59 protein-coding genes, 3 tRNA genes and 2 pseudogenes (1 of these 64 cut by a window edge) are annotated in these 55,615 nt (G+C 62.3%); 39 read left to right on the top strand and 25 right to left on the bottom strand.

All coding sequences use genetic code 11. The annotated features are described in order from the left end of the window. Nucleotides 1-1,268: the 5' portion of a GH1 family beta-glucosidase gene (locus tag E3T35_RS18190; RefSeq protein ID WP_134380524.1), read on the bottom strand. The gene continues 133 nt to the left of window position 1, outside the view; the window shows 1,268 of its 1,401 coding nt (coding positions 1-1,268); it begins with the start codon at nt 1,266-1,268; the stop codon falls past the left edge of the window. A gap of 172 nt (nt 1,269-1,440) precedes the next feature. On the opposite strand from E3T35_RS18190, the gene E3T35_RS19425 reads away from it, so the two are divergent. Together E3T35_RS19425 and E3T35_RS18185 are read left to right on the top strand one after the other, a co-directional pair. After that, nucleotides 1,441-1,578, top strand: a complete 138-nt coding sequence (locus E3T35_RS19425) for a hypothetical protein (protein ID WP_158252782.1) — start codon at nt 1,441-1,443, stop codon at nt 1,576-1,578. A gap of 27 nt (nt 1,579-1,605) precedes the next feature. Next, nucleotides 1,606-2,310, top strand: a complete 705-nt coding sequence (locus tag E3T35_RS18185) for an amidase domain-containing protein (RefSeq protein WP_166790008.1) — start codon at nt 1,606-1,608, stop codon at nt 2,308-2,310. On the opposite strand, the gene pgm is transcribed toward E3T35_RS18185, so the two are convergent. Beyond that, a complete protein-coding gene (gene pgm / locus E3T35_RS18180; protein ID WP_134380518.1) occupies nt 2,307-3,923 on the bottom strand; it encodes a phosphoglucomutase (alpha-D-glucose-1,6-bisphosphate-dependent) in 1,617 nt (538 codons plus the stop codon). The genes E3T35_RS18185 and pgm overlap by 4 nt on opposite strands. A 35-nt stretch (nt 3,924-3,958) precedes the next feature. On the opposite strand from pgm, the gene pheA reads away from it, so the two are divergent. Continuing rightward, a complete protein-coding gene (gene pheA, locus E3T35_RS18175; protein WP_092338680.1) occupies nt 3,959-4,915 on the top strand; it encodes a prephenate dehydratase in 957 nt (318 codons plus the stop codon). A 24-nt stretch (nt 4,916-4,939) separates the two neighbouring features. Continuing rightward, nucleotides 4,940-5,401 carry a hypothetical protein gene (locus E3T35_RS18170; RefSeq protein WP_134380515.1) on the top strand — a complete coding sequence of 154 codons (462 nt, stop codon included), beginning with the start codon at nt 4,940-4,942 and terminating at the stop codon, nt 5,399-5,401. Here E3T35_RS18170 and E3T35_RS18165 read toward each other — a convergent pair. Further along, complete coding sequence (locus tag E3T35_RS18165) at nt 5,390-6,385, bottom strand: diacylglycerol kinase family protein (RefSeq protein ID WP_092338684.1); 996 nt, start codon at nt 6,383-6,385, stop codon at nt 5,390-5,392. The genes E3T35_RS18170 and E3T35_RS18165 overlap by 12 nt on opposite strands. A gap of 62 nt (nt 6,386-6,447) precedes the next feature. Here E3T35_RS18165 and serS point away from each other — a divergent pair, with 62 nt between their 5' ends. From serS to E3T35_RS18140, 5 genes are all read left to right on the top strand, one after another. Next, a complete protein-coding gene (gene serS, locus E3T35_RS18160) occupies nt 6,448-7,728 on the top strand; it encodes a serine--tRNA ligase (RefSeq protein ID WP_134380512.1) in 1,281 nt (426 codons plus the stop codon). Beyond that, complete coding sequence (locus E3T35_RS18155; protein ID WP_255578044.1) at nt 7,725-8,540, top strand: HAD family hydrolase; 816 nt, start codon at nt 7,725-7,727, stop codon at nt 8,538-8,540. The genes serS and E3T35_RS18155 overlap by 4 nt, the downstream gene beginning before the upstream one ends. Before the next feature lie 120 nt (nt 8,541-8,660). Then, nucleotides 8,661-8,745 (top strand) — tRNA-Ser (locus tag E3T35_RS18150). Between the two features lie 83 nt (nt 8,746-8,828). Next, on the top strand, nt 8,829-10,112 hold the full coding sequence (locus tag E3T35_RS18145) for an LCP family protein (protein ID WP_134380509.1): 1,284 nt from the start codon (nt 8,829-8,831) through the stop codon (nt 10,110-10,112). A gap of 102 nt (nt 10,113-10,214) precedes the next feature. Then, nucleotides 10,215-10,305 (top strand) — tRNA-Ser (locus E3T35_RS18140). A 230-nt stretch (nt 10,306-10,535) separates the two neighbouring features. Here the strand turns inward: E3T35_RS18140 and E3T35_RS18135 are convergent. Beyond that, nucleotides 10,536-11,417 (bottom strand): hypothetical protein, encoded by an 882-nt coding sequence (locus E3T35_RS18135; RefSeq protein WP_134380507.1) that lies wholly within the window; start codon nt 11,415-11,417, stop codon nt 10,536-10,538. On the opposite strand from E3T35_RS18135, the gene E3T35_RS18130 reads away from it, so the two are divergent. Continuing rightward, nucleotides 11,410-12,768, top strand: coding sequence for an IS256 family transposase (locus E3T35_RS18130; RefSeq protein ID WP_370449354.1), 1,359 nt, complete (start codon nt 11,410-11,412; stop codon nt 12,766-12,768). The two genes, E3T35_RS18135 and E3T35_RS18130, sit on opposite strands and share 8 nt — an antisense overlap. 60 nt (nt 12,769-12,828) lie before the next feature. Continuing rightward, on the top strand, nt 12,829-13,122 hold the full coding sequence (locus tag E3T35_RS20340; protein ID WP_134380734.1) for an integrase core domain-containing protein: 294 nt from the start codon (nt 12,829-12,831) through the stop codon (nt 13,120-13,122). Nucleotides 13,123-13,140: 18 nt separating this feature from the next. Here the strand turns inward: E3T35_RS20340 and E3T35_RS18120 are convergent, their stop codons facing one another. The 3 genes from E3T35_RS18120 to E3T35_RS18110 form a co-directional block, all read right to left on the bottom strand. Beyond that, nucleotides 13,141-13,368 (bottom strand): transposase, encoded by a 228-nt coding sequence (locus E3T35_RS18120; protein ID WP_166787567.1) that lies wholly within the window; start codon nt 13,366-13,368, stop codon nt 13,141-13,143. A gap of 193 nt (nt 13,369-13,561) precedes the next feature. Beyond that, the gene (gene cynS / locus E3T35_RS18115) at nt 13,562-14,032 is read right to left on the bottom strand and encodes a cyanase (RefSeq protein WP_092452497.1); all 471 of its coding nucleotides are present in this window, start codon (nt 14,030-14,032) and stop codon (nt 13,562-13,564) included. A gap of 34 nt (nt 14,033-14,066) precedes the next feature. Then, nucleotides 14,067-14,726: a carbonic anhydrase gene (locus E3T35_RS18110; protein WP_134344953.1), complete on the bottom strand. Its 660-nt coding sequence runs from the start codon at nt 14,724-14,726 to the stop codon at nt 14,067-14,069. A 115-nt stretch (nt 14,727-14,841) separates the two neighbouring features. Between E3T35_RS18110 and cynR the strand changes: the two genes are divergently transcribed. Beyond that, nucleotides 14,842-15,714, top strand: a complete 873-nt coding sequence (gene cynR / locus E3T35_RS18105; RefSeq protein WP_206750606.1) for a transcriptional regulator CynR — start codon at nt 14,842-14,844, stop codon at nt 15,712-15,714. 957 nt (nt 15,715-16,671) lie between these two features. On the opposite strand, the gene E3T35_RS18095 is transcribed toward cynR, so the two are convergent. Then, complete coding sequence (locus E3T35_RS18095) at nt 16,672-17,367, bottom strand: hypothetical protein (RefSeq protein WP_134380503.1); 696 nt, start codon at nt 17,365-17,367, stop codon at nt 16,672-16,674. 91 nt (nt 17,368-17,458) lie between these two features. Then, nucleotides 17,459-17,941: a DUF2243 domain-containing protein gene (locus E3T35_RS20335; RefSeq protein WP_198421048.1), complete on the bottom strand. Its 483-nt coding sequence runs from the start codon at nt 17,939-17,941 to the stop codon at nt 17,459-17,461. Between the two features lie 461 nt (nt 17,942-18,402). Between E3T35_RS20335 and E3T35_RS18080 the strand changes: the two genes are divergently transcribed. Beyond that, the gene (locus tag E3T35_RS18080; protein ID WP_134380501.1) at nt 18,403-19,917 is read left to right on the top strand and encodes a multicopper oxidase family protein; all 1,515 of its coding nucleotides are present in this window, start codon (nt 18,403-18,405) and stop codon (nt 19,915-19,917) included. Between the two features lie 47 nt (nt 19,918-19,964). After that, nucleotides 19,965-20,387, top strand: coding sequence for a DUF302 domain-containing protein (locus E3T35_RS18075; protein WP_104131199.1), 423 nt, complete (start codon nt 19,965-19,967; stop codon nt 20,385-20,387). A 407-nt stretch (nt 20,388-20,794) separates the two neighbouring features. Here the strand turns inward: E3T35_RS18075 and trxA are convergent, their stop codons facing one another. After that, complete coding sequence (trxA, locus tag E3T35_RS18070; protein WP_134344959.1) at nt 20,795-21,151, bottom strand: thioredoxin; 357 nt, start codon at nt 21,149-21,151, stop codon at nt 20,795-20,797. A gap of 125 nt (nt 21,152-21,276) precedes the next feature. Here trxA and E3T35_RS18065 point away from each other — a divergent pair, with 125 nt between their 5' ends. From E3T35_RS18065 to E3T35_RS18055, 3 genes are all read left to right on the top strand, one after another. Further along, entirely contained in the window at nt 21,277-22,653 is a 1,377-nt protein-coding gene (locus E3T35_RS18065; RefSeq protein WP_134344960.1) for a rhodanese-like domain-containing protein, read from the top strand. 138 nt (nt 22,654-22,791) lie between these two features. Continuing rightward, nucleotides 22,792-23,394: a rhodanese-like domain-containing protein gene (locus E3T35_RS18060; RefSeq protein WP_370449357.1), complete on the top strand. Its 603-nt coding sequence runs from the start codon at nt 22,792-22,794 to the stop codon at nt 23,392-23,394. Next, nucleotides 23,391-24,155, top strand: coding sequence for a sulfite exporter TauE/SafE family protein (locus E3T35_RS18055; RefSeq protein WP_092338706.1), 765 nt, complete (start codon nt 23,391-23,393; stop codon nt 24,153-24,155). The genes E3T35_RS18060 and E3T35_RS18055 overlap by 4 nt, the downstream gene beginning before the upstream one ends. A 15-nt stretch (nt 24,156-24,170) precedes the next feature. Here E3T35_RS18055 and E3T35_RS18050 read toward each other — a convergent pair whose 3' ends face one another. After that, nucleotides 24,171-24,461, bottom strand: a complete 291-nt coding sequence (locus E3T35_RS18050) for a metal-sensitive transcriptional regulator (protein ID WP_104088176.1) — start codon at nt 24,459-24,461, stop codon at nt 24,171-24,173. A gap of 116 nt (nt 24,462-24,577) precedes the next feature. Here E3T35_RS18050 and E3T35_RS18045 point away from each other — a divergent pair, with 116 nt between their 5' ends. The 6 genes from E3T35_RS18045 (at nt 24,578) to E3T35_RS18020 (ending at nt 28,293) form a co-directional block, all read left to right on the top strand. Next, entirely contained in the window at nt 24,578-25,153 is a 576-nt protein-coding gene (locus E3T35_RS18045) for a hypothetical protein (RefSeq protein ID WP_241987701.1), read from the top strand. Nucleotides 25,154-25,214: 61 nt separating this feature from the next. Continuing rightward, nucleotides 25,215-25,676 (top strand): hypothetical protein, encoded by a 462-nt coding sequence (locus E3T35_RS18040; RefSeq protein WP_134344962.1) that lies wholly within the window; start codon nt 25,215-25,217, stop codon nt 25,674-25,676. Continuing rightward, nucleotides 25,673-26,047: a rhodanese-like domain-containing protein gene (locus E3T35_RS18035; RefSeq protein ID WP_134344963.1), complete on the top strand. Its 375-nt coding sequence runs from the start codon at nt 25,673-25,675 to the stop codon at nt 26,045-26,047. The genes E3T35_RS18040 and E3T35_RS18035 overlap by 4 nt, the downstream gene beginning before the upstream one ends. 274 nt (nt 26,048-26,321) lie before the next feature. Beyond that, nucleotides 26,322-27,257 carry a DsbA family protein gene (locus E3T35_RS18030; protein ID WP_241988905.1) on the top strand — a complete coding sequence of 312 codons (936 nt, stop codon included), beginning with the start codon at nt 26,322-26,324 and terminating at the stop codon, nt 27,255-27,257. A 2-nt stretch (nt 27,258-27,259) separates the two neighbouring features. Next, the gene (locus E3T35_RS18025) at nt 27,260-28,099 is read left to right on the top strand and encodes a cytochrome c biogenesis CcdA family protein (RefSeq protein WP_134344964.1); all 840 of its coding nucleotides are present in this window, start codon (nt 27,260-27,262) and stop codon (nt 28,097-28,099) included. After that, on the top strand, nt 28,096-28,293 hold the full coding sequence (locus E3T35_RS18020; protein ID WP_134380500.1) for a hypothetical protein: 198 nt from the start codon (nt 28,096-28,098) through the stop codon (nt 28,291-28,293). Before E3T35_RS18025 ends, E3T35_RS18020 begins: the two co-directional genes overlap by 4 nt. 620 nt (nt 28,294-28,913) lie before the next feature. Here E3T35_RS18020 and E3T35_RS18015 read toward each other — a convergent pair. After that, nucleotides 28,914-29,663: a GntR family transcriptional regulator gene (locus tag E3T35_RS18015; protein ID WP_092338716.1), complete on the bottom strand. Its 750-nt coding sequence runs from the start codon at nt 29,661-29,663 to the stop codon at nt 28,914-28,916. Nucleotides 29,664-30,321: 658 nt separating this feature from the next. On the opposite strand from E3T35_RS18015, the gene E3T35_RS18010 reads away from it, so the two are divergent. From E3T35_RS18010 to E3T35_RS18000, 3 genes are all read left to right on the top strand, one after another. After that, entirely contained in the window at nt 30,322-31,329 is a 1,008-nt protein-coding gene (locus E3T35_RS18010; protein WP_134344967.1) for a TerC/Alx family metal homeostasis membrane protein, read from the top strand. A gap of 312 nt (nt 31,330-31,641) precedes the next feature. Beyond that, nucleotides 31,642-32,286, top strand: coding sequence for a TetR/AcrR family transcriptional regulator (locus tag E3T35_RS18005; protein ID WP_104088132.1), 645 nt, complete (start codon nt 31,642-31,644; stop codon nt 32,284-32,286). Nucleotides 32,287-32,395: 109 nt separating this feature from the next. Further along, complete coding sequence (locus E3T35_RS18000; protein ID WP_134380496.1) at nt 32,396-34,924, top strand: MMPL family transporter; 2,529 nt, start codon at nt 32,396-32,398, stop codon at nt 34,922-34,924. Nucleotides 34,925-34,975: 51 nt separating this feature from the next. Here the strand turns inward: E3T35_RS18000 and E3T35_RS17995 are convergent, their stop codons facing one another. Next, nucleotides 34,976-35,458, bottom strand: coding sequence for a pyridoxamine 5'-phosphate oxidase family protein (locus E3T35_RS17995; RefSeq protein WP_134380493.1), 483 nt, complete (start codon nt 35,456-35,458; stop codon nt 34,976-34,978). A 235-nt stretch (nt 35,459-35,693) separates the two neighbouring features. Between E3T35_RS17995 and E3T35_RS17990 the strand changes: the two genes are divergently transcribed. After that, nucleotides 35,694-36,263, top strand: a complete 570-nt coding sequence (locus tag E3T35_RS17990) for a hypothetical protein (RefSeq protein WP_105035441.1) — start codon at nt 35,694-35,696, stop codon at nt 36,261-36,263. Here E3T35_RS17990 and E3T35_RS17985 read toward each other — a convergent pair. After that, on the bottom strand, nt 36,260-36,658 hold the full coding sequence (locus E3T35_RS17985) for a DUF1294 domain-containing protein (protein WP_134344970.1): 399 nt from the start codon (nt 36,656-36,658) through the stop codon (nt 36,260-36,262). The genes E3T35_RS17990 and E3T35_RS17985 overlap by 4 nt on opposite strands. 16 nt (nt 36,659-36,674) lie before the next feature. Then, entirely contained in the window at nt 36,675-36,950 is a 276-nt protein-coding gene (locus E3T35_RS19975) for a hypothetical protein (protein WP_241988923.1), read from the bottom strand. Between the two features lie 23 nt (nt 36,951-36,973). On the opposite strand from E3T35_RS19975, the gene E3T35_RS19970 reads away from it, so the two are divergent. Further along, on the top strand, nt 36,974-37,144 hold the full coding sequence (locus E3T35_RS19970; protein WP_241988922.1) for a hypothetical protein: 171 nt from the start codon (nt 36,974-36,976) through the stop codon (nt 37,142-37,144). Nucleotides 37,145-37,192: 48 nt separating this feature from the next. On the opposite strand, the pseudogene E3T35_RS19965 reads toward E3T35_RS19970, so the two are convergent. From E3T35_RS19965 to E3T35_RS17970, 3 genes and pseudogenes are all read right to left on the bottom strand, one after another. Continuing rightward, nucleotides 37,193-37,480: pseudogene (locus E3T35_RS19965) on the bottom strand (carboxylesterase family protein); the annotation flags it as partial. A gap of 123 nt (nt 37,481-37,603) precedes the next feature. Further along, on the bottom strand, nt 37,604-38,341 hold the full coding sequence (locus tag E3T35_RS17975) for a flavodoxin family protein (RefSeq protein ID WP_134344971.1): 738 nt from the start codon (nt 38,339-38,341) through the stop codon (nt 37,604-37,606). Nucleotides 38,342-38,468: 127 nt separating this feature from the next. Further along, nucleotides 38,469-38,711 carry a hypothetical protein gene (locus E3T35_RS17970; RefSeq protein ID WP_134344972.1) on the bottom strand — a complete coding sequence of 81 codons (243 nt, stop codon included), beginning with the start codon at nt 38,709-38,711 and terminating at the stop codon, nt 38,469-38,471. Nucleotides 38,712-39,164: 453 nt separating this feature from the next. Here E3T35_RS17970 and E3T35_RS17965 point away from each other — a divergent pair. From E3T35_RS17965 to E3T35_RS17955, 3 genes are all read left to right on the top strand, one after another. Next, nucleotides 39,165-39,237, top strand: a tRNA-Arg gene (locus E3T35_RS17965). Nucleotides 39,238-40,177: 940 nt separating this feature from the next. Next, nucleotides 40,178-41,521, top strand: coding sequence for an SNF2-related protein (locus tag E3T35_RS17960; protein ID WP_370449356.1), 1,344 nt, complete (start codon nt 40,178-40,180; stop codon nt 41,519-41,521). A 229-nt stretch (nt 41,522-41,750) separates the two neighbouring features. Beyond that, nucleotides 41,751-42,509, top strand: a complete 759-nt coding sequence (locus E3T35_RS17955) for a GNAT family N-acetyltransferase (protein WP_134380487.1) — start codon at nt 41,751-41,753, stop codon at nt 42,507-42,509. Between the two features lie 517 nt (nt 42,510-43,026). Here the strand turns inward: E3T35_RS17955 and E3T35_RS17950 are convergent. Beyond that, a complete protein-coding gene (locus E3T35_RS17950) occupies nt 43,027-43,770 on the bottom strand; it encodes a DUF5677 domain-containing protein (RefSeq protein WP_134344975.1) in 744 nt (247 codons plus the stop codon). 196 nt (nt 43,771-43,966) lie between these two features. Between E3T35_RS17950 and E3T35_RS17945 the strand changes: the two genes are divergently transcribed. Continuing rightward, nucleotides 43,967-44,527, top strand: a complete 561-nt coding sequence (locus E3T35_RS17945) for a recombinase family protein (RefSeq protein ID WP_134380484.1) — start codon at nt 43,967-43,969, stop codon at nt 44,525-44,527. A 246-nt stretch (nt 44,528-44,773) separates the two neighbouring features. Here the strand turns inward: E3T35_RS17945 and E3T35_RS17940 are convergent, their stop codons facing one another. The 5 genes from E3T35_RS17940 to E3T35_RS17925 are packed head-to-tail and all read right to left on the bottom strand — an operon-like array spanning nt 44,774 to nt 49,079. Next, nucleotides 44,774-45,772: a Gfo/Idh/MocA family protein gene (locus E3T35_RS17940; protein ID WP_134380481.1), complete on the bottom strand. Its 999-nt coding sequence runs from the start codon at nt 45,770-45,772 to the stop codon at nt 44,774-44,776. 23 nt (nt 45,773-45,795) lie between these two features. Then, the gene (locus tag E3T35_RS19420; RefSeq protein ID WP_166790007.1) at nt 45,796-45,966 is read right to left on the bottom strand and encodes a hypothetical protein; all 171 of its coding nucleotides are present in this window, start codon (nt 45,964-45,966) and stop codon (nt 45,796-45,798) included. Nucleotides 45,967-45,987: 21 nt separating this feature from the next. Then, nucleotides 45,988-46,857: a carbohydrate ABC transporter permease gene (locus E3T35_RS17935; RefSeq protein ID WP_134344978.1), complete on the bottom strand. Its 870-nt coding sequence runs from the start codon at nt 46,855-46,857 to the stop codon at nt 45,988-45,990. Then, entirely contained in the window at nt 46,857-47,687 is an 831-nt protein-coding gene (locus tag E3T35_RS17930) for a carbohydrate ABC transporter permease (protein WP_166790006.1), read from the bottom strand. Before E3T35_RS17930 ends, E3T35_RS17935 begins: the two co-directional genes overlap by 1 nt. 60 nt (nt 47,688-47,747) lie before the next feature. After that, on the bottom strand, nt 47,748-49,079 hold the full coding sequence (locus tag E3T35_RS17925; RefSeq protein WP_134380478.1) for an ABC transporter substrate-binding protein: 1,332 nt from the start codon (nt 49,077-49,079) through the stop codon (nt 47,748-47,750). Between the two features lie 150 nt (nt 49,080-49,229). Between E3T35_RS17925 and E3T35_RS17920 the strand changes: the two genes are divergently transcribed. The 7 genes and pseudogenes from E3T35_RS17920 to E3T35_RS17890 all read left to right on the top strand — a co-directional run bounded on the left by E3T35_RS17920 (nt 49,230) and on the right by E3T35_RS17890 (nt 54,890). Beyond that, nucleotides 49,230-50,159: an N-acetylglucosamine kinase gene (locus E3T35_RS17920; protein ID WP_134380475.1), complete on the top strand. Its 930-nt coding sequence runs from the start codon at nt 49,230-49,232 to the stop codon at nt 50,157-50,159. 2 nt (nt 50,160-50,161) lie between these two features. Next, nucleotides 50,162-50,854, top strand: coding sequence for an N-acetylmannosamine-6-phosphate 2-epimerase (locus E3T35_RS17915; RefSeq protein WP_134345026.1), 693 nt, complete (start codon nt 50,162-50,164; stop codon nt 50,852-50,854). Between the two features lie 33 nt (nt 50,855-50,887). Beyond that, entirely contained in the window at nt 50,888-51,583 is a 696-nt protein-coding gene (locus tag E3T35_RS17910; protein WP_134344982.1) for a GntR family transcriptional regulator, read from the top strand. Between the two features lie 589 nt (nt 51,584-52,172). Beyond that, nucleotides 52,173-52,763, top strand: a complete 591-nt coding sequence (locus tag E3T35_RS17905) for a recombinase family protein (protein WP_134380472.1) — start codon at nt 52,173-52,175, stop codon at nt 52,761-52,763. A gap of 270 nt (nt 52,764-53,033) precedes the next feature. Continuing rightward, nucleotides 53,034-53,477: pseudogene (locus E3T35_RS20330) on the top strand (DUF1016 N-terminal domain-containing protein); the annotation flags it as partial. Next, nucleotides 53,454-54,068: a PDDEXK nuclease domain-containing protein gene (locus E3T35_RS20325; RefSeq protein WP_370449355.1), complete on the top strand. Its 615-nt coding sequence runs from the start codon at nt 53,454-53,456 to the stop codon at nt 54,066-54,068. The pseudogene E3T35_RS20330 and the gene E3T35_RS20325, both read left to right, overlap by 24 nt. A 171-nt stretch (nt 54,069-54,239) precedes the next feature. Next, nucleotides 54,240-54,890: a recombinase family protein gene (locus E3T35_RS17890; protein ID WP_134380469.1), complete on the top strand. Its 651-nt coding sequence runs from the start codon at nt 54,240-54,242 to the stop codon at nt 54,888-54,890. A gap of 218 nt (nt 54,891-55,108) precedes the next feature. Here the strand turns inward: E3T35_RS17890 and E3T35_RS17885 are convergent. After that, nucleotides 55,109-55,615 (bottom strand): ATP-binding protein (locus E3T35_RS17885; RefSeq protein WP_134380466.1); only part of this gene is annotated, 507 nt, incomplete at its 5' end.

The raw sequence follows: 55,615 nt of genomic DNA, 5'->3' as shown, positions 1-55,615 counted from the left end.
ACGAAGTACCCGCGCACGTCGGCGCCGGCCGCGATCGCCTCACCCACCTTGTTGATGTGCGCCACGATGTACTCGGCGCGGTCCGCGTCGTGCACGGCGCCGTCGGCGCTCACGGTGTCGTCGTAGGCGGCACCGTTCTCGGTCACGTAAAGCGGCGGCAGGCGGTCGTACTCCTCGCCGAGGCGCACCAATAGCAGGCGCAGGCCGTCGGGGTTGACCTCCCAGTCCATCGCGGTGCGCGGCAGTCCGCGACTGGGGAAGGTGATGTACTCCGATCCGACCCACGGCGAACCGACGGGCCGGTCGGCGCCACCGGCGTGACCATCGCTTGCCGAGGCATCCGCATGGCCGCTCACGAGGTCGTCGTGGTAGTGGTTGACCCCGAGAAAATCGAGTGGGGCCGCGATGATCTCAAGATCGTCGGCGTGGATGACCTCGGCGAGTCCAAACGGCTCAAGGTCGTGCAGGGTGTCCTCCGGGTAGGAACCACGCAGCAGCGGGTCCAGAAAGACACGGTTAGCGAGCGAATCGAGCCGCCGGGCAGCCTCGAGGTCGACCGGGTCGGCGGCGTCGCGCGGCACGGCGTTGGTGAGATTAAGGGTGATGCCGAGGTTCTGAGCACCCGCAGAGCGCAGCGCGTTCACCACGAGGCCGTGCGCGAGGTGCTGGTGATGCACCGCAGCGACCGCGGCCCGGCCATCTTGCCGGCCCGGCGCGTGTGCTCCCGACGCGTAGCCGAGCAGCGAGGAGCAGAACGGTTCGTTGAAGGTGGTCCAGTGGGTGACCCGATCGCCCAGCGCGGCGTAGACATCGCTCGCGTAGTCGACGAAACGGTAAGCCGTGTCACGGTTGGCCCAGCCGCCCTTCTCCTCAAGCGCCTGCGGCAGGTCCCAGTGATACACGGTCAACCAGGGCAAAATACCGGCCCCGAGCAGCTCGTCGACCAACCGTGAATAGAAGTCCAGCCCCACCGGGTTCACTGCCCGATCGCCAGGGCGCACCCGGGCCCAGCTGGTCGAGAACCGGTACGCGTCGAGGCCGAGCGAGGCCATGAGCTGCACATCGGCGGGCATCCGGTGGTAGTGGTCGACCGCCGTTTCGAGGTCGTCGCCGCCCGCGATGGCGCCGGGAACCCGCGCGAAGGCGTCCCAGATGGAGTCTTCCTTGCCGCCAGCGTGGCCGGCACCCTCGATCTGCGCGGCGGCCGTTGCCGACCCCCAGAGAAATCCGCGCGGCCAGGTGAACGGTGTGGGCAGGGTCTGCGACATGACGTCACGCTACCCTGCGGCGAGGAATTCGACCAGTGACGAGGGCGTAACCGCGGACATCCGGTCGAACCGTCCCCGCAATCGGCTGCGTACCGGCCATCGTGTCGGAGATCTCCGCAGTTATGCACGCGGCATTCGGAGCTCTCAGATTCGTCGCGGCTAAGCTCGAATCATGCTGCAGAACAACGAACCCAGCGAGGCCGACCAGCGGCGCACCCGGCGCCGGTTTCTGATCGGGGTCCTCATCGTTGGAGTGGTCGTCGCTCTCGCGGCGATTGGCCTCTATCTGAGCGCCGCGCTCAGCGTTTAATCAATCAGAAATGAGTACACAGTGCAGTTGACTAGGTGGCAGCGGCTTGGCCTGACGACGGCCATCGGTGCCGTTCTCGCGGTCGGCGCAACCGCGCTCGTTGTGCAGGCGCTTGATGGTCCCGCCACCCCCACCCAAACGGCGCAGACGACGGATGCCGACGCCTCAGCTGCGACGGAGGAACCAGCTCGCGCCACCCCCACCGACACACCCGCTGCGGCCCCGGTCGAAGTGGAGCCCGCCCTCAGCGCCCCAGTCGCCGCGCAGATCGACTACCTCCTCGCGCACTGGAAGCTCGAAACCTACAACTCCGCCGAGTGGGGCGTTCTCGGCGAGAACGACTGCGTCAACTTCGCCAGCCAGGCCATGATCGCCCGCGGCTGGACCATGGACGGAGTCTGGTCGAGCCCGAAAAACGGCAACGCCTACGATGCGTCGGCCGCCTGGCGCAGTTCCACCGCGTTCATGAACTACATCGCGCAGGCCGGCAAGGCCACCGCCCTGACCGATCAGCAGCGCGACCAGGTCAAGGTCGGCGACATCGTGCAGTTCGACTGGGACAACACCGGCGATCGCGACCACACCGGCATTGTCACCAGGGTCGAGAAGGTCGGCGACACTGTTGCCATCTCGTTCTCCGGGCACACCCTCGATTCCGACTACCGCTCGGTCGACACGGCAATCACCGTGGATCACCCGGGCGGAACGGCCTACTACTGGAGTGTTCCCTAGGCGATCGCGGCGTCGACGATCGCCTTGGCCTCCAGCTGAACCTGGGCGAGGTGTTCGTCGCCGAGAAACGACTCGGCGTAGATCTTGTAGACGTCTTCGGTGCCGCTCGGCCGGGCCGCGAACCAGGCGTTCTCGGTCGTGACCTTCACTCCGCCGATGGCCGCTCCGTTTCCGGCGGCCACGCTGACGGCGCCGGTGATTTTCTCGCCGGCCAGTTCGGTGGCCGTGATCATTGAACCGTCGAGCTTGGCCAGTGCGGCCTTCTGCGCGGGTGTGGCCGCGGCATCCACTCGCGCGTAGGAGGGGGCGCCGAAGTGTTCGGCCAGCTCGGCGTAGCGCTGCGAAGGAGTCTTGCCGGTGACGGCGAGAATCTCGGAGGCGAGCAGGGCTAGCAGAATGCCGTCCTTGTCGGTGGTCCAGACCGTGCCGTCGAAGCGCACGAAGCTCGCGCCGGCGCTCTCCTCGCCGCCGAAAGCCACCGAGCCGTCGATGAGCCCGGGCACGAACCATTTGAAGCCCACTGGCACCTCCCACAGGTCGCGGCCGAGAAAACCGGTGACGCGGTCGATCATGGTTGACGAGACGAGGGTCTTGCCGACCGCGGCGTCGGGCTTCCAGCCTTCACGGTGGCTGTACAGGTAGTCGATGGCCACGGCGAGAAAGTGGTTCGGGTTCATCAGGCCGCCGTCTGGCGTGACGATGCCGTGCCGGTCGGCGTCGGCGTCATTACCCGTGAGAATGTCGTACTCGTCTTTGTGGGCGACAACGGATGCCATCACCGACGCACTCGACGGATCCATCCGGATCTTCTCGTCCCAGTCCAGGGTCATGAATCGCCAGGTCGGGTCGACCGTGGGGTTGACCACGACCAGGTCGATCTCGTAACGGTCACGGATGGCGCCCCAATAGCCGACACTCGCGCCGCCGAGCGGGTCGGCCCCGATGCGGATTCCGCTGGTGCGGATGGCCTGCATGTCGATGATGTTCTCGAGGTCGTTCACGTAGTTGCCACGAAAGTCGTAGGTCTCCACTGCGCTCGGCTCGCTCATCAGCACGCCGTCGAGGCCATTGGCGATGAGCTCGTTCGCCCGGTTCGCGATCCACGAGGTCGCATCGCTGTCGGCCGGTCCGCCGTGCGGCGGGTTGTACTTGAAGCCGCCGTCCATCGGCGGGTTGTGGCTCGGGGTGACGACGATGCCGTCGGCCAGGTCGCCGTGCTCGGCGCGGTTGTAGGCCAGAATCGCGTGCGACAGGGAGGGGGTGGGCACGTAATCGTCGAACTCGTCCACGAGTACACGAACGCCGTTGGCGACGAGAACCTCGAGGGCGGTCGTGTAGGCCGGACCGCTCAGGGCGTGCGGGTCGGTGCCGATGAAGAGGGGGCCGGTGATGCCCTGGCCCGCGCGGTATTCCACGATCGCCTGCGTTGTGGCACTGATGTGGTCTTCGTTGAACGCGGTGTTCAGGGAACTCCCGCGATGCCCTGAGGTGCCGAAGACGACCCGCTGGGCTGGCACCCGGGCATCCGGTTTCAAATCGTAATAGGCCTTGACCAGCCCATCAACGTCGATCAGGTCAGATTCCAGGGCTCGGGTGCCCGCGCGTTCGCTCATGAGCACAGTCTGGCACCCCCGGTAGGCTGTCAGCCATGCCCGACGCGCCGAATCCGCCCAAAGCCCGCACCTACAGCTATCTCGGCCCGGCCGGCACCTTCACCGAAGCGGCGCTGGCCCAGGTACCTGAAGCGCGCGGCCAGATCTGGCGCCCGGTCAACAATGTGGGCGAGGCCTTCGCTGACGTCGGGAGCGGCCGCAGCCTCGCGGCCATGATCGCCATCGAGAACTCGGTCGACGGCGGTGTCACGGCCACCCAGGATGCCCTGGCCAGCGTGCCGAACCTGCGCATCATCGGCGAATACCTGGTGCCGGTGAATTTCGTGCTGGTGGCCCGCCCCGGCACGACGCTGGCCGACGTGCGCGTCGTCAACGCGCATCCGGTCGCCTACGGCCAGTGCCGCAACTGGCTCGAACGCACCCTGCCGAGTCACGGCCACATCCCCGCCTCGAGCAACGTCGCCGCCGCGTCTTCACTGCTCGACACCATGCAAGCGGATGCCGCGATCGCGCCACCCGGCATCGATAAACATCACGACCTCGTCGTTCTCGCTTCGAATATCGGTGACAACCCGAACGCGGTCACCCGCTTCGTGCTGGTCGGCCGCGGCAACGAGCTCACCGCGCCGACGGGCGCCGACAAGACCAGCCTGATCATCGAGCTGCCGAGTGACCGTTCCGGTGCCCTGCTGGAGATGCTCGAGCAGTTCGCCACGCGCGGCGTGAACCTCAGTCTGATTCAGTCCCGGCCGATCGGTGATTCCCTCGGCCGCTACCGTTTCGTCGTCGACGCCGAGGGGCATATTCTCGACGAGCGCGTCGCCGATGCGCTGTTGGGCCTTCGACGGTTCAGCCCCAAGGTGATCTTTCTCGGATCCTATCCGCGGGCCGACAAACGCCCGATCGAGTTCACCTCGCGCTACGACGACGGCATTTTCATCGAAGCCCGCGACTGGTTGCGCGGTTTAATTGCGGGGGAACCCGTTGAATAGGCACATCGCGGGGGAGCCCACCGAATGACCGTCGACCAGAACAATGATGCCCGCTACCAGCGTGGCTACGAGCCCGACGCCCAGGCGGCTGCCGCCGCATCGGACCGTCTCGCGCCCACCTCGAACGGCGGGCCCGCGGCATCCGCTGCCCCGACCGAAACCGCATCGGTGCCGGTGCCGGACGCCGCCGCGCTGCTCGACCAGTTCGAGCCGCGCAATCCGTTCGTCGTTGCCCTGTGGATTGTTGGTCCAGCCCTCACCATCGGCGGACTGAGCGTGCAGGTGCGAACATTTCTTGATTCGATGGGTGGCTCAAGCTACATTAATTCTCCCGACGGCGAGGTGCCGTTCGATATGTTGTTGCAGCAGATCTCCTGGTCGCTCGGACCGGCAATGACCTCAACCGGCCTGGCCACTGTCGTCGGTCTGCTCTTCTACCATGCACTGCGCTGGCGGTCCCGGCCGTCACGCCGTTCAGACACCTGATTCAGCGGGCACGCGCACGATGAGCGCGCCGGCATCGGCGTTCAGCCGCACCTTGCGCACGAGGCCGAACTCATCGCCGTCGAGCTCGAAATCCTGCGCGTGTTCGAGCACGATGCGAATATCCGGCCCGCGCAGGGTCGTCATGACCCGCTCATTCGACGATTCGGTGGCCTGAATCATGCGTCGGCCCACCGCCGAACGCCGCAGCACCCCGTTTTCCCAGGTCACCCGGCGCCAGATGGTCAGCCAGCCGAGCACTCCCTTGGGCTGCAGCACCGCGATGTCCAGAATGCCGTCGTCGAGGCGCGCGTCGGGCAGAAACTGCAGGTTGCCCGGCAGCAGCCCGCAATTGGCGACAAGAATCGCGCTCACCTGTGCTGGCCGGTCAACCCGCCCAGCAACGCTGTAGCGGATGCGAAATGGCCGCGCTTTCGGCAGCGCCCGCGCCACCCCGTCGACGTAGGCGAGCCAGCCCACCTGTTTCTTGAGATCGTCGCGGGTGTGCGCGATCATCTGAGCATCGAGGCCGAGGCCGGCCATGACCAGGAAGACGTGTTCCTGCACTTCGCCGGTATCGGTCGTCAGGGTGGCGACGCCGAGATCGATCGGCCGGTCGACACCACTGAACGCGATCTCGGTGGCGGCATCGATACTACCGAGCGGCAACAGCAGGTTGCGAGCGAGCAGGTTGCCGGTTCCCGACGGCACGATGGCCATGCGCACCCCGGACTCACGAAGCGCCTCGGCAACGGCCCGCACGGTGCCGTCGCCGCCGGCCGAGATCACCATCGAGGCGTGAGCGTCAAGTGCTCGTTTCGTGGCTGCCTGGCCGACATCGTCGACGCTGGTTTCAAACCAGTGCGTCTCGCCCCAGCCGGCGGATTGCTCGGCGGCGGCCACGCTCGTGCGCAACCTGGCGAGGTCGACCTTCACCGGGTTGTAGACAACGGCGGCGTGCTGGTCGAAGTTTTCGGAGGCGCTCACGAGGCCTAGGCTACTGGGTCGCCCCGCGTTTGCCCGCCAACTAGCGCTTGTAGACTTGGCGGGTGATTGATCCGGTGCTGTTACGCGAAAACCCTGACCTCTTCAAGCGTTCGCAGGAGGCTCGTGGCGACTCCGTTGAAGCGGTGGATGCCGCGCTCGCCGCCGACGCCGAACGGCGTTCGACGATCACCGCGTTCGAAGACCTGCGCGCCGCGCAAAACCTGTTCGGCAAGCGCGTCGCCGCAGCGCCCGGGGCCGAGAAGAAGGCGCTCGTTGCCGAGGCGCAAAGCCTCGCCGCTGAGGTGAAAGCCGCCGGAGTCATCGCGGGCGAGGCCGACGCTCGCTTCACCGCGATCGTCAAGACCATCGCGAACCCGATCATCGACGGAGTTCCGGCCGGCGATGAGGCCAACTTCAAGACCCTGCGCACCCACGGCGATGCCCCGGTGTTCGACTTCGAGCCGCGCGACCACCTCGAGCTCGGCGAACTGCTCGGCGCCATCGATATGGCCCGCGGCGCCAAGGTCTCCGGCACCCGTTTCTACTTTCTGAAGGGAATCGGCGCCCGCCTCGAAATCGCTCTCATGAACATGGCGCTCGACCGGGCGCTTGCGGCCGGCTTCGTGCCGCTCATCACCCCCACGCTCGTACGCCCCGAAATCATGGACGGCACCGGCTTTCTCGGTGAGCACAACGATGAGGTCTACTACCTTCCCACTGACGACCTCTACCTCACCGGCACGAGCGAGGTCGCGCTCGCCGGGTACCACAAAGACGAGATCCTCGACCTGTCCGAGGAACCCCTGCGTTACGCCGGCTGGAGCACCTGCTACCGCCGCGAGGCCGGCTCGGGCGGAAAAGACACCCGCGGCATCATTCGCGTGCACCAGTTCAACAAGCTCGAAATGTTCACCTACGTGCTGCCCGAGAACGCCGAGGCCGAGCACGACCGCCTCGTCGCCCTGCAGGAGGGCATGCTGCAGTCCCTCGGCCTCAGCTACCGTGTTATCGACGTCGCAGCCGGTGACCTCGGCGGAAGCGCCGCCCGCAAGTTCGATATCGAGGCCTGGGTGCCCACCCAGAACGCCTTCCGAGAGCTCACCAGCACGAGCAACTGCACCACCTACCAGGCGCGACGGTTGGACATCCGTTACCGCACCGACACGGGCAAGACCGCGCCGGTCGCCACTCTCAACGGCACGCTCGCGACCACCCGCTGGCTCGTCGCCATGCTCGAAACGCACCAGCAAGCGGATGGCTCGGTGCGCGTCCCCGAGGCACTGCGACCCTACCTCGGCGGCCTCGAGGTGCTGACGCCGCTCCCCCTGAAGGGGGCGAAGTGACGTCACAGGTCACGACCGAGCCGTGGCTCGTCGCCCTCGACATCGACGGCACCACCATGCACGAAGACGGCTCGATCAGCCAGGCCGTGATCGACGAGGTCGTGCGGCTCGCCGAGGCCGGGCACGAGGTCATGCTCGCCACCGGCCGGTCCGCAGCCGCAGCCCTGCCGGTGCTCGACCGCCTCGGCATCTCACCGCGCTACGTGGTCTGCTCCAATGGGGCCATCACCATGCACCGCGATGCCTCAGCGCCCCTGGGCTACCGACGCGAATGGGTCGAAACCTTCGACCCGAGCGACGTGCTCACCTCGATTCGGGCGCACCTCGGCTCGGCCCGCTTCGCGGTTGAAGACGAGCACGGCTTCTACCGGTACACCGAACCGATTCCCGATGCCACGATCGGTATGGACAGCGAGCGGGTCGACTTCGACGAGCTGTTGAAGCACAAGGCGACCCGCGTGGTCGTTATCTCGCCCGACCACGACATGGAGGATTTTCTCCAGGTGGTCGAGCGCATGGGGTTGAATCGGGTGAGCTATGCGATCGGGTGGACCGCCTGGCTCGACATCGCGCCGGACGGCGTCAACAAGTCGACCGCGATGGAGCGAGTACGTGTGGCGGTCGGGGTTCCCCGCGAGCGGGTGATGGCCGTCGGCGACGGGCGCAACGATATTGGCATGCTGGCGTGGGCCGCCGAATTCGGTCGCGGCGTGGCCATGGGCGAGTCGCCCGATGACGTTCTCGCCGCCGGGTCCGAGATCACCGGCAATGTGGAGATCGACGGCCTTGCCACGGTGTTGCGCACACTCTGACTCGCATCCAGCCGTTTATCAGGCCCCTCTGTCAGCCTGTGGAGGCTGCCATCGGCTAGAATCGGGCCAGTTCGCCCAATTCTTGTTCGCGCTGCAATTCGCGCGGGGAGTGGGCAACCGGGAGGGCTGTCCGAGCGGCCGATGGAGCCAGTCTTGAAAACTGGTGGGCAGAAATGTCTCGTGGGTTCGAATCCCACGCCCTCCGCAGTACCAGCACAATGCGAATCGCCGGCGCACAACGATTGTCGCCTCAGGCTGACCAGCCAACAACCCGATGAGAGGACATGAGTGAGCGACCAACTTCGCCCCCGCTCGAACGGTTCCAAGAACCTCAAAACCGTTGCCCGTCACGGCCGCCTGAAGAAGTCGAACGCCGCCGTCACCGTGGCCAAGTTCATCGCGGGCAGCCTGGCCGTCGTTTTGGTCAGCGGATTCTCGGTCGGCGCGATTGCCACTTACGACGTCGCCGCGAGCGTGCAGCCCAGCGTTCACCTCACCAATGAGACCAACGGCCCGGTTCCCTCGATCGGTGCCATCGACGGCGGCGTGAACATGCTCATCGTCGGCAGCGACAGCCGCGTCGGCCAGGACGCGGCCTTCGGCCCGGAAGACTCCACCGGCGACCTCAACGACGTCACGATGCTGCTGCACATCTCGGAAGACCACAGCAACGCCTCGGTCATCAGCTTTCCGCGCGACATGTTCGTGGCGATCCCCTCGTGCCCCGACCCCACGGGTGGCTCGTTCCGTGCGATGAGCAGCCAGAAAATCAACACCACGCTCACCTACGGTGGCCTGGCCTGCACCGTGCTGACCGTGGAGAAGCTCACCGGCCTCTCCATCCCGTTCGCGGCCGAGGTGCAGTTCAGCGGCGTCATGGCCATGTCCAGCGCTGTTGGCGGCGTTCCGGTCTGCGTAGCCAGCCGCATCGAAGATGAGTACACCGGAACCTTTCTCGACCCGGGTGAGCACGTGCTCGAGGGCTATGACGCGCTACAGTTTCTGCGCACCCGCCACGGCCTCGGCGATGGTGGCGACCTGACCCGCATCAACAACCAGCAGCTGTTCATGTCCTCGCTCGTGCGCACGATCAAGAGCGCTGACACCCTCTCCGACCCGACCAAGGTCTACGCCCTGGCCAAGGCCGTGACAGCGAATATGCGCCTCTCGGACAGCCTCAACAGCGTCACGACGCTCGCGTCCATCGCCATCGCTCTCAAAGACATCGACCTCAATCAGGTCGTCTTCGCCCAGGTGCCCACCGGCAGCACGACCGGCGGGGTCAAGGCCGTTCAACCGGCCTTTGACAACCTGTTCGAGGCGGTTGCGGCCGATCAGCCGCTGACCCTCAGCGGAACGACCGGCCGCGGTACCGAGGCTGACCCGAACGCTCCCGTCGAGCCAGCGCCGGTTCCTGTCGCAACCACCGACCCCTCGGCCGCGGCCGATCCGGCGGCAACTGAGGCCCCCGTGGCCACGGAAGCCCCCGGAGTCGTCCTGTCGGAGTCGGTGACGGGCCAAACGGCCGGCGAGTATACCTGCACCAGAGGGCGCACGCTCGAGAACCAATAACCGGGCGCGGGCATTCGTTTTGCCTGCCTGGGTTTGCATGGTCAGAGCGGATGCCCGCCTGCGGCTAAGATAGAAGAGTGTGTTTGCGCAAGCAGATGCCGAGGAGACGTCGCATAGTTCGGCTTAGTGCACCACCCTGCTAAGGTGGAGTACCCTTTACGGGGTACCGTGGGTTCAAATCCCACCGTCTCCGCAGCGAGGAGTTTACGTAATTCCGGCGTTTAGTTTACGAAATTCCTGCGGCAACAAAAAACCGGCGATCGCATCGCCGGTTTTCTGCGTTAAGGCGCCGATTTCGAGAGTGCCGGCCCTAAGAAACGCTGTGATTGGCGCGCGGTCGGCGGTTAAACACCGCTTCGCCCTGTTTTTGGCAGGGCGAAGCGACTTTTACTGCAGGTAATGGAATTGGTGACGACCGGGCGGCTAGCTGGGTGGTGGTGACGGCGTCGTGTCGGTGGGTGCCGTCGCCGAAGTGATTTCTGCGCTGGAGTAGTACGTGCTCGCGAAGGACTTGTTCTTCGTGGTGAGGGGGACTCGGGCGAGCTCGCTCTGAATGAACGTCAAAATCTTTCGGATGTTGGCTGAGACGAGTGCGAGTGTCACGGCCAGCGACGCGAAGGTGTTGCCGCGGGCGCGCCGTTTCATGGGGGAGGCGATGTCTTCGGTTGCGGAGTCCTTGATGAATGCGTTCTGCGATTCGACGGTGTTGCGCAGTGCGTAGAAACCCTTCCACACTGGACTTTTGTGGGGGTAGGTCTGCCCGTACTTGAGGGCTTTGTCCTTGGCGGGGTCTTTCCCGGCGGGTATCACGACGGTCTTCTTGCGGATGGGCTCGATGAGTTCGCCGGTCTTGTGGTCGAAGGCCCAACCGTCGTAGTTCTTGGGGTCTGGGTAGAGGTATTGGCGGGAGCCGTCGGGCCGGCGCTTGCCCTTGGGCTTGGCGCGGTACTTTTCACGTTCGGCGATTCGCTGGTCTCGCAGTTCTTTGGCTTGACGCACGGGGTTTGAGTCGCTGGAGAGGATGGCGTCGTCTTCCGGCGTTTCCTCGTCAACGGGCACGCCGGTGTCAGCAGCCTTCCGGTCCTTTCGGTACAGGTCGAGGGCGTGAATCAGGTCCTGGGGCATGTAGTGCACGTACCACTGGCCGCCGACTTGGATGAGGTCCTCGTAGAAGGTTGTCTGGCCTTGTTCGTCTTTGTCGTAGTCGAAGACCGGCTTGGCGCCAATTTCGGCCAGAGTGGAGGGTGTCAGATGGTCTGTGTAAGGGGTTGCGGATCTACTCGAAGGAGTGACACTGATGGTCATGACGAATCGAAGCGAGTTGCACAAGGCACCGCGGTCCCCGTCGCAGTTGGCGGCGGCGAAAGCGATCGATGAGCTCCGCGACAGCGGCGCCTTGGATTCCCTGTTCTCAAAGATCGATGCCGGCGAGCTGCAACTCACGGGAGAAGGCGGGTTCGTTCCCGGCCTGATCAAAGCGGCCCTCGAGCGGGGCTTGCAGGTCGAGCTGACCGAGCACCTCGGCTACGAGAAGGGCGACCCGGAAGCACGGTTCTACCCGAACTCTCGGAACGGCTCGTCGCCCAAGGTGGTCTCGGCCGAGGTCGGCGAACTGGATTTGGACATTCCCCGCGACCGGAGTGGGAGCTTCGTGCCGCGCCTGGTGCCTAAGGGGTCACGCCGTCTGGGTGGCCTCGATGACATGATCATTTCGCTCTATGCCGGCGGGATGACGATCCGCGATATTCAACAGCACTTGGTCTCGACGATCGGCACGGACCTGTCACCGGAGACGATCTCGAAGATCACTGACGAGGTGCTCGACGAGGTCTTGGAGTGGCAGCAGCGGCCGCTGGAGGCCCTCTACCCGGTGATCTTCCTCGACGCGCTGATCATCAAAATTCGTGATGGTGCTCACGTGCGGAACAAGGCCGCGCACATCGCAGTCGGCGTGGACATGGACGGCATCAAGCACGTGTTGGGTATCTGGGTGCAGCAGACCGAGGGCGCGAAGTTCTGGGCCGGCGTCTGCGCCGAGCTGGCCAACCGTGGCGTGAAGGACGTCCTCATCGTTTGCTGCGACGGCCTGACCGGGTTCCCCGAAGCGATCGAATCGACCTGGCCACAGGCGACCGTGCAAACGTGTGTCGTGCACCTGCTTCGCGCCGCGATGCGGTTCGTGAGCTACAAGGATCGTAAGCAGATCGCGACCGCGTTGAAGCCGATCTACACCGCGGCCACCGCCGACGCGGCCTGGGACGAGCTCACCATGTTCGCGGCTTCGCCGCTCGGCGTGAGGTATCCGGCGACGGTGAAAACGTTCGAGGACGCGTGGGAACGCTTCACCCCGTTCCTTGCCTTCCCGCCCGACCTGCGCCGCGTCATCTACACAACGAACAGCATCGAGTCGCTGAACTACCAGCTGCGCAAAGTGACCAAGAACCGCGGTCACTTCCCCAGCGATGAAGCCGCGATCAAGATGCTGTGGCTCGCGATCTGCAACATCGAAGACAAACGCGCCCGAGCCCGAGCCAAGGAGCGCGGCGGCACCCGCGAGACCACACGCAAGGCCGCCGGCCGCCTCGTCGAAGGCCAAATCGTGACGAACTGGAAGCTCGCCCTGGTCTATCCAGACCGAATCAACCCCCACCTCTAACAAAATTCCCAACACTTACACAAAACACTTGACAGGCTCCCAGAGTGGCCTGAAGGGTGTCTGAACTGGCCCGAGTTCCCCGACCGGTTCTACAGCCTCGCCGAAGCACGCTCGTTCTGCACCGAATTCTACGACTGGTACAACGGCGAACATCGTCATTCGGGCACTGGTATGCATACCCCGTTCAACGTTCACCACGGCCGCGCACCCGCTATCCATCACGCCCGCGCCCGCGTCCTCACGACCGCATATGCCGAGCATCCTGAACGCTTTGTGCGGCAGCACCGCAGCCACCAACGTTCCCGACGACGACCTGGCTCAACGAACCCGAAAAGGAAGGAACGAACTCAATGACCGGCTAAAGAAACTGACTCACAAAGGTTGACATCTTCCCGGCATCGGCTCAGCCGCGGCGGCGACAGAGCGGGCCTCGTTCTCGGCGTTGAACTGCTTCACCCACAGGCCCAAAGACTGATCCGTGATGCCGAGCTCGTCGGCGACGTGCTTGTTCGGCCGGCCCGTCGTGATGACGAGCTGCACGGCCTCCGCGCGAAATTGAGGGGAGAACGAGCGCTTGGGCTTTTTCTCGTTACTGGTCAATTCGTTCAACTTCCTAGATCACGATGCCGTGTCCAAGAACAGTGCAACGCGCCAAACGGCCGCCCACCCGCCTCGACGTTGCGCGTGCGATGTCGATGGTGCGTCGGACGAAATCCATGATTTGTCGTTGCCTGCGAGGTTGTTTCATGGGATAGACGGCGGCCCCGATCGCGAGGCCGCCGCCAGGCCTGGTTTAGAAGGGTTTGGTGGGCAAGTATTTTCCGTCGAGGGTGATCACGGCACGTGAACCGCCTTCGGGGTCTTCAACTTTCTTGATGTCTAGTTTGAAGTTGATGGCGCTGATGATGCCGTCACCGAACTGTTCGTGGACCAGGGCCTTCAAAGTGGAGCCGTAAACGTGCATCATTTCGTAAAACCGGTAAACGGTGGGGTCGGTCGGGATGCCGCCGGGGTTGCTGCCGCGCAGCGGAATAGTCTGCAGCAAAATTGCGGCGTCCTTGCCCAGACCCAGCCGATCAGCGACGATTTCCGCAGCGGCTTCGGGCAACGGATGCTGACCGAGCAGGGCGGCGGTGACGAAGACAAGGCTCAGGCCAGTGCCATCGGTCAGTTCCTGCCAGGAGAGGTCCTTGCGCATCTTGGCGTCGATGATGGCGGCGGTCAGTTCCTCGCGCGGAGCCTGGGTGTTCTGGGAATGAATCATGGTGTTTTCCTTTTCTTTTGGTGATGTGAGGTGGTTAGGCGGCCAGGCCGGAGACGGCTGGCGTGGCATGGTCCTGCGTATTGCCCGCAAGTGGGACAAAATGGCCGGTGCCACCGTGCAGGGTGTCCATGGAGCCGGTTTCGATGTCGTAGACCCAGCCGTGGAGGTTTAGCCGGTTTTGATCCAGGGCTAGGGCGACGGAGGGATGGGTCCTGATGTTGGTCAGCTGGGCGATGACGTTGCCGCGGACCATGGCCTTCAACGAATCCTGGGCCGATCCGTGGGTGCGGGCGGCGTTGACGGCCTTCGCCGCGTCGGCGTGGGCAAGCCAGTTGGCCACAGCCGGCAAGTGGTCCAGGTTCGTGTCGGTCGCGATGGCAGTCATCGCTCCGCAGTCGGAATGGCCACAGATGATGATGTCCGTGACGCCCAGGACGGCGACCGCGTACTCGACTGTCGCGGAGACACCGCCGGGCTCCGGGCCGTAGGCGGGCACGATGTTGCCGGCGTTGCGGATCACGAACAGGTCGCCCGGTTCCTGTTGGGTCAGCAGCTCTGGCACGACCCGGCTATCCGAGCAAGCAATGAACAAGGCCTTCGGGTTCTGGCCGGTGGCCAGCTCCTTGAAGAGTCCAGAGCGCGCCGGAAAGGCTTCCCGTTGGAATTTCAGAAAGCCTTTAATGATGTCTTGCATGGGCTGTCTCCTCGATGTTTTGGGGGATAACTCAAGGATGACGGAAACTATATATAGTGTCCAAGACCTCTTTATGATGGAGTCAATAAGTAATTTCTATAGTTGGAGAATTGTGATGTTGCGCCACATTCGTTACCTGGCCGCGGTCGCGGAACACCAGAACTTCACTCGTGCGGCCGAGGCGCTCCACGTCTCCCAACCGACGCTGTCGCAACAGATCAAGCAACTGGAGAACTCGTTAAACGTTCAACTCTTGGATCGGTCCGGACGGACCGTGCGGCTGACAGACGCTGGCGCGACCTTCCTGCGCTATACCCAACGCGCGCTGCGGGAACTTGACGCCGGAACCCGGGCCATCCACGACGTGCAGGACCTGAGCCGTGGATCGCTCCGGTTGGCGATGACTCCCACGTTCACCGCGTACCTGATCGGTCCACTGGTCGAACGTTTCCGCACCCGCTATCCCGGCATCAACTTGAGCGTGCAGGAGATGACCCAGGACCGCATCGAGGTGGCGCTGGCCGAGGACACCCTCGATCTAGGCATCGCATTTGCCGAGGTGCGTTCGTCCGAGATCGAGGCCCAGGCGTTGTTCGTCGAAACCCTCGGCTTAGTTGTCGGCAACAACCACCCCCATGCCGGACAGCAGGCACCCATGACCCTGCGGGAGTTGGAACAGGAGCAGCTTGTGCTGCTTAGAAGCGATTTTGCGACTCGGCGCCACATCGACGGGTACTTCCGGGACCACGGGGTTGCCCCGCGCATCGCGATCGAAGTTGACTCCGTCAGCGCGATCATGGAAATCGTTCGCCGCGGCCAGCTCGCCACCATGCTGCCCGAAGGCATTGCCCGCGAACAGCACGGGCTCAACCCGGTTGCCGTACTGCCAGCCATTCCACACCGTACCGCAGCCCTGCTCAGACGAAAAGGCGCGTACATGAGCGCAGCCAGCCGGGCCTTCACCGAGCTGATATCGACGTGGAGCTAGCCGCCTGACCCTGCCGCGGCCAACGCAGCCACCCTCAAAAGACCTGTCCAACACCACCGATACGTCACAGAGAAAACCAACGAGGGCGCTGGGTGGCACGAAACATCATCGCGGGGATGTCCTGTCTCGGGACGTCCCTGAACTTTATGTCTCGGGACCTCCTTGACACTCATTTCTTAGGTCGTTTCTGGCGTTTCCGGGACACGTTGTGTTCGCGGCAGAATCGGGTCACAGCCCCTCGAGGGGCGTCGTCGGGCCAGAAAGCGATGATGAGGCGGAGGTCGGTGCGGGATGGGTTATGTGTCATTCCCTATCGTGCGGGTTCCGCGTCCCGCTGCCGAACCAAGCCCTCGAGACGGGGTGCAATAACGAAAGTCAGCGAGGTGCTGAGACAGAACTGTCAGATTGGCAACGAGACGTTACACGTGGGGTGTGACACCCCCTTGTTGGCCTTCAAAAACCACAGGCCGAACCCTTGGTAGCCGGAGCGAAGAAAGTCGCGGTCCTCCGCGTCCCAACTCCAGCATGACTAAGGTCCCGGTCGCGTCCTGGGCGAGGGTCTGGTCGATCTGCAGGCCGATTTCGGTACCCGGCACCATCTCCCCGGAGGCCAGGTGCGATGCGATGAGTTTCTGTGACACGTTGTATGCCACGGTAAGCGCCCTCCCTCGATAGCGGTGCCCACCGACATCCATCGGTATGAATTGGCCTCCGGGGCATGCCACTGATCCGAGGTAGGCCACTCGTGGCACCGGGGCTAGCCTTCTCAGAGAGAATGGACATCCGCGATACCGGATAGATGGGCGACTCAAGCGGACTACACCGCTACCCGCTTGAGCGCATTTGAGTAGGCCGGGCGATCTTGATCATTCTGTCGACGGATGAGGTCCAGGACCGTGCGGCACTGTGCGCGCTCGCACGGCGCCTGGACCTCAGTTTTGAGCCGTTCGCTCGCAGCTAGTGCAGGACTCCGCAGGCAACCGGGTCAGTTGCCTCGGCAGGGAGGGTGGGGTCGAGCTCACTTGCACCCTCCGGAACGCTGAGGTTGTATGTTCCGTTGCCGTCGTAGTCGTTTCCGTGGATTACGACAACACCTTCACCGTCGCGGACGGCCTCGGCAATCTGCGCGGCGGTGCCGATCCCTTCGGCTCCCGGATCGCCTGTTCCCGCCACGTCCGTGAATCTGATGTTGGTCCGGAGGTAGTTATAGGAGCCATTTTTCGAGACAGGGAATCGGGAAACGTCCAGAAAACTGGCCGGCGTAGTGTCTCCACTGGTGTTCAAGGACACCACAACGGGGCCGTACGCCGGAACACCCTCAACGGTGTTCAGTCGTCCGTCACCGTTGCTGTCCAACGCGAGCGTGGGACACTCCTTCAAGGCCTGTTCGCCGTAGTGGATGTGCTGTGCGTGCGGAGCATCGGGCGTCAAACCCCTCGCGCGGATCCCGATCGCCCGGATCGTCTCGCCGCGAACGACCGCGACCGCCGTTCCAGACGCTCCTGAGCCGTTAAGCTCTGTGAGGTGGGCGGTCAGCACCACGTTGCCGCGCACCGATTTTGGGACATGCGCTGATGCCGGCGCAGCGCCCAGTGACATGGCGATGAGCGCAGCTGCACTCGCGCTCAGCACCAGTCTGATGTTCTTCTTCACGATTCACTCCTATGTGTCCTCGCCCATCGGGACGATCCCGACGGTAAATGCGACAGCGTTGATACGTAACCCTCAGCCGAATGCCTTGGCATTATTCGAACGCACGAACGCACGAACGCACGCACGCACGCATGCCTGCGGCGAAGAGTATCCGCAAATCGGGTTTCCGGACAGTGGTGATTGCTGACTCTGTACGCATGCTTGCGCATGCCCCTTGCCGCTCCTCGCCGCACGGGTCTTGCCCCACCCTGCTCCGTGTCGGCCCGCGGTATCTCTGTGTGACGTCGCTGTTTATCCAGATCTCGTCATCAGAGAACTCAGCGCTAACACAAAGCGCGCGATCGGCGGTGGGCGACCTCTCAGACGTTGCCGGCGTCGCGGCGCTGGGGAGCATGTGGTGCCACTGCAGGATCTGATGCAGCAGGCTCCCATCCACGAATTCACCCAATCCGATACCGAAGATGGTGCCGGGTAGACCGATCCCGCGGGGCTGTGCGCGCGTCCCCCCGATCGGGGTCGAGATGGTGACGAGCTTGGCGCTAACAATGGCCTTCCGATTCCACCCGTTCGTCATGGCTTCACGCTATATCCCGCGACGCCGGGGCCGAGTTCGAAGCTGTCAAGTCCTCGCGTTGGGCCCTTTTTGTTGCGTGAGTTTTAGCCGGTTGCACCGGTGTGTGAGGTACGTGCCGTTTCACGTGCGCGGACGATCTACTCAGCCAAGACTTATACCTCTAGGGGTATAGTGGAGATGCGGATCAGTAAACGAAAGGAAGTAACTCAGATGATGTGGGGTAACGGAAGTATGGGATGGTCCTGGGGGTTCGGCCTACTAGCTATTGCCGGTGTCGCCGTGCTTACTTATGTCATTGTTCGTTTTTTGTCGAACAAATCCGGAAGCGATGACACGCGATCTGCTCCGAGGCAAGCTAATTCGGCCGGTGCCAGGCAGATTCTTGAGGAGCGGTTCGCTCGGGGGGAGCTCACTGCGGAGCAGCTGCGTGATCAGCTGCGGGTGCTCGAGGAGGGCCGGTAGTGCCCGGTCTTAGTCGCCGTAGCGCCCTGATCCTCGGCGGGGTCGGGATTGCGTCGACGGCTGTGGGCGGAGCGGGTTTCTTTGTCAATCAACGGATCTCCTCGACGACGTCACCGGCTATACCGTCCGGGAGCGACCTCGTCGAGCCCCCGGAGCTACGAAGCGTCAGCGGTACTCTCACCGTTGATCTCGAGTCTTCCCCCCAACAGGTGACCATTGCTGGTCGTGATGTGCGTGCGCTGAGTTACAACGGTGGCGTGCCCGGCCCCACACTGCGCGTTCGAGCGGGAGACACCCTCAACGTCAGCCTTCGCAATGGGCTGGCTGATCCGAGCAACCTGCACGTGCACGGTCTCCATGTCTCGCCCGAGAACAACAGCGACAACATGTTCGTCACCGTCGCAGCTGGCGCCTTCTTTGATTATCAGTACGAATTGCCCGCCAATCACCCGCCGGGCGTGTACTGGTATCACCCGCACCACCATGGTTTCGTGGCCGATCAGGTATTCGGCGGGCTTTACGGCGCCATTATTGTCGAAGACCCCGACCCCATCCCGGCCAGCCGGGAACGTGTCCTCGTCATTTCCGACATCACCCTTGATTCCGCGGGAACAATTCCAGCGGCCACAGCGATGGAGAAAATGTCCGGACGCGAGGGAGACCTCGTCCTGGTCAACGGTCAGCTCACCCCCAGTATGACTTCCCGCCCTGGTGAGCGGGAACGATGGCGCATCGTAAATGCCTGCGTGTCCCGCTATCTGCGGCTGCGCCTCGACGGGCAGCAGCTGTCCCTCCTCGGAATTGACTCCGGACGGTTCGAAGCCGCGCACGACGTCGACGAGGTCGTGCTGGCCCCGGGGAACCGGGCCGACCTTCTCGTCACCGGCACGGCCGGCACCTTCGTGCTGCGTACGCACACCTATGACCGAGGTATGTCCGGCGGAATGATGATGGGAGGCGGAAGCTCCGCTGGAGCCGACGACGTCGCGCTGGCCTCCTTTATCGTGACCGGTGACGACGTCACGACAGTCGCCGCCATACCCGGCCAGCCCGTTATACGAGACCTTCGCACGGCTACCATAACCGCTCGACGCGAGTTGATCTTCGCGATGGGAATGGGCGGGGACACGGGCAGTGGCATGGGTGGAAACATGGATGGCGGAATGGGTGGAGGAGTGGGTGGGGGCATGATGTCAGCCACGATCAACGGCCAGGTATTCGATGCCACCCGGGTCGACACGACCGTGCAATTCGACAGTGTGGAGGATTGGTTGCTGACAAATACCAGCCCGCTCGATCACCCCATGCACCTGCACGTGTGGCCGATGCAGATTATCGAACAGTCAGGCCAGCCCGTCAAAACCATCATGTGGCAAGACGTCGTGAACATCCCGGCACGCAGCACCGTGCGAGTACGTATCGCGTTTGACGACTTCAGCGGACGTACCGTGTACCACTGCCACATTTTTGACCACGAAGACAGAGGAATGATGGGAGTTATCACCGCAAACTGACAGTAGCCGCAACCATCAATTCGAAAAAAATGGATTAGGAGAAATCAATGAACTACGCACACACCATCACCGTCTCGCTGCCCTACGAAGTAGCCGTCTCCAGGGTGCGGGAAGAACTAGCCAACCAAGGATTCGGCGTTCTTACCGAAATCGACGTCCACGCGACCTTCGAAACGAAACTCGGCGTGGAAAGTGCGCAGGCACTGGGCGACTACCTGATCTTGGGTGCCTGTAACCCCGCCCTCGCCGAACAGGCGCTCACTGCAGAGCCCGACATGGGCTTGCTGCTTCCGTGTAACGTCGTCATTCGACGAAGCCCGTCAGCGACTACCACCACGGTTCAAGCTATCAACCCACAAACCATGGTCCAGCTGAGCAATTCCCCGGGGATACAGAACGTTGCTGATCAAGCCGATCAGCGCCTTCTCGCCGCGCTAGCCGCTCTCCAAGGAGAAAGCAGCAGCAAGTAATACGCGGTCTAGCCCGCTGAAGCACGGCCAGAATTTTATGGCCGTGTCAGGCGCTAGCCGCGCTGGTGGTCCGATTGGCGATCTGGCAGGCTTCACTAAAAGATGGGCCGGGTGCCGTTAGCGTCCGAGTAACCGGGACCAGAATGATCCGGTCGATTTTTCTTTGACATGCCCGGCGCATCGTTGGTTGCGTGGCACACCGCGCATGACCTGATCAATGTGCTGACCGCAGCCCGCCCACGTTGTCTTTTGGCACACTTTGCACGTTACGGCACGACACATAAGGATCTCCATTCAATTCGGTGAACTAATCATAAAATAATACACCAGGGGGTATTCTGGCCGGGTGGTGACAGGACGGGCCGACTGTGAGCCTGCTGCGAAGCGGTTTCGCGGGGGCGCGAGGTTTAGCGGGTGGCGATACTGGCGCGCACGTCGTCCATGTTGAGGTTCTCGACGCCGGCAATGAGCTCTTCCAGGCTGGCCGCGTTCAGGGCGCCTGCTTGGGAAAAGACGAGTACGGAGTCCCGAAACGCCATCAGCGTGGGGATGGAACGGATGCCCGCGGCTGCGGCCAGTCCCTGTTCCGCTTCGGTGTCGACTTTTCCAAAGGTGATTGCGGGGTGTTTTTCAGACGCCGCGCTGAATGTCGGGGCGAAACTGCGGCACGGGCCGCACCACTCGGCCCAAAAATCAACCAACACGATGGGACTCTGGGCAATGGTCGCGTCAAAGGTGGTCTCGGTGAGATTGATAGTAGCCATACACACAGACTATACCCGTAGGGGTATTTTGCATACCATGTGGGGTATGTGCGAGACTGGGGCGCATACCCACTACACGCCCCAACTCGTGTCGGCGTGGTGGGCCCCGACCTTTGGAGGCCACGATGATTTTGACCCAGTACTACCTCAACTGCCTGTCCCATGGCTCGTACCTCGTCGGTGATCCGACGAGCGGTCAAGCCGTCATCGTGGACCCCCGCCGCGACATCGACGAATACCTCGTCGACGCCCAGGCGAACAACCTGACCATCATCGGCGTGATCAACACGCATTTCCACGCCGACTTCGTCGCCGGTCACCTCGAGCTGGCCGCAGCCACTGGCGCCTGGATCGGCTACGGCACCCGCGCCGAGACCGAGTATGAGATCCGCCACCTCGCCAATGGCGAGAAAATCTCGCTCGGAGAGGTGGAATTGGAAATTCTCGACACCCCCGGACACACCTGGGAGTCCATCAGCATCGTTGTTCGTGAACACGCCGGCGACGCCGTTCCCCATGCTGTTCTCACCGGCGATACCCTCTTCATCGGTGACGTGGGCCGTCCCGACCTGGCCGCATCCGTCGGCGCCGATCCCGACCAACTGGCCCGCGCCCTGTACGCGTCGATCCACGCGACGCTTCTCGCCTTGCCCGATGCGGTGCGTGTTCTCCCCGCCCACGGCGCCGGTTCCGCCTGTGGCAAGAACCTCTCCGACGAGCTCGAATCCACCATCGGCACCCAGCGCCTCACCAACTCATCCGTGCAGCCGATGAGTGAAGACGACTTCGTGACAATGATCCGCAGCGGCCAGCCCGCAATCCCCGGCTATTTCGCCGTCGACGCGATGATCAACCGCAGCGCGCACGAAATCATCGGTTCCACCCGTGAACTGGCACCGCTCACCTTGACGGATGTTCGCAGATCCGTTGAAAACAAAGCCCGCGTTCTCGACACCCGCAGCCCCGAGAACTTCGCCCTCGGGCACCTGGCCGGGTCCATTAACGTGGGACTGGACGGACGCTTCTCCGAGACTGCCGGAATGGTCATCGAGCACGACGACAGCATCGTGATCATCGCCGACTCCGGCCGCGAAGCCGAGGCCGGAATGCGGCTGGCCCGCATCGGCTTCGACCGGGTCGCCGGATATCTGACAAACCCGGCGCAGGCGTTCACCGACCTCGGCCCGCTGGTGCAGGTCGGTGCACGGGTCGAGCTCGACGACTTCGAAGCTCTGCGCCGGGACACCGCCGCAACGATCCTCGACGTACGCAACCCCGGCGAGGTCGAGCAGGGCGCGATCCCGGGCTCGCTGCGCATTCCCTTGGCCGAGCTGAGCCAGCGCCACGCCGAAGTGCCCGCCGGACCCGTGCTCATCCACTGTGCCAGCGGCTGGCGTTCGAGCGTCGCCGCGAGTGCACTGCGGAATCTGGGCCATTCGGACGTCACCGACCTCATCGGCGGCTACAACGCATGGGCCGCCCAATACGCGGTGAAAGCCTGATAGAAAAGACGCCGCCGCCGAACACTTAACCAACGCTGGCTTCACGGCAGACACGATTGTCAGAGGCCTGCCCCAGGGGCAGGCCTCCGGGCTGCCCGGCATTGCTCCGCTCCCGCACCAAACTGAAACGGATCCACTATCTCTGACACCACGCACACCGTCAACCCCTCCCCGGCACCAATTGGGGCAGACGAATTCCATCAGTGGGTTCTCCATCATGACGACCTGATGATCATCGATGTGAGGGATGGCTCGGAATTTGAAACCCGGCATATCCGGGGTTCGTATCACGTGCCGCTCCACCTGCTCAAAGAACACACGGAAGAGTTTGCGGCGCAGATGGCCCCCCGGGTGGTGCTGGTGTGCCAGTCGGGTCGACGCGCGGAAGAAGCGCGAAAGAATCTTGACGCAGCCGGCCTGAACGGTGCTCGGGTATTGACCGGTGGTGTGGCGGGCTATGCCGCCGCCGGCGGCGATATCACCAGCGGTCGCTCCACGTGGGCCATGGATCGACAGGTACGCATGACGGCCGGATGCCTGGTGTTGGCGAGCGTGCTGGCGGGGAGGTTCATCCATCCGCAGTTCCGTCTTCTCGCCGGCGTCATCGGTGCCGGTCTCACGGTGTCGGCCGCCACCAACAGTTGCACGCTGGGGCGAATTCTGTCGTGGATGCGCTGGAACCGCCCGGTTTCCGAACCCACGAAGAGTGACATCCTCGCGCAGCTGGCGCCGCACGCATGATCGTGGCCGCGCTGCTTCTGGGAGTGATCGTGGGTGCGCTGCTCGGCCTGGTCGGCGGGGGCGGGTCAATCCTGGCCGTTCCGGCCTTGGTCTATGGTGTCGGGTTACCCCTCGAGGAGGCGATACCAACCTCGCTGATCGTCGTGGGAGCGGCGTCGGCGGTCGCCGTGCTTCCGCGGCTGCGCACCGGCGTGAACTGGCGTCTGGCCGGCATCATCGGCGCCGCCGGCATTCCCACCGCCTACCTCGGCACCCTCGTAAACCGACTGGTTGACCCTCAGCTTCTGCTCGGCGCTTTTAGCGTGATCATGGTCATCGCCGGCGTGCGAATGTTCTTTGCCACCCCCGCCGCAACCGGCCCCTGTGCGCTGCCAGGCGGCGGAACCCGGTGGCGCAGTTGTCTGCCCCGTGCGCTGGCAACGGGCGCCGTGGTCGGGTTCCTGACTGGGCTGCTCGGCGTCGGCGGCGGGTTCCTGATCGTTCCGGCACTGGCCCTCGTGCTCGGACTCCCCATGGGCGTCACGATCGGCACGTCCCTCGTGATCATCGTCATCAATTCGGTCGCCGGCTTTAGCGCCCACCTGAGCGACGTGCAGATCGACTGGGCCGTCACCGGCGCCTTCGCGGGCACCGCTATGCTGGCATCCCTAATCGCGGGCAGACTCAGCCGAAGACTCCCCGACCGCGTTCTCAAAACAAGCTTCGCGATCCTTGTGCTCTGCATCGCCGTGTACGTCGCGATTCGCGCCGTCGCCGGCTAGCTCTCGCGAATGGGGTCAGGCGAGGGACAGGAAAAGCTTTTCAAGCTCATTGACGCTGAGCTGCTTGGTTTCTCCATCCGCGCCGTTATCGATGAGGCACTCCTTCATCGCCGACGAGATGATCGTGAACCCTGCCCGGTCAATGGCACTCGAGACAGCAGCCAGCTGGGTGACCACGGCACGACAATCAGCGCCGGACTCAACGGCTGTGATGACGGCGCCGAGTTGCCCCTGCGCGCGCTTGAGCCGATTGAGGGTCTTGCGCAGGTCGTCGCTGGCGTGGGTCGCGGGTTCGGTGATCCCCATGAGGGTGTGCTCCTGTTCGTAGGCGGATGCGAGGCTGGTTTTGTCTAAGACCAGGATACCCCTTAGGGTATCAGTATATTCAAATATGACAGCAAGCGTTTCGCGATGAAAAGAAAATGAGGGCTATTCGAATGCGTGACCAGCGCACCAGCAGGGACGAATCATCACGGCGTGCCCCTTGGCGCGGCAAGCTGGCCGGGCTCGGCGGGGACCTGCGTCGCTGGCCCTCTCGCCGCTGGTGGGTTGCCCTGGCGACGGCATTGTTTACGGTGGTCTTCATTGCCATTCCGACGGACTTGATTGACACGCCATTCTTTTCGCGACAGATCCCGCCGACCGCCTGGTCGTGGCCGGTGCTCACCCTCAGCGCGGTCTTGACGGGCATGGTCACTGCCACCTATGTGGCGCACCCGGAAGGCGCCCCGCCCAGTAGGGCGGCCGGACGATTGGGCATGGCCGGTTGGCTGGTGACGTTCTTCGCGGTGGGATGCCCCGTCTGCAACAAACTGGTACTCCTCGCTCTCGGCACAACCGGAGCGATGCAATTCTTCGAGCCGGTCCAGCCGTATCTGGCCGCCGCGTCGATCGTCTTGCTCAGCTGGGCTCTCTATGCGCGCATGACTCGAGAAAATTCTTGCGGTCTTCCCGCTCGGACCACTGCCGCGACGGAAGTCCTTGATCGTGTTCTCTGACCTACAAACTTGGTCGACTCGACGCTGGATAATCACGGCCGCCGCAGCCGCAGCCGCGTTCATGGCTTTTGTAACGGGCTACGCGCCCCGGGCGGACGACGCAGACGGCGCCCTGTGGTGGACGGTCGCGGCCACCGCGCTCGGAGCGAGCTTGATCGGCTTGATCGTTGCCAGTTATGTCGAAACCCCCATCGGCGCCGACGTAACTCTCTGTGACACACGGTGGCCAGCTCTGGGTCTGATCGCGCTGTATCTGACCACCGAAGTCCGCTCCCTCGACCCGATAGTGAGCGGTGCTGCGCGCCCGGCCCTGGCCGCCGCCGCCCTCGCCCTATTGATCTGGGCCCTGCGCGAAAGACTGGTCAGCGAACGCCGAGCCACCACCCGCCGCGAATCGTCAGAGTCCACTGAGGGTGAGGTCTGCACTACCTGCATGCCCTTGTTCCCGCGCTCCCGGAAAGTCGGTCCCAAGCCGATCACACTGCCACCCACTCCACGCACCGGTCAGGATACCCAGCCATGAGGAAAGCACTCACCGGCATCACAATCGCCGTGGCGGCACTGCTCAGCATGGTCGCCTGCGCGAGCCCCGCGCCGGCGACCTCCATCGCTGTCACCTCCAGTACGGTCGTCGTCGATGTGCGCACCACACCAGAGTATGTCGGTGGACACCTTCAGGACGCCATCAATATTGACGTGCAATCCCCGGACTTCGACACGCTGATCGCGGCGCTGCCAATCGACGGGGACTACATCATCTACTGCGCCACCGGAAACCGGTCGGCTGCAGCAGTCACCCGCATGGCCGACCTCGGGTTCACCACGCTGACCGATGCTGGTGGCATCACGGACGCGTCTGCCGCCACCGGACTGGCCATCGTCGTCGACAAATAAGTTTCCTCTGTTCGCATTTAACTTAATACCCCACGGGGTATACTGAGGACTTCAGCTCGACCAACTAAGGAGTCACTATGTGCAGTCCCATGCGATGCAACAATTGCGGAAAAACCACTTGGACCGGATGCGGCATGCACGTCGATGAGGTTATGGCCGACGTCCCAACGAGTGAGCAGTGCACTTGCGCCACGCGCTCGAATTCCTAACCGCCCGCGGGTTCTAACCGAGGCGCTTCGTTCATGACGCGGCGGTACGCCTTGGCTTCACCAAGGTGGAGATTCCCTTCGCTGGCGTGGGCAACGATGCGGTCAGCAGCGAGGGCAATTGGTGGCGGGGCGGTGGTTGCTTGGAGCATGACTGGACTCTTTTCAATCAGAAAACCGGGAATGTTCCCAGGCTCGGACGGGGAGGCGGCTATAACTGTCTTTTTTACCCTAATGTGCGTACATTTAAGATGGTGCCGACACAACAGAACTTCACAAAAAATAGGCCGATCCGACGAGTCAAGGTGCGGCGACGCACGCTCCTGATGCTTTTAGGAGCGGCGGCAGTTCTCGCAGTCGTCATCGTCGGAGTGGTTGCGCAACAACCTGTCGAAGAATCCACTTCGGCCCCCACTGAACAATCCGGGGAAAAAAGCGGCGAGCAGACGCTCGATCTCGCCCGACGTGTCGATGGCGAGGTGACGGCACTCGGAGAGGTCGACGCGCCGGTCGTTTTGGTCGAATACGCCGATTTTCGGTGTCCGTTTTGTGGGGTTTTCGCGCGCGATACCCTCCCTGTCCTTGTCGAGGAGTATGTGGACAGCGGTCAAGTGCGCATCGAATGGCGGGATCTGCCGGTGTTCGGCGAGGAATCCACGGCTGCGGCTGTGGCTGCCCGCGCGGCCGGCGAGCAAGGTTTCTTCTGGGAGTTTGCCGAGGTCGTCTTTGCGGGTGCCCCAGAACGCGGACATGTGGCACTGCCCCCGGAACGTCTTTTGGAAATCGCGACGGAAATTGGTGTTCCCAACCTTGAGCAGTTCGTCTCCGACCTGGACAATGCTGAACTTTTGGAGAAAGTGAACATTGACGCGGCAGAGGCACGGTACCTCGGAATTACCAGCACGCCCATGTTCGTGGTGAACGAAACGCCGATTTCCGGCGCGATGCCGGTGCAGGTGTTTCGCGACACGATCGACAGCGAACTGGCGAAGGCCGGCCGCTAGACATGGATATTGGCTACGCCGGCGCCCTGATTGGTGGGATGCTGACACTTTTGAGCCCCTGCTCGGTCATGCTCCTTCCTGCGTTCTTCGCCTACGCGTTCGCGAAGCCGTCCGAGCTGCTTGCCCGTACCGGATTGTTTTATCTGGGTCTGATTACCACGTTGGTGCCGCTGGGAGTGCTGGCTGGCACGGTCGGAGTGTTTGTCACGCAAAATCGCACGGCTTTCGTCGGGATCGCCTCATTGCTCGTGGTGTTGATGGGTATTATCCAAATTTCTGGACTACGTTTTCCCGCCTTCACCCGCGGCGGCGCGGCCGAAGGGACCTCGGCGGTATCGGTCTACCTCCTCGGCGCTGTCTACGGAGTAGCCGGAGTGTGTGCAGGTCCTATCCTTGGCTCGGTGCTTACGGTGGCCGCCCTCGGCAGTAACGCCGTCTACGGGGGAGTGCTCTTAGCGATCTACGCGCTCGGCATGGCAGCGCCCCTGATCGTGCTCGCCTTGTTGTGGGACCGACTTTCACTGGGGAAGAGCCGCTGGCTGCGCCCCCGGATGCTCACTATCGGACGATGGGAGAACTCGTCGTTGATGATCGTATCCGGGGTCCTGTCAATCCTGATCGGAGCCTTCCTGTTCCTCACCGACGGTACCGCGAGCCTTGGCGGAATTTTGACCATCGGAGATCAGTTCGCTACCGAGGCCTGGGTACTCGATATGTCCTCACTCGTGACCAATTTGGGATTCGGGATCGCCGCGATCGTCGTGCTGGGCCTCATCGCGCTGGCCTACGCGGCTCGGAACCGTCGCACGCGCCGGCAGCGAATACCTCAAAAGCAAGAATGAGACGCGCTGCCGGAGCCGGAGCCGGAGCCGCCATGCTCGTTCGCGTTGTGTTGCTGGCCGCGTGTTCCGGACCTTCGTCGCAGCTCGGCGCTCATCGTGTCTCCGACGACGTCTCGCCCGCGGTCATGCTCAGCGCGCACGACGGTACTGTCAGTGTTGCCGAAGACGCGACGGGAGCGTCAGCGATAGAGTAGGGAAGCAATGGCACCGGCCTCATCGAGACGGCAGGCTTACTCACGGCTGTCGACACCACCACCGGAGAAATACGCTGGGACGCGAACACACTCTCACGCCCCACGGACGTCGAATCTTCCTCAGCGGTCTCGGGTGCCGTCAACGCATCTTAGGGCGATATCGTCTTTCTGGACTGGGTCAACCCCGCGGGCGACACAGTCGTGAGCGCCCACAATCCGAGAACTGGCGCTATTCTCGCGGAATTTTCGGGACATCTGGCCGGACCGTCAATCAGTAACGAGTCATCAGAAAACCTCGCCGTGTCCTCCTTCCGTCCACCGGACGGGGCGACGATGCTCACCGCAATTGATCCGGACTCCGGAACGCTCTGGGAGCATGTTCTGGAGAGCGCCACTGCCCCGGTATCTGCCCCTGACAAAGTGATTACCTTCGTGGCGGGATGGGAAACGTTACGATCACCTGGTCCGACGGTCACCAGCAGCAATGCGGTCTGGAACGAATTCCGATGGCTGTTTTTCCTAACGGAACCGGGCTCTTCCCCACCCGGGACCCCTACGAGTACGTCCTGGCCATCCCTCAGCTCGACGGTCTTGAGGCTGAGAACCGATAAGACTAAAGATCACCGGGGTGAGAATGATGTGGTGACCGCGAAACGGTCGCCACGGACGACAGTCTCCCGCCATTCCACCGGACGTCCCGCCGCACGACCACACCGTTCAATGAAGAAAGCGGCAGTGCCGACCGGGCAGTCAAGAACTCGCGCCTGTTCGGCGGTAACGGTAATCGCTGTCAGGGTTTCCTGTCCGCCATCCAGCGTGATCCCACACCGGAGCGTCAGCTCCTGATAGAGAGCAGTGTTGCTGAAATCGACGTCGAGAAGACCGGCAGCGCGATCGGCAGGCAGCCAGGCGCTGTCAACGGCAAAGACATAGTCGTCAGCGAAACGACGGCGCTCAATATTGACCAGCGGAGCGTCGCCGGGCAGGTCGAGCCGGTCAGCAATCCGCGCGTCGACACGGATCTCGCACCGGATCAACTCGCTGTGCTGCCTCATCCCAGAGGCCTCAACTGCCGCAAACAAGCTGTAAACCGGCCCAAAGCGATGTTCTTCGCCGTGGTTGACGTGCACCACCGGGCGTTTACCCCGACTTGATGAAACCAGCCCCTCTCGCCGCAGAGGGTTCAGCGCAAGTCGAACGGTACTGCGGCTCACCTGATATTCCGCGGTTAGTTGAATTTCACCGGGGAACGTGTCCGCGAATTCGCCCGAGGTTATCCGGTTGAGAATGTCGTCATGGACGCGCAACCAGAGTGGCTGGCCAGGCAATCTGGCCAGTCGTGCCCGGTCTGCTTCAGCCGCAGTTGACATGTGAGTTCCGCTTCTCCTCGGGCAATAGGTGCGCCAAAATGCCATTATCCCTTGCGTGCACTACGAGTGTGGGTCGGTAACACCTATTCGACGTTGCTGCCACGAAATGCCGGTCAATATCGTGGGATTGGATGGGTGGGCGTCACGGGCTTCGAGCTCTGCGTCGATCTCGTGCGGATCGAAAACAGGGCCAGTGCCGTGCCGCTGCCGCGGGTTGCCTGCCTTAGGGTCCGGTTTTGCAGCCCGCTGGTCCCCGGACTTTCCACAACCGGCATCGGGCGCTTCGGATGGCCGCGCCCGTGGAATTAATTCCGCGATGTGATGGAAAAGTGATCTGGCACGACCTCCGAGTCCCGCGCCAACAATGCGAATTAGGAATTACGTGAACTACCCGCAGCCATTCGAACCCCTGAATCCCGTGAACACTGGGACTCAGGGGTTTTCCTTTGCCCTGTTCACGCTCACCGAAATGCGTTGCTTGCGGCAAATCCTCAGACTCGGGTCAGTCGATCCCCGTATCCTCATATCAGCAAGGGGAGTATTCCGACACGGTCGGCTCGTCATTACGGATGCTTGGTGCATCCCGGGCCACCGGTTCTCGTTCGCGGGAATGGAAAAGACCTTGACGTCGTATCAGCGTCAAGATTGGAGCCCCCTGATGAACGTGTCCCTGCTCATCTGGATCATCACTATCCTCGTCACGATCGCCTTCTTCGTATTCGAGTTCTTCGCACATGTGCGAACCCCGCACGAGCCGACGATCCGGGAGTCCGCCTGGTGGTCGGCCTTCTACATCGGCCTTGCGCTGATGTTCGGCGTCGGAATCGGCATCGTCTCGGGGTGGACCTTCAGCGGTGAGTACTTCGCCGGCTACTTGACCGAAAAGGCCCTCTCGATAGACAACCTCTTCGTGTTCTTGCTCGTCATGACGGCCTTCGCCGTCCCGCGCGCCTATCAGCAGAAGGTTCTACTGATCGGCATCGCGCTCGCACTTGTCCTGCGCGGAGTCTTCATCGCGGTCGGCGCGACCCTGATCGCGAACTTCTCCTGGATCTTTTACCTCTTCGGCGCGCTGCTGCTGCTGCTGGCCTACCGCCAGGCCTTCACGCATAGCGAGTCGAACCCGGCCAACGGCCGTCTCATGCGGTTTGTCAGGCGTCACCTGTCCGTGACCGACGAGTATCACGGCGACAAACTCTCCGTCCTGAAGGACGGCCGCCGGTTCGTGACCCCCCTGCTGCTCGTGCTAGTCGCGATAGCCTTCGTCGACCTGATCTTCGCTGTCGACTCGATCCCAGCGATCTTCGGCCTCACCGACGAGGCGTACATCGTCTTTACCGCGAACGCCTTCGCCCTCATGGGTCTGCGCCAACTGTACTTCCTCATCGGCGGCCTGCTGCAGCGCCTGGTCTACCTGGCTCAGGGACTCGCGGTGATCCTCGCATTCATCGGAGTGAAGCTCGTGCTGCACGCGCTCAAGCTCAACGAGCTGTCGTTCATCAACGGCGGCCAACCGGTGCCCTGGGCCTTCGACATCCCGATCTGGTTCTCGTTAGTGTTCATCGGCACCACGATTGCGGTGGCTACCGTCGCAAGTCTCGTGAAGACCAGAGGCCAGCGAGCCCCCGTCACCGAACCCGTTGCCGCCGAGGTGAGCGACCGTTGAGCACCTAGGCAGCTCGCAAAACCTGCCAGCGAGCCCGCTACCCCAACCTGTTGAGCACATCCGCCTTCTATTCGCTGGACTACGCCATGTGGGCAGCAGGCACGGTATGCCACCCTCAATAGAAGAGAAAATGTTTGGCATTCCAATGATGTTCTCCCGATCCCTGCACGGAGGTCGACATCGGCTCCGAACCAGCATCCGTGTCTGGGTCATCGGTCGAAGATCTCGACCAACAATGGCGAGATAATTGCCAAAGCTGGGAGCTTGCCACGCTGATTGCACTATGTGCGTCGTTGCACTTAGTGTAAGCACGTGACGTTTCAGAACACCGCCCCCGACCGCCGTGCCGAACTCAAGGCACGGTACCGCCAGGCGATTCTGGATGCCGCTGACGCGCTCATCCGCGAACGTGGTAAACCGCAATTCAGCGTTGACGAGCTTGCCGAGCGCGCCGACGTCTCCAGGCGCACCGTCTTCAACCACTTTGCATCACTCGACGACGTGATCATGACCACCTGCACCCGGGTTCTCAGCGCCACCGTTGATGAATTCCGTGCAGCGACAGCATCGACTCCAGCAGGCGATGGCAGCCGCGAAGGCCTGTTCGACGAACTCACGACGGCCCTTCGCAACATCGATCTGCCGCCGGTCGTCGCGTATCTAGCGGGGGTACTCAACGCGGAGGGCGAGAACGGTCGATCCCAACACGGCATCAGCGATGTTTTCACGCGCACCACCGAACAGCTCTCGACCGAGATCGCCGCTCGTACGGGCGCAATGGACGAATTCGAAGTTGCGATTCTGGTCAGCTCGGTGATGAACGGCATCGCCATCGTATCCGCCCACTGGCTGGTCCGAACGGGCGGCGCACTCGACGCCTCGTCGCGCGCAGTGTGGAACGAACTGCTCGACCGCCTCATGGTCACCGTCCGCACCGGCTACGCACCTTCCAACTGAAGTACTCGACTTCCCTGCTCGACCCCACAGCTCGATTCCCGATGATGCGACGCGAGACGCCACTCCGGTCACCCGACCACAACCCGACCTGCAGAAAGAACTTGAGAATATGGCATCGCTTCTCTACCGACTCGGTCGGTTCTCCGCCCGCCGAGCGTGGTTAGTCATCGTTTCGTGGGTGGTCATTCTTGGCCTCGCTGTGGGTGCATTCGTCCTCTTCGGCGGAACCCTCACGTCGTCCGTCAGCATCCCGGGCACCGCGACTCAGAAGGTCAGCGACGAACTTGCCGCCAAGTTTCCCTCCGCCAGCGGCGGCCGTGGCACCGTCATCTTCACCACGACGGATGACTCCGCCTTCACGGACGCGCAAAAGACCGCAATCGGCGACCTGCTCACGCGCACGGTCGACCTGGCCGACGTGAAAGCGGCGACGAACCCGTTCGATACCCAGGCCCAGATCGACGATCAGACCCAGCAGGTCGTCGACGGTCGCCAGAAGATCGCTGCTGGAACGGCGCAGCTCGACGCGGGGCAGGCGCAGATCGACGCGGCGATGGCCCAGGCCAAGGCCGGTCAGACGCAGCTCGATGCCAGCCGCGCGCAGGCCGAGGCAGCGGGACAACTCGCCGCCGCCCAGTCGACGCTGGACTCGCAGCAGGCGCAGATCGATGCGGGCACAGCCGCGATTGCTGCCCAGCAGACGACACTCACGGCGAGCCGCACCGCACTCGCCTCCCAGAGCACCACGCTCGAGCAGGGAGCCGACCTGCTCGACCTGGCCTCCGGCATCCGTCAGGTATCGACCGACGCGACCACCGCGGTCGCGAGCGTGCAGTTCGACACCCCGCTCAACCTGATTCCGGCCGAGTCGAAGGAAGCCGTGGTCGCTGAGATGACCGACGCGGGGATCGACGGCGTCACGGCTGAAGTCTCCAACGACATTGCCTCCAGCATTCCCGAGATTCTCGGTCCGGGCGAGATCGGCGGCGTGATCGTTGCGGCCATCGTGCTGTGGGTCATGCTCGGCACGCTGATCGGCGCGGGACTCCCGCTGCTGAATGCCCTCGTGGGCGTGGGCGTCGGAGTGCTCGCCTCGCTCGCTCTGTCGGGAACCGTCGAGATGCTCTCGGTCACACCTGTTCTGGGTGTGATGCTTGGGCTCGCGGTCGGCATCGACTACTCACTGTTCATACTCAATCGGCACCGAACCCAGCTGCGCAACGGCCTGCCAGTGCAGGAATCGATCGGGCTGGCCAACGGCACCTCCGGCAACGCGGTCGTGTTCGCCGGTGCCACCGTTCTGATCGCCCTGCTCGCACTCAACCTCACCGGTATCCCCTTCCTCGGCCTCATGGGCACGGTTGGCGCCGTCTGCGTCTTCGTCGCCATTCTCATTGCGATCACGTTGACGCCGGCGGTGCTGGGCCTGGTCGGCGCGAAGATTCTCACTAGGAAAGCCCGCGCCAAGGTCGGTCACGCCGAGCACCACGCCAAGGTTCCGTCCAAGCCCATGAATACGGTGCGAGCGGTCGTCACCGTGGTCGTGGGCATCATCGTGCTGCTCATCGTGGCTATGCCCGCGCTGTCCATGCGCCTCGGACTGCCCGCCGGCTCGTCGGAACCGCTGAGCTCGAGTGCGTACCAGGCCTACAAAATTGCTGACGAGAAGTTCGGTGCCGGCGTGAACGGCCCGCTGCTCGTGGTTGCAGACCTCGAAACCGCTATAACGGATGATGCGCTCCTCGCGGAACAGGTACGTATCGGAACCGCGCTGAAGGCGGAGAACGACGTGGTCGCGGTCGCGCCGATCGGAGCCTCCGATGATGACCTGCTGCTCGCGTTCCAAGTCATTCCGGCTGAGGGGCCGACCAGCGAATCGACCGAGCAACTCGTGCGGGACCTGCGCGGTCTGGACATCGACGGTGTCACCTCCCTCGGTGTGGCCGGCAATGCGTCGGGAAACATCGATGTGAGCGAGAAGCTGGCCGCGGCGCTTCCGCTGTACCTTCTCGTTGTCGTCGGGTTGTCGTTGATCATCCTGATCTTCGTGTTCCGGTCGATCCTGGTACCGATCACCGCGACTTTGGGTTTCGTGCTGTCGCTGTTCGCAGCGTTTGGCGCCATCACGGCGGTCTTTCAGTGGGGCTGGCTCGGGGCGGTGTTCGGCATCCACGACCCGGGGCCTATCCTGAGCTTCCTGCCCATCCTCGTCGTGGGTGTTCTATTCGGGCTTGCCATGGACTACCAGCTGTTCCTGGTCAGCGGTATGAGGGAATCGTACGTGCACGGTGCCTCGTCGCGCCTGGCCGTGCAGCGCGGGGTTCATGCCGGGCGCACCGTGGTGATCGCGGCCGCGCTCATCATGGCCTCGGTCTTCTCCGGCTTCATCTTCTCGAACTCGGTGATGATTCAGTCGATCGGCTTCGGGCTCGGCATCGGCGTACTGCTCGACGCGTTCGTGGTGCGGCTGCGCATCATCCCGGCCGTAATGCACCTGCTCGGTGACGCGGCCTGGTGGCTGCCGAAGTGGCTCGACCGCATCCTGCCCAACGTGGATGTGGCGGGCGCGTCGCTCGAGCGAACGCACCCGGTGCCCCTGCCGAGCGAACCCGAGCGCGTCACGACACCGATCGTCTAGCCGGGCGGTCGGGCGACGGACCTGAGGTCTGTCGCCCGACCTGCATGGTGTCTAGAGGTCGACCTTGTCGTTCTCGCCCCCGTCATAGGGCTGGCCCGTGACTTTCGCCTTGACCAGGCTGATCACGGAGGCGATGCGCCCGCCAGGGGTGTCCCAATATTCCGCGCCGTCCGCGGTGAATTTGATGAGCACAATGTTGGGGTCCTCGGGAACCTCCGGGAACCACGCTTCGACCCACTGGTTCCACAATTCCTCCACCTTCTGCGAATCGTCGATCATTTCAGCGGTTCCCGAGAGGGAAACCCAGGTGTCGTTGGAGGCGAAAGACACTCCCACGACCGGATCAGAACCGATCTCCGTCACGGTGTGCGAATCGCGGGTAGCGATAAACCACAGGTCGCCGTCGAACTCGACCTCTTGTACCGTCATCGGGCGAGCCACGAGCTTGCCGCCCGGGCTCGTCGTGGTGAGCATGGCGAAACGAAACTCCTTGACCAGTTTTGCTACCTTCTGCACATCACGCGGGTCACTCATCGTTGCTCCTTCTTGATCGGTCGTGGCGCACCTGCGCCATCGGCGTCCACCGTACCCAGATTGTGAATTTGCGCGAGAGCGGGGGATGGCGAAGTAGTCGAGTGATCTGGCGGTCGGAGGCGATTCGCGGGGCAGGATAAAATGAAATTCACCCGCACGAGGAAGTGGTGGCGCAATCATTTGGAACCGGTCCCGGCGTCGTGCTGACGCTCACGAACACGTCAGTGAACCCGACGTGAACGCTGAGCTGCCCGACCTCGAGCGCACGGTTGACGAAGGCCTGCTGATCGCATTGTCGGCCGTACGAATGGCCGTGAAGAATGACATCATTGTAGGGGCTCTGCGGGAGCACTTCGACTACGACTCCGGGCGGTACGCCGACAACGCCCGCAGCGAACTGCATCGGCTGGCTCGGCAGAACGAGGAGTATGCCCGGCGGGTCAGCCGAATGGGCCGCGACCTGGCAGCGATGAAGTGGCGCCTGAGCTTTACCGATGACCAGCGCCACGATCTCAAGCAGTTTGCCCTGAGATTTCGCGTGCACGAACGGTTGACGCTCGCCCTCGACGCTGTTGCCGATGACAACGATCAGGTGGCCCGCATCGTGTCGAGTGCGCAGCGGTCAGCAAGCGAAGAGGTCAGCTCGGCGGTCTCGTCGAAGCTCATCGAGCTGGCCGTCGACCAGCGCGAGCCCGACTATGCCGAACATCGCGGCGAACGCCTGGAAGCGTTCGTGCTGATCAACCTCGCCATTCTGAAGGCCAAACACGACGCGGCGACCAGCCCGGAGTTCAACGAATACTAGTTGATCGCCTGGGCGACCAGCCGGTCGAACGTGGGCGTACTGACGGCGACGAAGAGCACGACGTTGAAGAAGACCGTGACCCAAAACGCCTCGCGAAAGCTCTTCTTCTGGGTTTTGTGGCGCAGTACCTGCTGCGCCACGATGGCGCCGGGCCAACCGCCGATGAAACCCCAGAACAGCAGGGTGCGTTCCGACACCCGCCACCCGCCGAACCGCGCGCGACGCTTGTCGATCGCGTAGACGGCAAAACAAATCATGCTGGTGACCAGGTACGCCCCGGCCACCCAGAGCGGCCGGGGCCAATACACGGCGCCGACCAGATAGACGACGGCAAAAGCGGCAATCGCGAGGTAGCTCCCGCGTCCCGCAGCACGGCGGGAGCGGGTGATGGCCATGACCCCATGCTAGGTGCTACAGGTTCGGCAGAAACCGTTGCCAGACGCGCCGGCGCTCGCTGCGGGGGTCGACCTGGTCGAACAGGGCATACATTTCAATGCCGTGCGTGGCATCGAGCCCGAGCTCGAGCAGGTGCATGAGCCGCGGAGCGATGTCGAAGCGGTGGAAATGCACGGGGGCGAACCGAGAGTGCAACCCGGCGACGACGATGCTCGGATACCAGAAGGCATAGTCACCCCCGAAATCGGCGGCGGCGCGGCTGATCGGCAGACCAGGATAGGCGGCCCGCATCTCGTCGGGGCTATCTTGGGGGCGTGGTTAGACAGGGCCTGGATGCGCCACGGCGAGCGGGGGAGCACGTTGGCCCGGCCGCGAAAAAACGCACCCTCGCGATCATTCGTGCCGATGATCAGCGGTACCCGGTGGGCACGGCCGTCGCGAAAAGCGTCGAACGGATGCTCCGGCAGGAAGGTGCCGCCAAATGAGCGGATGTTCGCTCGCACCCACTCGAGGGCGGCCACCTGATCGCGCAACCCCAGATTGTTCTCAATCGGGCGGTCCGGCGTGGAATACCGGCTGAAGTCGAGGTATCCCAGGGCGCCGAGTCGGTAGTTCAAACTCACGTAGACGACGCGGGCACTGCTCACGAAGCCCTCGCCCTGGCCAGGAAAATCCTGGGCAGAACCGGTGCTGTAGCCGCCGCCGTGCACGAACACCATGACGGGCTGCGGAGCGCGAAAGCGTCGATCACCGACCGGCGGAGCGGCATAGGGGATGCCGCGCCACGCCAGAACAGCACCTTCACGGATGCCGCGCACCATGCCGCCGGTGACGCGCACGTCGAGCGCGCTCGGCGCGGGTACAGGTGGAACCGGGGAAGACTCTGTCGAAAGTGTTTGGAGTGCCACTGGGTTCCCCGATCTGTTGAATTTTGCTGCTGACTCTTACCTATATTCCGGGTTCGGCTCAAACCCGAAGCGTTCGCCGCGGTCCCAGTCCTGGCGCAGGTTGCCGAAAGCCGGGATGCCGCCGTTCTTCTTCAAAATTGAGGCGAGGTGCATGAGGTTCCAGCTCATGAAGGTGGTGTTGCGGTTGGTGAAGTCGTTCTGCGGGCCGCCGGAGCCCTCGTCGAGATAGCTCGGACCTGGGCCTATTTCGCCGATCCAGCCGCTGTCGGCGGCGGGAGGAATCGAGTAGCCAATGTGTTGCAGGCTGTACAGCAGGTTCGACGTGCAGTGTTTCACGCCGTCTTCATTGCCGGTGATGATGGCGCCGCCGACCTTGCCATAGAAGATGTACTGGCCCTTGTCATTGAACTCGCCCGAGTGGGCGTAGAGCCGTTCCACGATGCGTTTGGTCACCGAGCCGTTGTCGCCGAGCCAGATTGGCCCGGCGAGAACGAGGATGTCGGCAGCCTGCACCGTCGTGAACAGAGACGGCCAGGCATCCGTTTGCCAGCCGTGGTCGGTCATGTCGGGGTAGACGCCGGTGGCAATGTCGTGGTCGATGGCGCGAATCAGGTCGACCTGCACGCCCTGCTCCCGCATGATGCGGGCGCTGAGGTCGACAATTCCCTGGGTGTTGCTGACCTCCGGGCTGCGCTTGAGGGTGCAGTTAATGAAGACGGCGCGCAGGCCGGAGTAGTCAAAGGGTGCCCGTTCGGCGGGGCTCGTCTTGTTCACCGGCTTATTCAATCACTCGACTCGAAAGGATGACAGGGGTTGATTTTGACGTCGCGGGCGCGCCACAACCGGGCGCTTCTACCTGGTGGTCGAAGCGTCCGGCGGCTATGAGCGGATGCTAGCCTGGCTAGGCGGTGCCACCTCCACGCGCAATCAGGCCGCGTGCAATCCGGCCAGGCCAGGTCCGGCCAGGTCCGGCCAGGGCGAAAAGGAGGCCCAGTGCGAGGAATGGCAGTGGCGTTGTTCCCGTGCTCGCCAGGGTGGAACCGGCCAGCGTTGACCCGAACAGCGGCGTCAGTCGCAGCGCGGCGAGAGAAGAATTACCCGTGCCTCGTGCGGATGAATCGGTGCCGAGGAGCGTGAGCGGCACGACCTGAGTGCCACCGAGAAAGCTGTCGGTTCCCGTGGTGGTCGGAGCGACGGAGACGGTAGCCCCGCCCGGGGTCGATGAGGCGTTCGTTGCCCCCTCGGACTCGGAACCGCCCCCACGCTGATCGCGTTGCCCTGCACCGTGACCGGCGCGGCCAGATTCGCGAGAATCTGTGTGCCGCCGAGCGTGCTGTTTGAGCCGGTCGTGGTCGGCGCGACCAGGTCGGTTACGACCCCCTTTGTAGGTATTGACTTGGCCTCAGGTGAACACTTTTCCCCGAAAAGCGCCATCGAATCTGAGTCATTCCCAGAAATCTCTTGAACACCGACAGCCCAATGGCGCTAAAAGATCGGCGCCGGCACCCTGCTGCCCGCCCGGATGGAACGGGAAGCCCTCGATAGCTGGTATAGTTTTCAAGTTGTCTCCGGGCGTTACAGTTCGCGAGATTGGCATGCGCTCGTAGCTCAACGGATAGAGCATCTGACTACGGATCAGAAGGTTGGGGGTTCGAATCCCTTCGGGCGCACAAGAAAACCCCCGCAATCATTGGGATTGCGGGGGTTTGGCCGCCTTCCTTCACGACCTCATTTCCGGCGTCAACGGTCACGGGTTCCCCTGGGCTGTCTGTGGGAACAGGAGGACAGGCCGCTGGTTTCAGGTCTTCGGGGAACCGAACGCCTGCACCGTCGAGCTTTCGGTTCCCGGCGCCACAAATGACATGTGGGTGCTCGGGATTCCTGGTGGGAGCTCCGAGCAGGTCACAGTTTTCGGTAGGGCGCACGTTCTCGTGGTTGAACGTCGGCAGCTGTTGACGTTGGCCGCGGCACACCTGGCTCTGGATTCTTGGGTCCTCGGGCCGGGAAACGTCCCGGAAGGCTTCGATGTTCGAAGAGTGCATAACTGAGCGGTTCGAAAATGCTGAAACGGTCGTCGCTAAAACGGTCGATTCTGAGACCGCGGCGGCTGACGACTGATCTGCTGTGGTTTTTCGATTGAGATGGCGGCATTTCTTCAGAAGTAAATGGCGGCATGGTTGCCCGCGTCGCAGGACTGGATGGTGTCAGATGCGAAACGTTTTTCGGGCGGACATTGGTTCACGGAGCACCCGTCCGGCTGCTTCGATCACCGCGGCAGCCTGCTGCATCGGCTCGGAGCCGAGACCGCCGGGGGTCCCGAGATCGACGGACAGGTCGCCCGCCCGATGAAGCCACGTCGAGCGACGCCCTTGCCGAGTCGATGTCCTCGGCGTAGTCGGCGGGTTTCGAACTGCCCATTGCCAACACCTCCGAGTTGACGAATTACAACACCCGGCGGGACGTGACCAGAGGTGAATTGTTCGTTTGAGGCCTTGCCGGCCGCTGGTCTCATCGAAAGTGGAGAGACCCGGGGTTGGAACTAGGTAGCCTGATTTCTGCCGGCGCAACCATCCGGCCGCCAAATCTTGGCGGAGTCAAAGGCGGAGCAAGATTATCAAGCTATTTGCGTACCAGGATATGGACATTACTCGAGCCATAGACGAAGGTCAGAAGTCGATCTTCCTGGCGTACGAGCAGGCTCTGGGTAAAACCATCACAGCCGTCGAGTTCGCCAAACGCCTTGGCCTTAAATCTATTATTGTCGTTGCGCCGCTTAGTACGCGTCGTTCCTGGGAAGCGACGGTTAAGTCGCAAATTCCCGACGCTGTTTTCTATCACCTAGAGGACTCCATGAAATCTTTTCGCTCAGGGTCTTTCACCCGTCTGAAGAAAGGTGAACCTGGCTGGTATTTCATCGGCTGGGAGTTCATGCGAACTGGCGCGATCACGGGCAATCATGCGGACTTGATTATTGCTGACGAGGTACATCGAATTCAGAACCGCGAATCATGGACGAGGCACACGCTTCAATGGATCTCCAGCGACTACAAGATTGCATTGTCAGGTACTCCCTCAGCAAATAAGCCAGAGGGTCTTTTCCCGCCCATGAACTGGCTATGGCCAGAGCGGTACAAGTCCTACACCCATTGGGTTAAGACCTTCTGGCACACCCTCGGCAACCGAGCTGTCCCTAAGCTCGATCGAGAGATCATTCCGGGGGGCGTGATCCGCGATATGCCATTTTTCATTCGTCGCCTGAAGAAGGACCACCGCGGGGACATGCCGCCGGTGCTTCCAACGATCGAAGTATCCTGCGAGATGGCACCCCTTCAACGGAAAATTTACAATCAATTCCAAGAGCTCGCTCTTGTTTGGTTGGGAGAGCATCCGCTGCTTGCTGCCGTTCCGTTCACGCAAAGCCTGCGACTTCGCCAGCTGACACTCGGCGTTCCCATAATCGTGGACCACCAGGTGACTTTTGTAGAAAATGCAAAGTCTTCAAAGATAGATGCCCTAGTTGAAATCATCGAGGATCGTTCCCCAGAAGAGACGTACTTCGTATTATCGCCAAGCGCCCGATTTATCCCCGTGGTGATTTCTCGGCTTCGGAAAGCGGGCATAACAGCCGAGGCGTACACAGGGAAGACCGAGCAGAAAAAAAGAGAACGGCTTCTCCGCGAATTCGGAGGCTCCTTCCGTGTGTTGGTCGCGGGAATCGCTGCCGTTGCAGAGGGCTTAGACGGCCTGCAGCACAAGTGCAGCAATGGCGTCTGGCTTTCTAAACACGTAAACGCTCTTCTAAACACTCAAGCTGGAGAGCGTCTGGATAGACCAGGCCAGTTGGAGTCAGTTCAATGGTGGAATCTAATTGCTCCGGACACGATCGATGAGGGCACAGAAGACCGGTTGCGGGCGATCGGTAACAAATTGTCCGATCTCTACGACCCTCGCTAGAACATCGAGCGACGGTGCAGAGGGTTCGTCCTCGCGTTAACTAGAATTTGAGCCGGAAACGATCCTTAGCGAGCGGCCGCAGAGATGCCCTTCGATGGGTGGCCAAAAACGTGCCACAACTGCTGTCAAAAGCAAGACCTCAGCAAGGGTTTTGAAATGAACAGGGGTAGCAAGGCCACCCGGAAGCTTCACGCGCTGACTGATCGGGAGTGCTGGCTAACCTCTACATATGACCGACTTCCTCCTCCGGTTCGGCAAGCCGACCGACGCCCCTGTTCTGCTCGACTACGAGCGGGCCTACTTTCCCGCAGTTCCTGGCCAGCACCACGCTGGCTACTTGTACGCGGACGCCGAGCTGGCCCGAATCATGCTGACCGAGGAGCTCGCGGCGCCCCTCCGGGCGTTCACGATCGTCGCGGAGAAGGATGACAAGATCGTTGGCTTCGCCGCAGCCGCGCCTTGGTCATTGCCCGGTACCGGACAGATCGATCCCGCGCACATCCTATTGCAGTACCTCGTGGTGGGTCCCGCCCACCGCCGCTCCGGAATCGCCAAGGCTCTGGTGGCGGAAATCGAGCGTAGGGCTCTAGGCGCTCGGCAAAACGTGATCGTCGCCCACGTGCCGCCGACCGAGTCGGACTTCTACCGGGCGATCGACTGGGAGGTGGTTGTCGACGGTCGCGGGTACGCGTGGCTGCCATTCGGGAGCCACCTCCGCGCGGACATCGGAGATTCGAGCGTCGGATTTCCGCTCATGGCCGCAAAGGTGCTGCGTCCGAGGGCGATCCGCCGCACCTTCGACTTCGCGATCGTGAGCGGGCGCCCGACGCATGACGCGGCAACCGAGCTGATGCATATAGTCGACAGTGGCGACGTGGACCTTCGCGATCTCGACGAGGGCACGCGCTCCATGGTTGACCTGGCACGGAAGGGGCCGGTGCCACAGAAGGTTCTCGACTTCTTCGGGTCCACCAGGGGGCGACGGTAGTTACCCTGAATCGGCGGGATTCCAGAAAAGCGTGGGCCGGGCCGCACGTTAATTGCTCGCGGGGGTGCCCTAAGTGCAACATGCTCAGCGGCGGTTTGAAGCTTGGTACAGAACTGTCGGGGTCCTCCAACGACGCAGCTCGCATCCAGAACCGATCGTTTCTGAGTGGCAGCGGACGCGGCCCCGAATGGCCGCCCACAAACGTGTCGGAAGTGCTGTTCACGGAACTGCGCCTTTACTACTCGAGGCGGCCTTGATGAGTGATGAAGCAGCGGACTCATAAACCGTTGGGCACGGGGCTGAATCCCACGCACGCGTTCCAGATCCTTGGAAGTGGAACGCCTCTTACAGCGGAGTTAGCTGGCCGCGATTCACAGAGAAGAGGTCCCACGTTCGCATGAGCTGAGAATACGGCCTCCCTTGGGAAGTAATTTCTGCCTGATGACACCAAGGAGGATCCCGATGGAGCCGTCTATGAGCCGGACGTAGGCAGGCTGCGAATTACCGTTGCCGGCAATCAGCCATCGTTTCCACGAGGAATTGACGTCTCGACGTTGATCGGCAGCAACAGTTGGTCGGACTGCTTGTCAAGCCTCAGCATCCCAGGCTTGCCCACAATCAGGTCTTCGATGAGCCAGGCGGCGAACATGGCGGCCATTGCTGCCACGTATGTCGTGTTCACGCCGTGCGGGTCGTCCGGCACGGGCGCCAGCGTCATCTCGTCGCCGTCTATCTTGACGAAACCCGTCGTCGAGCTGCTCGTGACGTGGACCAGCTGAGACTGCTGCTTGTAAACCATTTCCAGCATCTGGCTCTGATCGATCGCTCTGAGCCTGTCTGCCACTGGTGGCATCCCTTTGCCGAGTCTGCCGAGCCGTTCGGTCTCTGCTTCCACAGCGTCAATGAGCTGCGTGTTCTTGAGCCAGGCCGACATCTTGCTGTAAAAGTCGATGTGAGTGGCTTGGAGAGTCGCGACGAGCTTCTCCAGACCGCCTTCTGTGAAGCGCGCCCATTGTGCTGTTGCTGCGTGCTCGATGGCCTGCCGCGCGAGGACGACAGCTTCGCGCGGTCTGCCGGCCCTATGCAACGTGGCGAAGGCAGCCGAGTAGCGGATCGCCTGTGCGCAAACACCGTAGATCACCTGGAACTCGCCTGCATCCGTTCCTTTGATGTCGTAAGCACGGTTGAGCAGCCGTGCTTCCTGCTCCTCGATGAACGCAAGGAGATCTTCGACTGGTGGGATTTTCTGTTCGAGGCTCACGGTTGAAAAGGTACAACAAGACCGCGACCGCACGGGGGCTTCCGCACCAGCAGACAGTGCCTAGTTGTGGTGTACCCCAACTAGGCGTCAAGCGTATATATTTTGCGCCGTCAGGATAGGGTCCAATTCTTATTTGTTGACAGCCCTTCTCGCCAGGTCTTAGAGTTCAACCTGACAAAACAGGTAGGAGATCCTCATGACGGGTCAACGAGTTGGATATGTGCGAGTCAGCACTCTCGATCAGAACACCGTCCGCCAGCTTGCTGGCGTCGACGTCGACCGGGTGTTCGAGGACAAGGCGTCGGGAAAGGATCAGAACCGGCCCGAGCTGGAGGAGATGATCAAGTTCGTCCGAGATGGCGATACTGTTCTCGTGCATTCCATGGACCGCCTGGCCCGCAACTTGGATGACCTTCGCGTGATCGTGCGCCGACTCACCGCGAATAAGGTCCGGGTTGAGTTCGTGAAAGAGCAGCTCACCTTCACTGGCGATGACAACGCGATGGCAAACCTGCTCTTGAGCGTCATGGGAGCCTTTGCTGAGTTCGAGCGTTCCTTGATCCGTGAACGTCAGCGCGAGGGCATTGCCCTGGCTAAGAAGCGTGGCGTGTACCGCGGCCGCACCCCATCCTTGGACGCGGCCCGCGCCGCGGAGCTGCGCGAGAAGGCCGCCTCTGGAGTGCCGAAAGCTGCGCTCGCTCGACACTTTGGGATCAGCCGAGAAACCGTTTACGCCTACCTCCGCGCCGAGGCCTGAAGGACTCTCCCCTGACGCAGATGCTATGCCTGCAGCTGGGGGAGTGGGCGAGTTCGCGGTGCCTCGTCTGCTGGCGCGGAAAACGCGCCAGGGCCAACGCCGCGCAGGGCACCGCCGAAAAGTGCAGGACTAATGAAAAACTCCGGGTCCGCTAAGGCGAAGTACCGGAGTTCTGAGCTGCTGCCCAGCCGCGGTCACGTTTGTGGGCGCGTGGGCTATCCGCGCTCGCGCCCACAAGCCTAGGTATTACGAGGCATAGACGACCTGCTCCGTGTTGCCGGAGATGATCGCCTTATCGATCGTGGTGGCGACGCGCACCGCATCCGCGGCTTCTCGCATCGTGACCGGAATCTCGATCTCTCCGCGCACCGCGCGCAGGAACGCGTTCAGCTCTTCGTAGAGCATGCCTTGCGGGGCTCCGTACACCGACCCGCCGGCGGGCACCGGATAGGTGAGGCGGCTGCTGTAGGAGCTCATTCCGAAATCGTGGACGTCGATGCGCACTTCGCCGCTGTTCCCGATCAAGCGTAGCCGGGCGTCGATGTCGGTGGGATATTCCTCGGGGAGCCCCCATGCAGCCTCGAGTGCCACTACTCCGCCGCCGGCGAGGCGGAGGTTTCCGGTGACTGCTACGGCCTGTCCGCCGTCCGGAGTGCGCTGTTCGGACTCAAACGCCTGCACCGCGACGACGCGTTCGCCGACGATCCAGGTCAGAGCATCGATGTCGTGGATGCCGAGGAAGAACGTCACGGATGTGCGGCCGTTGACTCGGCGCGCGACGCCGACCTTGTTGTTGCGGCGGACGTTGCCGTGGATGACGGAACCGATCGAACCGGAGGAGACCAGATTTTTAGCGGTGATGTACTGGTTGGCGAACCGGAGCGTGTGTCCCGGCATTGCGATGACGTTGGATTCCTCCGCGACGCGCACCAGATTGTCGGACTCCTCGACGCTGGTCGCGATCGGCTTCTCGAGCAGGAGGTGGACGTCGGCCTGCATGATCTTCACGGCGTCGTCGTGATGCAAATGGTCGGGGGTGCTGAGCGTGACCGCGTCGACGACGCCTGCCTCGAGCAACTCAGTTGCGCTGCTGAACGCTGCGCAGCCGATCTCAGCCGCGACGTCGTCAGCGACATGGCGGACAAAATCTGCCACAGCGGTCACTTCGACGCCGGGGATGTTGCGGTAAATGTCGAGGTGCTCGCGGCCAATAGCGCCGAGACCGATGACTCCTACACGGACCATGATGGTTATCTCCTTAGGTTGATCTATTTGACGCCGCCGAACGACAACCCGTGAGCCATGTGCTTGCGGACGACGATGGCGAAGATGACGATGGGCAGCGCTCCGATGACACCGGCCGCGGTGAGGCGGGCCCAATTGGTGCCGTAGAAACTGAGGAACCCGGAGATGGTGATCGGGACGGTCTGAACCTTCATCCTTGATGCGAACAGAGCCCGTTACTTAACCGCGCCAGCCGAAAGACCTCGTACTAGATAACGCTGCGCGAAGATCGCGAACGAGAGTGGAATGACGAGCGACACGACCACGACAGCGGAGACATTGCCCCACGCAATCCCTGCACTCGTCACAAAGAACGCCGCTCCTACAGTGACCGGCGTGGCTTGGGAGCTCGAAAGGATGACGGCAAAGAGGTAGTCGGACCACGTGAATAGGAAGACAAGGATTCCCACTGCGACGAGTCCTGGGGCCAAAAGCGGAAGAACGATGGATCCGAGCGTGCGATAAGCGCTTGCCCCGTCGATCACCGCCGCCTCCTCGACGTCGATCGGCACTTCTCGCACGGCACCGCAGATGATAAGCATCGCGAGCGGCAGGTTCAGGAATGTGTTCGCCAGAACAAGCGCTGGAATTGAGTCGTAGAGACCAAATGCAGAGAGCATTAGGAAAAACGGGATAGCGAAAAACATCGCCGGCACGAGCCGGAGAGAGGTGATGAAGTTCAGTAATGCGCTTCCGCCGAAGCCGAGTCGCACGATTGCGTAGCTCGCGGGGACTGCGATGACCATGACAAGCACGACCGTCCCAAGCGCCGTGAACGCCGAGTTCATGAGGAATTTGGTGAAGTCGTAGCCTGAGCCGCCAAAGATCGCGACGTAATGGTCCAAGGTAAAGCCGCGCTCGAACGAGAATGGCGAGGTTGCAATGTCGCCGTCGGTCTTAAACGAGGTGATGACGGCATTGAAGAGAGGCAGGTTGATCAACAGGCCAACGACCACGACAATCGCGGTACGCCACCAGCCTCTTTTCGTGCGGCGACGCGCTCGGTCCTGTGTGATCGGTCGGGGGGAACTCAGTGTCGCGTTCATCACTTCTTCTTCGCTACTACATCGCCGTTCAACCGGCGCACGACGATGGGCACTAGAGGCAGCATTACGATCGCGACAATTGCCGCTGCGGCTGAGGCAGTACCAAAGTCACCGCCGGAGAGGATTTTGTAGATGTAGATGCTGAGAGTAGTTGTGGAGTTGCCGGGTCCGCCGCCCGTGAGCACGTATACCGTGTCGAAAGTTCGGAAGGCGTCGATGGCACGAAGGAAGCCTGCGATGAAGATCGTGGGCATGAGCAACGGTATGACGATCGATGTGATGACACGCGCATACCGAGCACGGTCAAGCGAAGCCGCCTCGTAGAGTTCCTCAGGCACTGACTGCAGTGCGGAATAGAAGAGCAGGAACGTGAACGGGGTCCACTGCAGCAAGTCAAGGATCACTAGGACCGGAATGATCGAGTCGGAGCTGAAAAGCGAAACGCTCTGCCCGAGCGAGCTGAAGATCGCCGGCACCAGCCCGATATCTTGGTTGAGGATAAGACGGAACATGATGCCCATAAGAGCCGGAGCGATCATGACTGGCAGGATGATGACGCTCAGCAACCATTTCTTGCCAGGGAAAGCGCGATCGAAGACTAGCGCGAGGAGGAAGCCCAGCACGAGCTCGATCGCGGTGACGACGACCGTGTAGATCACGGTAAAGCGCAGCGCGATCCAGAACCCACCGTCGCCGAGCACGCGGGCGAAGTTGTCGAGTCCGACGAAGCCCGGCTCGGGGTTGAGCAGTGTGCGGTCAAGGAGCGCCGTTTGCACACCAGTGATGATCGGGTAGACAACGAGGATCGCCAGGAACACTAGAAGGGGCACGCTGAGGATCCAACGCGCCCCCTTGTTCCCCGTCGAGAAGCGAGGAGAGGACATTGCTCGCTACTTATTGATCAGGTCGGCTAGCGCGTCGTCGGCCGCGTCGACGGAGTCGTCAATGTCCGCTTCGCCCACCCATGCGGCCGATAGCTTGTCGGCGATCATCGTGTAGATGTCGAACGCGCGAGGCACATTCGGCTCCGCGAAACTATTTTCAGTCATGTCGCGTGACAGGTACGGGAACAGCGGGTTCACCTCAGCGTTGGCGTCGAGCACTGTCGGCATCGCCGCGATGCCTCCTGCCCCTACGTAGGTCGTCATAGTATCTGCCATGGCGAGGTACTCGATGAATTTTTTCGCAGCGTCCTTGTTCTCACCGTACTTATTGATACCCACGGACAGAGTGTGTACATGGGTCTGGTGGATGTCGCCGGGGATCGGCGCCACGCCGATCTTGCCCGCGGTAAGCGGCGACTGGTCGGGATCGTTCAGTCCGGCGAACGCCGCGCCCCATTGGATGGCGAAGGCCGCGTTACCCGATGTGAGCGCCGCCTGCGTCTCCGGGTACTCCGCCTGTGAGGAGTCGGCCGAGACGACACCCGCCGTGTAAGCGTCCGAGTACACGGCCACGGCCTTCTTAGCCGCATCGCTGTTCAAGTCGGGCTTGCCGTCGGAGTCGAGCCATCCTCCGCCGAAGCTCCAGAGCACGTCATCCCAGACCATGGCGTTGTAGACGAGGTTCTTGGCCTGGAGAATCGTGCCGTACTCGGTGGGCGAGTCGGCGTTGTACTTCTTCGTAAAGTACGCCGCCGATGCGAGGTAGTCTTCCCAGGTCCAGTCGTCCGGGCTTTTTGGCTGGAGCGCGGTCCCGAATGCCTCCAGGCTGATCGCTTCGAACCCCGCTTCGTCGGCCAGCATCGTGTCGATCAAGTCGGTACGGTAGTAAAGGAAGTGATTGCTGACATCGAGCGGCACGCCGTAGAGCTTATCGTCCACTTTGAGCGAGTCGACGGCCGTCGTGAAGTACTGCGACTCGTCGATATCGATCGGCTCCAGATAGGGAGCATGCTGTGCGACGAGATAGCTGGCGGTGCGGTACAGATCGTAGTCCGACGACTTTGTGGACATCACCGCAGCCTCCTTGGCATACGTGTCGGTGCGGCTGAGCTGCGTTATCTCGACCGAGATGCCATCGTCTTTACCTGCCCCGGCGTTAAACGCGTCGACGAGGACGCTCATCGCGTCGGCCTCCGGTCCGGGTTCGAACACCATTTTGAGCGTCGTAGTGTCCGATCCCTCGCTTGCAACCGGAGCACATCCCGAGAGGATGAGTGCGATGGCGGTCACCGCTCCAACGGCGATGGCGGGCTTGACCGCCCGTAATGCAAATGTCATGAGATCTCCAAGGTGAAGTGGCGCGTTTGGGAACTGTTTACTTTTGACAATTTAGCTTTTGGTTCAAACCAACGTTACGCAGGTCTAGACCTGATACTGTAGCCTAGCAGGAGTCAGGACGATTCTCACTACAGATTTTGGAGGCGGTTTATGGGCCAGGCCATCGTTGATGCCGGGCAAAGCGGCATCCGCGTCTATCTCTCGAAGGCGGGTCGAACTGATGTATCGCTCGAATTTCCCGGCGTTCGCGCGCACGATAACGTCCTCCTCCAGGTCGCGCGAGTTGTCGCCGAATCGATCGGCAATTTTGGCAGCCATGATGATTGGACAGTCGCGGCGGGAATCACCGGGCTCACCGCGATCCACGGCGGCGCCAATACCCTGTTGTTAGCTTTGCCGACATCCGTCACGCGCGTGGTCATCGGACACGACTCGGCGACAAGTTATCTCGGAGCTCTGGGCAATGCACCTGGCGCGGTCCTAGCCGTCGGAACCGGAGTCGTCGTAACAGCATGCGCTGCGGCGACCACAGCACGCGTCGACGGCTGGGGCCACCTCTTCGGCGACGCCGGGGGCGGATTTTGGATCGGCTCACGAGGCCTCACCGCAGTATTGGAGGCGGAGGACGGTCGAGCACTATCGACAAGTCTCACTGCCGCGGCCATTGCACGTTTCGGCGCCATCGACACCCTGCCGAGCATCGTCTACGAGAACCCCGACCGCGTCGCCGCGGTCGCTGCCTTCTGCATCGATGTCGTCGCCTGCGCGGAACACGGGGACTCGCTCGCTGACGGGATACTCACGGAAGGCGCACGCCAGCTCGCCCGCTCGGCCCAGGCAGCATTGGAAGCCGTCGGCCTCGCGGAGGACAGCCGTGTCGTGTCCTGGTCAGGCAACCTCATTCAAGGCAGCAATTACGTGCGACGCCTCATCCGCACGGAACTCGCGTCACTCCCCGTCGCTGCCAGCCTCGTCGCCCCGGTGGGGACACCGCTTGACGGCGCCCGCGCTCTCATCAACCTTCCCGCAACCCATCCACTGTACGGCGAGGTCACCCGCGCGTACCGTAACGAAAAGTGACCATGCACCCTTCGCTCCTGTCCATCAAGAACGGTCTCGTCGTTTCCTGCCAAACCTCTGCCGGCAACCCAGTGATGGGCCCCGAATCCATGACACTCATGGCGATTGCCGCTGCGACGGGCGGGGCTGTCGGATTCCGCGCAGAGGGAGCGATCGATATCGCCGCTATCCGCGCCACTACCGCGCTGCCGATTATCGGTATCCGCAAGACCAGTCGTTCGGCGGCCGGCGGCGTCTTCATCACACCGACCTTCGAAACGGCGACCGAGATGGCGGCGGCAGGCGCGGACGTCATCGCGCTCGACGGTACCCCGCGACCGCGCCCGGGCGGTCAGACCCTCGCCGAGATCATCACGCGAATTCATGACGACCTCGGACTCCCTGTGATGGCAGACACGGACAGCGTCGACTCCGGCCTCTACGCGGAGGACGCGGGAGCTGACGTGATCGGTACCACCCTTTCTGGATACACGGCCGCCGGCCCCATACCCGACGTCCCCGACGTCGACCTAGTGGCGTCCCTTGTTGCCCGGCTCGACCGCCCGGTCATCGCAGAGGGGCGATACTGGACGCGTGAAAATGTCGCCGCGGCCTACGCTGTGGGGGCCTACTCTGTAGTGGTTGGCAGTGCCGTCACCAACCCGATGATGATCACCCGCCGCATGGTCGCCGTGACCCCGCGTTCAGCACAGTAACCAGCCCCGCACTACCACCCCAGGAGTTCGACGATGGCGCCCAAACATCTTCTCATCCGCGAGCAACTGCTGGCCGAAATATCCGCCATGCACAGAGACGACGCACTTCCGCAGGAACGCGAGCTCGCGGAACGATTTGACGTGAGCCGAACGACTGTGCGGCAGGCGTTGCGAGGTCTGGCCGAAGACGGTCTGATCTACTCCATTCGAGGAATGGGCACATTCGTCTCCGGCGGTCGAATTTCGAAGGGACTCAAGCTGACGTCATTCTCCGAGGATATGCGCGGCCGCGACATGGAGCCGTCGTCGCGAGTTCTGAGTGCCACAGAGATGATCGCGACCAACGAAGTCGCGCTAAAGCTCGAGCTCGCACCGAAGTCCGCAGTCTTCGCGATCGAGCGCCTTCGGCTCGCGGACGGTGTTCCTATGTGCCGAGAGACGATCTACCTTCCCGCACACTTGTTCCCCCATCTGCTTCAGTTTGACCTAAGCAGCTCGTTGTATAAATTGATGGCAGAGCAATTCCGTGTACGGGTGGAGAACGCCACTCAACGGGTGTCGAGTGCGCTTATCTCCGGCGCCGACGCGGACCTCCTGGGCGTTCCGCATCGCGCGCCAGCCCTCGTCGTGAGCCGCCAAGGAGTGGACGGGAAGGGGCGTCTCGTTGAGTACGCGGTGAGCATCTATCGCGGGGACCGATACGATTACAGCTTTACTGTGCAACGCTGAGTGCCCAACTCTTCCGCTGCGCCCGCATCTCGTGGACGTACGTCTAGCCGCGAACCGGATCCGAATGGCGAGCAAGCGACCTGATCGGTTAGTTTGTCGATGACTGCGTCCTCGCGGCAGTATCTTTGGCCGCTCCAGCTGTGTGGGCGCAGGTGTCGACTGTCCAGGCGCCGAGGGGAAGCACGGATAAAAGTAGGTCGAAATCATTTGCGTCGGCTTGGACTGTGGACTTCGGCGCTCTTTGGCGGCGTTCTGTGATCGCTCTGTGTCCCTATTTCCGATGACGCCGCCGGTGATTGTGGTTGCGTCGTCCGTCGTATCGTCGCCGGGTTGAGACTTGGCAGGGAGAAGGAGGGTTGGAGTTCGGGAGGTCTGCCGGCGTCGCCGGTTCTGTGTGGGTCCGTAACGGAGACCACTTGGTGTCTTAGAAAACTAAAGGTTTACAAGACACGAGACCTACCCAAATCGAGTCGTGGGAAAAGTGCAGAAAGGCGCGGAATCGCGGGCTCCGATTTTGTCTCGGAAAGTCGTCTCGCCATTCGTGGTGTCTCACTATCCTCGAAGGGATTTTTTGAGGCAGAATGAGTTTATGAGGGTGCTGGGTTACACGCGAGTGAGTACGGCGAGTCAAGATGCGCAGTTGCAGCTCGATGCTCTGGTTGCCGCCGGGGTGCAGAAGCGCGACGTGTTTGCGGATATCACCTCGGGGAGCAAGACGGCCATTGAGCGTCCAGGGATGAAGAAGCTCCTCGGTTACGCCGAACCCGGCGACATTATTGTCGTGTGGCGGGTGGACCGGCTCGGCCGGTCGCTCATCGATGTCCTCAACACGGTGAACCTGCTGCGGGAGCGTGGTGTGCTCGTCCGCTCGATCTCGGATGGGATCGACCCCGCCACGACGAACGGTCGGCTGATGCTGAATATGCTCGCGACACTGGCGGAGTATGAGCGCGAACTCATCGTCGAACGCGTCAATGCGGGCATCGCCGCCGCACGCACTGCCGGCACCCGCTTCGGCCGCCCAGCCGTGGACCCGACAGTGATCGCCGACAAGCTCGGGATCGTCAACGCCGCACGGAAGGGCGGACGCACTGCCGCCGATGCCGCCCACCTCGTCGGATGGAGCCGCGCGACCCTCTATCGCCACCAACATGCCCTCGCCGCCCGCGAGGGCCAGTGATGTAGCCAACCGTGGACGGCGACGAGCGGTGGCGGGTTCCTGGACTTCACGTCGAGGACCAGGTACCGCTTGCGGCTGTCGCCCGCGACACTGGGTCAGTGCGCGGACGTTGCAACGTTGGCACCAGCTCTACCGGGTCGGCGGTATCGTGGCGCTTGACCCTCGCCCGCGCGCCGACACGGGAACGCGACGCACCGCGGCGCTTGCTCGATAACGAAGGATTCCGAGAAGCTAACTAGCAGGCCAGCTGGCCTCCATTAGCGTTGAAGAATGAGCTCTCTCGTTCCCACGGACTACGCCACCACACTCGAGAGCATTAAGCGGCTCGTGCATGAGGCGCGCTACATCGCCCAGCGCCGAGTGAACACTGAACTGCTCCGGCTCTACTGGCAGATCGGAGCGATGATCATCGAGCGACAGAAGACAGCTCCGTAGGGTAGCAAGGTCCTCTCTCAGCTGTCCGTGGATTTGCGTGCAGAGTTCCCCACCGCGAAAGGGTTTTCGCCGGCCAACCTCAAGTACATGCGGAGGTTCGCCGAGGCGTGGCCCGATCAGGACGCAATCGGTCAACGATCCGTTGGCCAATTGCCCTGGGGCCACGTCATCGAGCTGATCGAGAAGCTCAACGACGCCGAGCTGCGCAATTGGTATAGCGCTAAGGACGTCGCGCAGGGCTGGAGCCGACCCGTCCTGGCACGCCAGATCAAGTCCCTCCTTCACCTTCGTGAGGGGGCAGCCCCTTCCAACTTTCCGCACGCTCTCGAACGCGCCGACTCGGAGCTCGCTCAGCAGATCACGAAGGATCCGTTTACGCTCGAGTTCCTCGCCATCGACGGGGACGCTGCCGAGCGACAGTTGGAGGACCGGCTCGGCGAGCGCATCATTGACACGCTCCGTGAGCTCGGCCCTGGGTTTGCGTTTGTTGGCCGCCAGGTCCACTTCGATGTCGACGGCGATGACTTCTTCGTGGATTTGCTGTTCTTTCACGTCGATCAACTTCGGTATGTGGTTATCGAGTTGAAGACCACGAAATTCGAGCCGCGCGACGCCGGTCAGCTCGGTTTCTATGTCGCCCTCGTCGAGGACCGGCTGCGGGGGTCACAGCACCAGCCCACGGTCGGGATGCTGCTGGTTGCCGACAAGAACGAGTCCGTTGTGCGGTACGCACTCGCTGGCACCAGCCAGCCGATCGCCGTCTCTCGTTACGATCTCTCGCCTGCCGAGCAGGCTGCGCTCCCCGCCGAGGACGCTCTCACGCGCGCGGTCGCCCTTGAGTTCGACGACCACGCCCCAGAGTCGGCGTAACCATCAGTAAACAGGCTTGATGTGGACCCCTCTCGGTTTCCATCACGCAAGCTCAATTAGTGACCTTTGGGACACGCAGAATAGATGACTGGATAAGTGACAACTTTGAGTTCTTACGAAGATCTGATCGTGGTGTCACGTAATCGAACGCATAAATGACAGGGGTTGAGCATGCTCGTCGGATACATGCGCGTTTCCAAAACTGACGGCTCCCAGAGCACCGACCTGCAACGCGATTCCCTTGTTGCATCCGGCGTCGACCCGGACCACCTGTACGAAGACCACGCCTCCGGCAAGAAGGACGACCGTCCTCAGTTGCTGGCATGCGTGAAAGCACTTCGCAACGGTGACACTCTTCTTGTATGGAAACTTGACCGGCTGGGTCGTGATCTACGCCATTTGGTCAACACAGTTCATGACCTCACCGACCGAGGCATCGGCCTTAGAGTGCTCACCGGCGAGGGTTCGGCGATCGACACCACCACCGCATCCGGCAAGCTCGTCTTTGGGATCTTCGCCGCATTGGCCGAATTTGAGCGAGCACTCATTTCTGAGCGCACCGTTGCTGGGCTCGCCGCCGCGCGAGCACGGGGAAGGACCGGTGGGCGTCCGTTCAAGATGACGCCGGCAAAGATTCGCTTGGCGATGGCCGCGATGGGTCAAAAAGAAACGAAGGTCGGCGAACTCAGCAAGGAACTCGGGATCAGCCGGCAAACGCTGTACCGCCATGTCTCCCCGACGGGGGAGCTTCGACCTGATGGTGCGAAGCTACTGGGCAAAGCTAAGGTGCGCGCTGCGGTCCAAATATCAGGTCAGCTCTAGGCTCTCGGCCGGGTGTCAATCGAGAATTCGACCCCAGCGCCCCATAGTTTCCTGACTGTTCCTACCGTCAGATCACGTTCGAAGTTATGAAGCGCGATCGCGGCTCCGCCGACAGTACTGGCGAGTAGCGCTTGATGGTAGCGCCAGTCCAGGTAGTTGGTAACAAAGTTCTGACGAGGTGGTAGCGGCCCGGGCTTGGTGCCCGGGCCGCCGTGGTGTTATTCCCAGTAGCCTTTCTGGGCGCGGGCTTGGTCGTTGCGCTGCTGGCGCATGTCGATCTGGCCGAGTTTGATGATGCGGGCGTTGTTGGCCAGGCGGTTCACGATCGAGTCCGCTGCGACTCGGTCGGGCAGCTCGGCGACCCAGTGCGCGGGTCCGGTCTGCGAGGCGATCATCGTCGGGAGCCGGTGCTCCCTGTTGGCGAGGATCGCGAACAAATCGTTGCCAGCGTCGCTGTCGATGCCGACTGTGAGGAAGTCATCGATGATGAGCAGGTCGACGTTCGACAGCTCGTTCAACAGTTTCTGGTGGGCGATGGCGTCGCCGCGAGCAATGACGAGCTTTCGGGCGAGGTCGTCCATCCGGTAGTAGAGCACCGAATGCTCACTCTCGCAGGCGCCGATAGCCAGGGCGCAGGCGAGATAGGTTTTCCCGCCTCCGGTGGGCGAAATGATCAGCAGGTTCGTTGCATCGGAGCGCCAGTCATGGGCGGCATAGCGTCGCAT

This window comes from Cryobacterium sp. TMT1-2-2 (genome assembly GCF_004403505.1).
Lineage (GTDB): Bacteria > Actinomycetota > Actinomycetes > Actinomycetales > Microbacteriaceae > Cryobacterium > Cryobacterium flavum.
Note: the sequence above shows the minus strand (reverse complement) of the source record. Positions and strands in the feature narration are given on the sequence as shown.

What these genes read in the sequence shown, in the direction of transcription:
- cynR (WP_206750606.1), top strand. Translation starts at nt 14,842, where the DNA reads ATGTTGCGCCACATTCGTTACCTGGCCGCGGTCGCGGAACACCAGAAC.
- E3T35_RS17940 (WP_134380481.1), bottom strand. Translation starts at nt 45,772, where the DNA reads ATGGTCCGTGTAGGAGTCATCGGTCTCGGCGCTATTGGCCGCGAGCAC.
- E3T35_RS17925 (WP_134380478.1), bottom strand. Translation starts at nt 49,079, where the DNA reads ATGACATTTGCATTACGGGCGGTCAAGCCCGCCATCGCCGTTGGAGCG.
- E3T35_RS18065 (WP_134344960.1), top strand. Translation starts at nt 21,277, where the DNA reads ATGATTTTGACCCAGTACTACCTCAACTGCCTGTCCCATGGCTCGTAC.
- pgm (WP_134380518.1), bottom strand. Translation starts at nt 3,923, where the DNA reads ATGAGCGAACGCGCGGGCACCCGAGCCCTGGAATCTGACCTGATCGAC.
- E3T35_RS18035 (WP_134344963.1), top strand. Translation starts at nt 25,673, where the DNA reads ATGAGGAAAGCACTCACCGGCATCACAATCGCCGTGGCGGCACTGCTC.
- E3T35_RS17955 (WP_134380487.1), top strand. Translation starts at nt 41,751, where the DNA reads ATGACCGACTTCCTCCTCCGGTTCGGCAAGCCGACCGACGCCCCTGTT.
- E3T35_RS20335 (WP_198421048.1), bottom strand. Translation starts at nt 17,941, where the DNA reads ATGACGAACGGGTGGAATCGGAAGGCCATTGTTAGCGCCAAGCTCGTC.
- trxA (WP_134344959.1), bottom strand. Translation starts at nt 21,151, where the DNA reads ATGGCTACTATCAATCTCACCGAGACCACCTTTGACGCGACCATTGCC.
- E3T35_RS18055 (WP_092338706.1), top strand. Translation starts at nt 23,391, where the DNA reads ATGATCGTGGCCGCGCTGCTTCTGGGAGTGATCGTGGGTGCGCTGCTC.
- E3T35_RS18110 (WP_134344953.1), bottom strand. Translation starts at nt 14,726, where the DNA reads ATGCAAGACATCATTAAAGGCTTTCTGAAATTCCAACGGGAAGCCTTT.
- E3T35_RS18135 (WP_134380507.1), bottom strand. Translation starts at nt 11,417, where the DNA reads ATGACCATCAGTGTCACTCCTTCGAGTAGATCCGCAACCCCTTACACA.
- E3T35_RS18050 (WP_104088176.1), bottom strand. Translation starts at nt 24,461, where the DNA reads ATGGGGATCACCGAACCCGCGACCCACGCCAGCGACGACCTGCGCAAG.
- E3T35_RS18045 (WP_241987701.1), top strand. Translation starts at nt 24,578, where the DNA reads ATGAGGGCTATTCGAATGCGTGACCAGCGCACCAGCAGGGACGAATCA.
- E3T35_RS18170 (WP_134380515.1), top strand. Translation starts at nt 4,940, where the DNA reads ATGACCGTCGACCAGAACAATGATGCCCGCTACCAGCGTGGCTACGAG.
- E3T35_RS18040 (WP_134344962.1), top strand. Translation starts at nt 25,215, where the DNA reads ATGGCTTTTGTAACGGGCTACGCGCCCCGGGCGGACGACGCAGACGGC.
- E3T35_RS18020 (WP_134380500.1), top strand. Translation starts at nt 28,096, where the DNA reads ATGAGACGCGCTGCCGGAGCCGGAGCCGGAGCCGCCATGCTCGTTCGC.
- E3T35_RS18075 (WP_104131199.1), top strand. Translation starts at nt 19,965, where the DNA reads ATGAACTACGCACACACCATCACCGTCTCGCTGCCCTACGAAGTAGCC.
- E3T35_RS17915 (WP_134345026.1), top strand. Translation starts at nt 50,162, where the DNA reads ATGCACCCTTCGCTCCTGTCCATCAAGAACGGTCTCGTCGTTTCCTGC.
- E3T35_RS17920 (WP_134380475.1), top strand. Translation starts at nt 49,230, where the DNA reads ATGGGCCAGGCCATCGTTGATGCCGGGCAAAGCGGCATCCGCGTCTAT.
- E3T35_RS17935 (WP_134344978.1), bottom strand. Translation starts at nt 46,857, where the DNA reads ATGAACGCGACACTGAGTTCCCCCCGACCGATCACACAGGACCGAGCG.
- E3T35_RS17945 (WP_134380484.1), top strand. Translation starts at nt 43,967, where the DNA reads ATGACGGGTCAACGAGTTGGATATGTGCGAGTCAGCACTCTCGATCAG.
- E3T35_RS19420 (WP_166790007.1), bottom strand. Translation starts at nt 45,966, where the DNA reads ATGAAGGTTCAGACCGTCCCGATCACCATCTCCGGGTTCCTCAGTTTC.
- E3T35_RS17910 (WP_134344982.1), top strand. Translation starts at nt 50,888, where the DNA reads ATGGCGCCCAAACATCTTCTCATCCGCGAGCAACTGCTGGCCGAAATA.
- E3T35_RS18130 (WP_370449354.1), top strand. Translation starts at nt 11,410, where the DNA reads ATGGTCATGACGAATCGAAGCGAGTTGCACAAGGCACCGCGGTCCCCG.
- pheA (WP_092338680.1), top strand. Translation starts at nt 3,959, where the DNA reads ATGCCCGACGCGCCGAATCCGCCCAAAGCCCGCACCTACAGCTATCTC.
- E3T35_RS19425 (WP_158252782.1), top strand. Translation starts at nt 1,441, where the DNA reads ATGCTGCAGAACAACGAACCCAGCGAGGCCGACCAGCGGCGCACCCGG.
- cynS (WP_092452497.1), bottom strand. Translation starts at nt 14,032, where the DNA reads ATGATTCATTCCCAGAACACCCAGGCTCCGCGCGAGGAACTGACCGCC.
- E3T35_RS17985 (WP_134344970.1), bottom strand. Translation starts at nt 36,658, where the DNA reads ATGGCCATCACCCGCTCCCGCCGTGCTGCGGGACGCGGGAGCTACCTC.
- E3T35_RS19975 (WP_241988923.1), bottom strand. Translation starts at nt 36,950, where the DNA reads ATGCGGGCCGCCTATCCTGGTCTGCCGATCAGCCGCGCCGCCGCCGAT.
- E3T35_RS18015 (WP_092338716.1), bottom strand. Translation starts at nt 29,663, where the DNA reads ATGTCAACTGCGGCTGAAGCAGACCGGGCACGACTGGCCAGATTGCCT.
- E3T35_RS17890 (WP_134380469.1), top strand. Translation starts at nt 54,240, where the DNA reads ATGCTCGTCGGATACATGCGCGTTTCCAAAACTGACGGCTCCCAGAGC.
- E3T35_RS18025 (WP_134344964.1), top strand. Translation starts at nt 27,260, where the DNA reads ATGGATATTGGCTACGCCGGCGCCCTGATTGGTGGGATGCTGACACTT.
- E3T35_RS17995 (WP_134380493.1), bottom strand. Translation starts at nt 35,458, where the DNA reads ATGAGTGACCCGCGTGATGTGCAGAAGGTAGCAAAACTGGTCAAGGAG.
- E3T35_RS17905 (WP_134380472.1), top strand. Translation starts at nt 52,173, where the DNA reads ATGAGGGTGCTGGGTTACACGCGAGTGAGTACGGCGAGTCAAGATGCG.
- E3T35_RS18010 (WP_134344967.1), top strand. Translation starts at nt 30,322, where the DNA reads ATGAACGTGTCCCTGCTCATCTGGATCATCACTATCCTCGTCACGATC.
- E3T35_RS18000 (WP_134380496.1), top strand. Translation starts at nt 32,396, where the DNA reads ATGGCATCGCTTCTCTACCGACTCGGTCGGTTCTCCGCCCGCCGAGCG.